The sequence below is a fragment of the Methylomonas rapida genome (genome assembly GCF_024360925.2).
In the GTDB taxonomy this organism is placed as follows: domain Bacteria; phylum Pseudomonadota; class Gammaproteobacteria; order Methylococcales; family Methylomonadaceae; genus Methylomonas; species Methylomonas rapida.
In genome coordinates, this window is the sequence record NZ_CP113517.1 from 4450263 (window position 1) to 4507933 (window position 57671).

Below are 57671 nucleotides of genomic sequence, written 5' to 3' on the forward strand. Positions count from 1 at the left end.
GGCGGAATTGTTGAATACCCAAGTCTCGGAAAAAAACACCCTGCAAAAAATCGCCGAAACCGAAAATCAGATCAATTACCTATTGGGCCGTTACCCACAACCGATCGAGCGATCAACACAGATCTTTTTTTCCGAGAAATCTCATGAACTGTCGGCGGGCGTGCCGTCGCAGTTGCTGGAAAACCGTCCGGACGTGCGTGCGGCGGAACTGCAAATCGAAGCCAGCCAATTCGATTTGAAAGCGGCCAAGGCGGCTTTTTATCCGAATGTGAACATCTCGGCGACCTTTGGCTTTCAGGCCTTCAATCCGGAGTTCTTGTTCACGACGCCAGCCTCGATTGCCTATTCGGTTTTTGGTCAGATGATCGCGCCCATCATCAACATGAAGGCCCTCGAAGCGCAGTTCAATACCGCCAAGGCCAACCAATTGAGCGCGATGTACAACTATCAAAAAACCATTTTGAACGCCTATGTCGAAGTCGCCAATCAACTCAGCAACATCAAGAATCTGCGGGAAACCAGCACATTGAAAAAACAACAGAGCGACGCCTTGAAGCAGTCGGTCGATGTCTCCAACGAGCTGTACAAGGCCGCCAGGGCAACCTATCTGGAGGTGCTGATTGCCCAGCAAAGCGCGTTGCAGTCCAATCGGGAGTTGATCGATGTCACCAAGCAACAGCGTATCGCCAGAATCAGCCTCTATAAAGCCTTGGGCGGCGGCTGGAGATAAATATGCGCAAAATTTGCCTGCGTGGGATGACAACTTGACATCGCCCTGTTCGTCAAGGCCAGAGCGGATCGAGCCGTAAGTGAAGCGCCCATTCCCGAACAAAAAGGCCTCCTGGTTGAAAGCCCGCATCGTACTACGATGGTTTGATTTTCCGAAATTATGGCCTAACCGCGCACAGTATCGTTATTCACTATGGACACTATGGACATTGGATTAAGGATAACAAGGTCTTAACCAGCTCTGATACTGTCTGTGCGGCAAAGTGGAATGATGACCCTGTAATTCAATTTACTCCCTTTTAAGCGAGAAAACGTCCTGGAATGGCAATCTGTGGGGTATGCCTGGCGAATCGGAGTCGGGCAACAGCTGCCGCCAAGCCCCATGGACGGGTTCACGGTGTTCCTCGATAGGCATATCCCCCACCAAATAAACTTGAACGATTATTTAGTAACGCTCATGAAGGCTGGGCATCGCCCCGGCAAATGAAAATAGCCTTCGGGGTAAGGTTGCTTGCCGGACAGGCCGCCGTGAATACATCCATATAGGCTCGACGGCGGCATCCTTGCCGCCGACGCCTGTCCAACAAGCAACTGCACCCCCACTTTTGCTACCTTCAGAGTAAGAAGGGAGTAAACGGCTTTGAAAAGCCATAAAAATAAGCACGAGGATACTCGCGAGCTTTTTGGCTCATGCGGTGGTTGCTCTTTGAAGAACGGCGGCGGGCAATCCGATTACTTGCGCTCATATTGAGGCCGATCAGTTTTCACCTTCGCTTTTGGAAATAAGCACCTTGTCCACACGATTTCCATCCATATCGACGACTTCGAACCTCAAGCCGCGGAATTCAAAATGATCGGTGGCTTTGGGCACATAGCCAAGGTGCAACAATATGAAACCGCCAACCGTATTGAAACGGACATCGGCTGTTTCGGATAGCTCATCCAGGTCGAATTGTTTCTGGAATTGGTGAATGTCGACCATGCCATCCACCAGCCAGGAACCATCCTCGCGCTGCAAGATTTCCGGCCTGTCTTCTAGCGGACTGGTCGCCAACGTACCTACAATCGCTTCCAATACGTCACCCAAGGTCACCAAGCCATTGATTTCGCCATACTCATCGGCGACCAGGGCTGTGTGCAAGTGGGATTGCTTGAATTGCTCGAGCAAGCCCATCAGGCTTATGGAATCGGGCACGTACAATGCCTTGACCATGATCTGGTTTAGATTGGGTTGGTCGCCCATCAGTACCCGGTCGAGAATATCCTTGACCTTGATAAAACCAACCACCGTTTCCAGCCCGCCGGAACAAAGCGGTAAGATGCCGTGCGAATTTTCGACGATCAATTGGCGGTTTTCCTGGAACGGCTTGCGCAGATCGAGCCAGACGATGTCCTGACGCCAGGTCATGATGGAAGCCACGTTGCGCTTATCGAGCCTCAGGATATTCTCCATGAAACGGAATTCGGCCTCTTCGAGCACGCCTTCCTCGGTGCCTTGCGCCAGCAGCAACTTGATTTCTTCCTCGGTCATCGACGGTTCGTTTTTCGGCTTGATGCGCAGCAGCCATAACGTGACTTCCGTCGCCAAACTCAGCAGTTTCACTATGGGTAAGGCCAGCAAGGACAAGCCGTGCATGGGGCGCGCAATCAGCGCGGCGATGCGTTCCGGAAAATTCAGCGCCAGGCGCTTAGGCACCAATTCACCAACAATCAGGGATAAAAAGGTGATCGATAGCACCGTCGCCACCAAGGCCAGTTTTTCAGCGTAAGCGGCGAAAAACGGGAATGACTGCAGCCAGGGTATTAACGGTTCGGCAATGGCTTCTTCGCCCAAGGCGCCGCTGAGAATGCCGATCGAGGTAATTCCCACCTGTATCGTCGAAAGAAAGCGGGTGGGTTGCTCCGCGAGCTCCAATGCCTTGGACGCGCCATGGTTGCCGCGTTCGCCCATTTGTTGCAAGCGAACCTTGCGGGACGAGACGACGGCCATTTCCGACATCGCAAATACGCCGTTCAGGGCAATCAACAATAAAATCAAGCCAAGTTCAAAAGACATGCAATAACCGCTCTTCGCCAAAATAAAATTCAATGTGGGGGATAATCTGAGCAATCGAGATTCCAAGAGTTTCAATGATCTGGATCACGCCTGATCATGCATGGTATCACTTGCCATTTTTCGAGTAATGCAATAGTTGTCGATTTGCCGCACAGTAAAATAGCCATCAAACTTCAGAACTCTTGATGGTTCATACGGTATAACCTTTCAACACAAAACATATTTCAATGAGAATTCTATTGGTCGAAGATGATGCCGTTCTAGGCGATGGCTTGTCCCGCAGTCTAAGCGACTGGGGATTCGATGTCACCTTGGCAGAAACGGGTAGCTATGCCGACAGCGCCTTGGCAACGCAACCCTACGACATGGTCATTCTGGATCTCGGGTTGCCCGACATGGACGGACGCGAGGTATTGCGACAATTACGCGGGCGAAAATCAGCGATACCGGTATTGATACTGACGGCGCGCGATGGGCTCAACGATAGGATCGGTGGCCTCGAGCTAGGCGCCGACGACTATATGAGCAAGCCTTTCGAACTACGAGAGTTGGAGGCTCGAGTCAGAGCCTTATTGCGCCGCAGTCTAGGCGGTTTCGACCATGACCTCCGCTTCGGCCGCTTGACACTGAACACCCGCGATCAGCAAATCTCGATCGATGGCCACGCTTTGGGATTACCGCCGCGAGAATATGGGGTATTGGAAGCCTTGTTGCTGCATAGTGGGCGCGTGGTCAGCAAGGATAGTATCGCTCAGCGCCTGGCCGTGCATTCGGAAGAACTGGCAGACAATGCCATCGAGGTTTACGTGCATCGGCTACGCAAACGCCTGGAGCCCTTGAACATTAACATTCGAACCGTACGCGGACTCGGCTATCTGTTGGAGCATAGTCATGATGCATAAGTCCAAAAGCCTGAGGGCGCAGTTAATAGGAAGGCTGACATTGCCCTTATTGGTTGTCGTGATACTGGATGCGGTCACCTCTTATTATGTCGCCATGTATTTTACCGACCAGGCTTATGATCGTTGGTTGCTGGATTCGGCTAAATCCTTGGTACAAGAGGTTAAGGTTAAGGATGATCACGTTACCTTCGAATTGCCCCCGGTCGCCACGGAAGTGTTCCGTTGGGACGACATGGACGAAACTTTTTATAAGGTGGAATCGGAAAACCTTGGATTCATGGCAGGGGATGACAGCCTTCCCAGTCCTGCTATCTCTGAATTAAAAAAGGATAGACCGTATTTTTTTAACAGTGAAATCGACGATCAAGCGGTTCGGGTGGTGTCGGTACTGACCATTCCCGAGTCCAGTGCCGAGCAAGTCTTGGTGTCAGTGGCCGAAACCGTCAATAAGCGGCGCGATATGATGAGCGAAATGCTGATGGCCGTGATTCTGCCGCAAATTTTTCTGGTTTTGATTACCGGCTTTCACATTTGGACCGGTGTCAATCGAGGTTTAAGTCCACTCCATGACTTGGCGAGGACGATTGCCAACCGTTCGGCCAAAGACCTCGATCCTATTCCCGATACCGGCGTTCCGTTGGAAGTACGCTCATTAACCCATACGATCAATGGTTTATTGCAAAGACTGGGGTCAACACTGATTACGCAACAACGCTTCATCGAAAACGCGGCGCATCAACTCAGGACGCCGTTGGCCGGTTTAAAAATTCAGGCAGAGAGAGCGCTCGGCGCCGACAACCCGGAAACCATGCGGTTGGCGCTATCGCATATTCAGAATTCGGCTAATCGTGTCGCCCACTTAAACACGCAACTATTGGTACTTGCACGCTCGGAAACGATCTCGCATAGCCTGCCGGAGTTTCGCTTAATCGACTTGACCCGATTGGTACGCGAATGTTGCATGGATTGGGTGCCCAAGGCGCTAGAACGCAAAATCGAATTGGAATTCGATGCGCCCGATGTCGCCGTCCAGATTGATGGAGATGACATTCTGCTGCGTGAATTGCTAGGTAATCTGCTGGACAACGCCATCAACTATGGCAGAGCGGGCGGACATATCGGCGTCAAACTCGAGTGCTCTTCTGATATTTCATTGATCGTGGAAGATGATGGCTCCGGGATTCCGCTCAGCGAACAAGACAAGATTTTCGAACGCTTTTATAGGATTCCCGGCAGTCCCGGCGATGGCTGCGGACTGGGTTTGGCCATCGTCAAGGAAATTGCCGATCTGCATGCGGCGCGAGTCAAAATCGGCAACGAGTCATCCAATCAAAAGGGGACGCGGATCGCAATCGTCTTTGTCGGACAATAATTTTGCAGCTCTTTAATGTCATTGATTCAGCAATTGAAAGGTTTATGTAAGGTTGGCTAACTAAAATCTCGATCTCTGTCGTTGATAATCGAGTGTCATGCCTGCGCGTCATCTCTACCCCCCCTTGCTTTATCCCATCCTGCTAATACTCGGCCTCCTGTTGGTGTCGGGTTGCGCGCACCACAAAAATCCGGACGAATCCATTGAACATTCGTCGTCAACCGCTTAAAGGGCTCTTGAAGACTTACGCCTCCAAACGAACGCCAATCGGCAAAACCACTCAACATGAAAATTAGCCAACTATTACTGATTGCTTCGTGCTTGGCGACCGTGGCATGTAGCCAGGAACAAGAAATCGACAAAAAGCCAGAAAGGTTTCAGGTTACTACACCGCTAATCAAAGATACCCCGTACACCAGTGAATACGTGGCCGAGATTCAATCGGTCAGGTATGTCGAGGTCAGGAGCAAAATCAAGGGCTTCATAGAGAAAAACCATGTCGACGAAGGGCAGACCGTCAACAAGGGACAGTTATTGTTTACTTTGAGTTTTTCCGAATTCGAAAAGGAATTGCAAAAAGCCGAGGCCGATTACAAAGCGTCACTGGCCGATCTGAAAGCCGCCGAAGTCGAGTTGAATAACGTGAAACACCTGGTGGACAAAAACATCGTTTCCAAGCCAGAACTAGAGGTGTTGCAAGCCAAAACCAACGCATTAAAAGCCAAAGCCGAAGAGGCGGTCGCGCATAAAGAGCAGGTTGCATTACAACTTTCCTTTGCCCAAATCAAAGCACCTTACGACGGCATCATCAACCGTATTCCGCATAAGATGGGTAGTTTGGTGGAGGAAGGCGACATGCTGACCTCCATTTCGGACAATCGCGAGATATTCGCCTATTTCCATTTATCTGAAATCGATTACCTGAATTACATCAATAGTCCGGAAAAAGACGCCAAAACCGTCCAGCTCAAACTCGCCAACAATGAACTTTATCCACATATCGGCAAAATAGAAACCATAGAAAGCGAATTCGATAAAGAAACCGGCAATATCGCTTTCAGGGCGCGATTCCCTAATCCCGATGCGATTTTGAAGCATGGGGCAAACGGCAAAGTCATCATCGATAAAGTGCTGAAAAATGCGTTGATCATTCCGCAAAAATCCACGTTTGAAATTCAAGACAAACTTTATGTGTTTGTCGTCGACAAGGACGACACCTTAAAGCAACGCAATATCATTCCTCGCATGCAATTGACCGATTTTTACACGGTGGAATCCGGTTTATCCCCGAACGAAAGAATTGTGTTCGAAGGCGTCGAAAGCGCCAAAGATGGCAGCAAAATAAACCCTGTTCCGCTTGATTCAGCAACGGGAATGTCTTCTTCCAGCGATCAAGAATAAGCAAGCCATACCATGATAACGACTAGATTCATCCATCGCCCGGTACTTTCCATCGTCATGGCCATTCTGACCATTTTGATTGGTTTGTTGTCGGTCACCCGACTTTCCGTCACGCAGTTTCCGGACATTGCGCCGCCGGAGGTCACCGTCACCACTAAGTTTATCGGCGCCAATGCCGAGGCGTGCGTCAAAGCCGTGGTCACGCCGCTGGAACGCGCCATCAACGGCGTGCCGGGTATGGCCTATATGTCTTCGGTTTCCGGCAACGACGGCGTCAGCGTCATTCAGATTATCTTCAAAGCGGGGGTCGATCCCGAAGTGGCGTCGGTCAACGTGCAAAACCGGGTAGCGTCGGTGTTGGACGAACTGCCCGAAGAAGCGATCAAAGCCGGGGTCATCGTCGAGAAAGTCCAAAACAGCATGCTGCTGTACATCAATATTCTCAGCAACGATCCGACTTTGGATGAAAAGTTTCTTTACAACTTTACCGATATCAATGTACTGAGGGAATTGAAACGCATCGAGGGCGTGGGCTTTGCCGACATCATGGGCGCCAGGGAATATGCGATGCGGGTTTGGCTAAAACCTGAAAAATTGCTGATGTACAACATTTCCCCGACCGAGGTGATCGAGCAATTGAGAGCCTACAACGTGGAAGCCGCGCCCGGCAAGATAGGCGAAAGCTCCGGACGGGATGCGCAATCCATGCAGTACATTTTGAAATATTCCGGCAAATACAATACCGTCGAAGACTATGAAAACATCGTCTTGAGCGGGACTCGCGAGGGCGATATTTTGAGATTAAGAGATGTCGCCGAAGTCGCTTTCGATTCGCAAGATTACGATGTGCTTTCCAAGGAAAACGGTCAGCCCTCGGCAGCCATCATGCTGAAACAGCGGCCCGGCAGCAATGCCAAGGAAGTCATCGCCAACATCAAGGCTACCATGGAACAGATAAAGGCCGATTCGTTTCCACCCGGCATGGACTATAGCCTGAGTTACGATGTGTCCAAATTTTTGGATGCCTCCATTCACGAAGTCGTCAAAACCTTGCTCGAAGCCTTTGCGTTGGTGGCCTTGGTAGTGTTTGTTTTTCTGCAGGACCTGCGGTCCACGCTGATTCCCGTCGTCACCGTGCCCGTTTCGCTGATAGGCACCTTTTTCTTCATGCATGTGATGGGATTTTCGTTGAATTTGATCACCTTGTTTGCACTGGTGCTGGCGATCGGTATCGTCATAGACGACTCCATCGTCGTGATTGAAGCGGTGCATGCCAAATTGGAACAAGGCAATATCGGCCCGAAACGGGCCACCGAGCAAGCCATGCGGGAAATCAGCGGTGCCATTGTCGCAATCACCTTAGTAATGTCGGCGGTGTTTTTGCCGGTTTCTTTCATGGAAGGGGCGGCTGGCATTTTTTTCCGGCAATTTTCGTTAACCATGGCGTGTGCCATCGTGCTTTCGGGTATCACCGCCTTGACACTGACCCCAGCTCTTTGTGCTTTTTTTCTGAAAGCCATGCATCACCACGAAACGCAGCAAAGAACCGGCCTGCAAAAATTCTTCGCGGGTTTCAATCACTGGTATAACGGCCTGGCCGGGCGTTATCAAACCCTGATCAGGCTGATCGCCAATCGCAGACTCATTACCTTTGGAATTTTACTCGGGTTCTCGTTCGGCGCGGGTTTGATCGGCAACCGGGTGCCTTCCGGCTTTATTCCGCAAGAAGATCAAGGCACTATTTACGCCAATATCACTACGCCGTCCGGCGCCACGCTGGAACGCACCGAAAAAGTGGTGGATGAAGTCCAGCGCATTGCGTCGGATATGGATGCGGTGGAGTCGGTATCCAGTTTGGCCGGATTCAGCGTGCTTTCGGACGGAACCGGGGCGGTTTATGGCATGAATCTGATCAGCTTGAAGGACTGGCAGGACAGAAGCGTATCCGATAGAGAGGTCATCAAACTGCTGGAAGAGAAGACTCAACATATCAAAGACGGCAGCATCGAGTTTTTTACGCCGCCGCCGGTGCCGGGTTTCGGTAACTCCAGTGGTTTTGAAATGCGCTTATTGGATAAGACCGGCGGCAGTCTGGAAAATTTGCAGAACGTAGCCGACGCCTTTGTCGAAGAACTCAACAAGCGCCCGGAAATCAGTAACGCGTTCACGACATTCAATACGCGATTTCCCCAATTTCTATTGCATGTCGATATCGATAAGGCCGCACAAAAAGGCGTGACCACCGAAAACGCCATGAGCACCTTGCAAACCTTGATCGGTAGCGAATACGCCACCAATTTCATCCGCTTCGGCCAGATGTACCGGGTCATGGTGCAAGCCTTGCCGGAATACCGCGCACACCCGGATGATTTGCTGAAACTCTACATCAAGAACAAAGAAGGGCACATGGTGCCGTTTTCGGCTTTTTTGCGCGTGGACAAAGTCTATGGCCCCGAGCAAGTGACCCGCTATAACATGTACACCTCGGCCATGATCAACGGCCAGCCGGCCGAAGGTTATAGTAGCGGTCAGGCCATTGAAGCCATCAAACAGGTGGCGGCGCAAAAATTGCCCAAAGGCTTTGGTTATGACTGGGCGGGTTCTTCGCGCGATGAGGCCAATGCCGGCCATCAGGCCATTTATATTTTTCTGATTTGCCTGTTGTTTGTCTACCTGCTGCTGGCCGCCCAATACGAGAGCTTCCTGTTGCCCTTGCCGGTGATCCTATCCTTGCCGATCGGCATCTTCGGCGCCTTATGCTTTTTGTTGCTGATGGGACTGGAAAACAATATCTACGCCCAGATCGCCATGATCATGTTGATCGGTATTCTGGGCAAAAACGCCATTTTGATCATCGAATTCGCCGCCTTGAAACACAAACAAGGCAAATCCCCGTTTGAAGCCGCCATCGAAGGCGCCGTTTTGCGTTTACGTCCCATCTTGATGACCTCGTTCGCCTTTGTCGCCGGTTTGATTCCGTTGATGTTCGCCTCGGGCGCCGGCGAAATCGGCAACAACACCCTGGGTTCGGCGGCAGCCGGCGGCATGATATTTGGTACCGTCTTCGGCGTCATCGTCATTCCGGGCTTATATGTGGTGTTTGCCGGCATCGCCGACAAACATCGGCGCAAGGATCAAACCGAAAAAGCGCCATTCACCGAGACATTCTGATTGCTGATGAAGCCGAGATACTATTATCCGTATGCTGTTTGCTTGCTAGCCTTGGCCGGCAATGGCTGCAGCAATCTGAACACCGATTTAGCCATACCCGACCTGCCTATGCCGGCCAGTTTTCAGGATCACCAGGATAAACCAGAAAATGCCCCGGTCACCCAGATCGACTGGCGCGAGTATTTCGCCGATCCCAACCTGCTGGCGCTGATCGATAAGGCGGTCGCCAATAACCACGATCTGCAGATCGCCCTGCAACGCATCGAAACGTCCAGGGCCAGCGTCAAACTGGCCAATGCCGCGATGTTGCCTAAGGTGAATTTGAACATCGGCGGCGGCGTGCAAAAGTTTGGCCTCTACACGATGGATGGGGCCGGTAATGCATCCACCGAAATCACGCCCGGCCAGATTGTGCCGGAACATCTGACCGATATGTTCGTCGGCCTGCAATCGTCCTGGGAAATCGATGTCTGGGGCAAATTGAAAAGCCAGCGCAACTCGGCCGCCGCGACCTATCTGTCCAGCATCGATGCCGCCAATTTGGTGATTTCCAATCTGGTGGCCGACGTCGCGGTTTATTACAGCGAATTGCTGGCGCTGGACCATGAACTGGAGATCATCAGACGCACCATCGCCAAGGAGCAGGAAGCCCTGGACGTCATCAAACTGCAAAAAGAAGCAGGCCGGGCCAATGAATTGGCGGTGCAGCAATTTCAGGCGGAATTGTTGAATACCCAAGTCTCGGAAAAAAACACCCTGCAAAAAATCGCCGAAACCGAAAATCAGATCAATTACCTATTGGGCCGTTACCCGCAACCGATCGAGCGATCAACACAGATCTTTTTTTCCGAGAAAGCGCACGAACTGTCGGCCGGCGTGCCGTCGCAGTTGCTGGAAAACCGTCCGGACGTGCGTGCGGCGGAACTGCAAATCGAAGCCAGCCAATTCGATTTGAAAGCGGCCAAGGCGGCTTTTTATCCGAATGTGAACATCTCGGCGACCTTTGGCTTTCAGGCCTTCAATCCGGAGTTCTTGTTCACGACGCCAGCCTCGATTGCCTATTCGGTTTTTGGTCAGATGATCGCGCCCATCATCAACATGAAGGCCCTCGAAGCGCAGTTCAATACCGCCAAGGCCAACCAATTGAGCGCGATGTACAACTATCAAAAAACCATTTTGAACGCCTATGTCGAAGTCGCCAATCAACTCAGCAACATCAAGAATCTGCGGGAAACCAGCACGTTGAAAAAACAACAGAGCGACGCCTTGAAGCAGTCGGTCGATGTCTCCAACGAGCTGTACAAGGCCGCCAGGGCAACCTATCTGGAGGTGCTGATTGCCCAGCAAAGCGCGTTGCAGTCCAATCGGGAGTTGATCGATGTCACCAAGCAACAGCGTATCGCCAGAATCAGCCTCTATAAAGCCTTGGGCGGCGGCTGGAAATAATGACCAAGGCCCTGCGCGGTGACAGCTGGATTTGATAAACTTTCGCTCAGTTTAGGTCTTTGGCTACGTTCATGAATTTGCGTACTGTTTGGTTATTGCTTTTTGTCTGCGGTTATTGGCTGGCGTGGCCGGCATGGGCGACCGAGATTCAGGTCAGCGTCGACCGCAACCCGGTCAATCTGAGCGAATCGTTCCAAATCACCTTCAGCGCCAGCGAACAACCGGACGACAGCCCGGATTTTTCGCCGCTACGGGAAAATTTCGAAATATTGAATCAACAACGCAGCAGCAACGTGTCCTGGATCAACGGTAAAAACAGCCGCACCGAACAATGGACGCTCAACGTGATGGCCAAGCAAGCCGGCGAATTGCTGATTCCGCCGATCGCGTTCGGCGCCGATACCAGCCAACCCATCAAACTGAGGGTGACCGACGCGCCCGCAACCGCCAGCAGTAGTGAGGAGGTATTCCTGGAGGTACAAGCCAGCCCGGAAAATCCTTATGTGCAATCGCAGGTGCTGTACACTCTGAAATTATATCGCCGCGTGCAGATCACCCAGGCTAGTCTAAACGAGCCGGAAATCAAGGATGCGGTGGTCGAAAAGCTGGGCGAAGACAGCACTTACAGCACCCAAGTGAATGGCATGAATTATTGGGTCACCGAACGCAAATACGCGATTTTTCCGCAGCAAAGTGGTGTCTTCACGATTGCTCCACTGACGCTGACGGCTGAAGTCGTGGCCGCCCAGCGTCCGCGCTTCAATGGTTTTTTCAACCGCCAAATCACCGAAACTCGCCGGATATCGTCCAAAGCCATCACCTTGAATGTGCAACCGATACCGCAAGAGTATCAAGACCCGGTCTGGCTGAGCGCGGAGTCCTTGGAACTGAGCGAAAGCTGGTCGGACAATGGTCTGCAAACCAAGGTGGGCGAACCTTTGACGCGCACGCTCCGCCTGAGCGCAAAAGGCGCAACGGTTGGCCAACTGCCAGAATTGGCCGGCCAGTTGGCCATCGACGGCATCAAAACCTATCCCGACCAGCCGCTGTTGAACGAAGACAAGCAAGGCGACGGCTTAATGGCTGTGCGCGAAGAGAAAATCGCCTACATCCCCAGCAAAGCCGGTGCATACACATTGCCGGCCCTGACGATTGCCTGGTTTAACACCCTTACGCAAAAAACCGAAATCGCCCATTTACCCGAAGTGACGATCAAAGCCTTGCCCGCAGCCGGTAATGCCAGCCAGCCAGCCCTTGCAGACACGTCGACGCAACCTCGCAACCAGTCCGAGGCCTTGCCGCCAGCCGCAGCCGATCAAACCGTTTTTTGGCAGGGCTTGTCGGCATTTTTGGCTTTAGGCTGGCTGTCGACGCTGGTTTGGTGGCATGCGCGGCGGCAACGGCTACCCGCCGAAACACGGGTAGCCGCTAAAACGGCGCAAACGGACGATGGCAAGGCCTTGAAACAGGCCTGTAAAAACAATGACCCGCAGGCCGCCAAGCAAGCCTTGCTGAATTGGGGCAAGCGCCAGATTTCAGCCGACAATCTAACGGCGATTGCCCAGCAGTGCGGCGAACCGCTAAAGAACGAAATCCTGGCGTTGAATCAGCATTTGTATGCTGCCAATCCAGGGAATTGGCAGGGACAAACCTTGTGGCAAGCTTTCAATCAAGCTGACTACAGGCAAAAAGACCACTCAAGCCATGATGATGGCTTACAACCACTGTTCCGACTGTAAGAACCATCGTCCTCGGATTACCACTGCGACTCGCCGGTTTCCGGGTCATACATTTCGTGCGTGATGGTGTAACGATTGGCGATCAGTTCATCGATGCTGGGCGAATTGGTCATTGCGCGTTGTATCGCCAGTTTCATCGCTTCATAGTTGGTGCGATACAAATCCTTGCGATCCAGATTCGGGTTGGTGGCGCAAGAAGGATCTATCCACAGCATCGCGATGATGCACAGCTCATTGGCTTGCAAACGTGGAATCACACCGTCGGCGACGCTATCGATCACCGCATCCGCCACGGCGGATTGCACCGGTCCGCCCAGCAGGTTGACATAAGCCGAGGACTTGATCGTAACCTTCGGCACCATGATGGTCGCGGGCCGCACCTGTTGATTGCAGGCGCGAATCGCGAACATCCGGGTATGGCCTGCGGTTTGCCCCATCAGGTTGGCAAAGGCGATGCCAGCCGGCCCTTTGACATCGCCGATCAGGATTTCCGGCATTGCATCGGTACCTTGACCTTCGCTGGAAAATACGGTGGCTTCGCCGGTTCTGAACCAATATGAATCTGACATCGAACACTCCTATCGCGGATTGAATAAAGCCTGCATTCTATGCCGACTATCCAAGCGGCAGCAATAGCCGATGCATGCCAAGGTTTGCAAACACTATTTCGTCTTTATCTTTTCAGGAGAAAACGATGAGAACCTTGATACATGCGTTGATGCTGGCGCCTGTGCTAACCGCGTGCTCTTCAGCAACCGAAGACCAGAAAAATAACCAGAAAGCCGTTGTGGACGCGGTACAGCAACCGCTGGACAAAGCCAAAGACGTCGAACGACAGCTTTTGGATAACGCCGAAGCGCGGCGAAAACAGATGGACGATATGTAGGGGACGGGAAATCCGCGAGTTTTAAAAAGGAAACCCGCCAAGCGACCGCTTGGCGGGGAGGCTGGAGGGCCTTATTTTACGTTAGGACAATCGATGTAGTCAGGGTGCGCGGTGATGACAATCGCGACGCGATGATTCTGATTCGGCGTATTGTCCGGACCTGCCGCTTCGCCAACGGCTTTGACGGTCAATTGGTTCGGCCGCGCGCCATGCGCTATCAAGTGCTGGCTAACCGCATTGGCCCTTTTTTCAGACAATGCCTGATTTGCCGCAGGCTTGCCAACGGTATCGGTGGATGCAGTGACGGCTGCGGTCGCATCGGGATGCGATTCCAGCCAGCGGCCGATTCTATCGATGGATTTTTCCTCGACTTTAAACGGCACCGCGCTACCGGTTTTGAAGTAGGCTACGGTTTCATGAATCGCTTCGACATGGTGATGGTTTTGCGCATGCACTTCGGTTAACCATTTGCACATCTCTTTTTCGGATTCCAAACGATGATGCGCGGCTGCTCTGGCTGCCTCGATCGCTTTTTGTTTTTCGTTGATGTTCCAGTAATGGTCTTTCTCTAAATGCCCCAGGATTTCATTGGCATCTTCCAGATATTCTTCACTGACCTCTTCGTGCAGCATGGCTTGACCGTAGTGGCCGGCTCTGGAGGCATCGATTTCAGCCTTCAAATCGGATGTGTCAATTTTTGGATTGGTACACGCTGTCAAGGAGAGGGCCAAAGCCGCTAGCGGCAGGGTAATGTATTGTTTTTTCATGATGTTATCCTCGTGATTCAATTCGTCGAAACCGGCTTAGTCATCGTCGCCATCGTCCAATGGGCCATAAGTGGTCCAATAGCCAGGATAATGCAGGCCAAAGTAGCGGCTATCCTCACTGAAGCGATCCCAGATGTAGGCTGGCGCTGCAAATTCATTGGTTGGAATCGGCGATGTGATCAGTTCCGCCGTGCCGACTACCGTGCGGCTAACACCATGTACCGCGCCACGCAGTAATCCCCAGGTCATGCCGACAAAAATATTGTGGTCGTTGGAAACATTGATGATGTTTTTGGGAATTTCGATAAAACCAAATGCCATGTTCGCAAAGCCCTGGCTCACCTTGTTGCTAAAACCAGTGATATAGCTTTCTGCATGGGCGGTGGGTGCCGTCATTAGTGCGCCGGTTAGAACGCAGGCGGCTAAGAGTTTATTGTTATTCATGATTAGCTCCTTGTGTTACAGATTTAGTACCGGCCGAAACCTCGTAGGCTGGCACGAAAAAAATATGTAAATAGCATTTACACCTCGACCCTACAAGCATAGTACCGAATCGCCGTATTGGTAAGGCTGAAGTCCAACAATGCGCCTCAAGCGAGTAGTTTGTCAAATCTGATTCGCGCGAAAACAAAGCAACCCGCATTTACGTACTGAAATTTGGCAAAAATTTAGGGCTGCTCGGATTAATGCTTTAGCGTAGTTCCCGCTCCGCGGCATAGCCACTAAGCTATCGTGGCTATGCCGACCCAACCACTGTGCCATTGGAAACGTTCAAAAATGACTTCCCTTTTGACGAAATCCTTAGTCATCAACGCCGGGCTTTTGCGCGCATGAGCAGGGTATGCCGATCCTTTCCGGCCTTGGCTCCAATTTCAGCGCGGTTAGTTCCCCGCCCCACAGGCAGCCGGTATCGATCGAATAAACATTGTTTCCTTCGTAATAGCCCAGAGTCGACCAATGGCCGAAAATGATACGCATGTCAGTGCTTTTGCGGCCTGGGACCGTGAACCAAGGCAGCAAATGAGCAGGCTGGCTGCCGGGAGGCCCCTTGTGGTGAAAGTCCAGTTCGCCGCCCAGCGTGCAATAGCGCAAACGGGTAAAGCAGTTGACGGCAAAACGCAGTTTTTCCGTCCTAGATAAATCATCCTGCCAGATTACCGGCTTGTTGCCGTACATCGAACGGAAGAAAAGTTCGTAATCATCGCCCCCAATGACCTGTTCCACCTCTTCGGCCATGGCTTTGGTTTGGGCAAAGTCCCATTGCGGCGGCAGACCGGCATGCAACATGCAATAGTGTTCGTTGTAATAAAACAGCCTTTGTTTGCGCAGCCAATCGATCAACTCATCGCGATCTTCTGCGCGCAAAATGGGGCCCAAGGTATCCTTTTTGCCGGTTTTCGCCAACGAAACCACTGTGGCAATCAGATGTAGGTCGTGATTGCCCAACACGCTAATCGCTGCGTCTCCCAAGCCTTTGATGAAGCGCAAGGTTTCCAAGGAATGCGGGCCGCGATTGACCAAATCGCCGGCCAGCCAGAGCGTATCTTGGGCTGGGTCGAAGCTTATGACATCCAGCAGTCTGCGTAATTCGTCGTAACACCCTTGAATGTCACCAATCGCATAAATCGCCATCAGTGCAGCGTTCTGGGAATGGACAAGGTAAACTTGGGAATGGCGGCGCTAAAGTTTTCACCGGTATCCGACACCATTTGATATTTGCCCTGCATGACCCCGACGGGTGTTTCTATCATTGCCGCGCTGGTATAACGGAAGGAATCGCCCGGATGCAAATGCGGATGTTCACCGACCACGCCTTCGCCGTTGACCTCTTGGACTTTGCCATTGGCATCCGTGATCAGCCAATGCCGCGTCAATAGCCTGGCCGGCACCGAGCCGACGTTGGTAATGGTGATGGTGTAAGCAAACACAAAACGGTTTTGCTCCGGCGAGGATTGGGCTTCGATGTAATAGGGTTTGGCCTCAACTAAAACTTTGTTTTTTTCGCTCATTGATGGATTATGTAACGCTCTAACGGGCCTATTTCAACCTAACTGATACCCAAACGCAAGTTACCATGAAGATAAGCAGGCTGTTGTTTGCCGTCTGGCTGACACTGTCATTACCACTCCAGGCCGAAGACGGCAAGGACCTGTTCGCCGCGGCCGCCACCGGCAAACTTGAGCGCGTCCAGGCTTTGCTTGCGCAAGGCATAGATGTCAACAGCAAGATTGAACAGGACAGAACGCCACTGATGGCGGCCAGCTTTAACGGTAATCTGCGCATCGTCAAATTGCTGCTTGTTTACGGCGCCGATGTCAACATGGCCGATAAACTAGGTTCGACGGCCTTATCCGATGCCGTGCTGTTCGGCAACGAAGATGTCGTCAAGTTGTTGATAGCCACCGGCGCCAATGTCAATGCTACCGATAGTCAAGGTACCAGCGTGCTCGACAAAGCCAAGAAACTTAAGCGCGATGCCATCGTCAAGCAACTGGAAGAAGCGGGAACCAAAGCGCCCGCCAAGGAAGAAACACCAGAACCAGGCGCCACGGATACCGAAGCAAAACCGGAAGAAGCAAAACCCGCCGAAGAAAAACCTTAAACCATGACCATGAGCTCACAGCAAAAACCATTACATATCCATATCTTAGGCATCTGCGGCACCTTCATGGGCGGCCTGGCCCTGATTGCGCGCGAACTGGGTTACACCGTCAGCGGCTCGGATCAAAACGTCTATCCGCCGATGAGCACGCAACTCGAAGAGCAAGGCATCCGCTTGATGAACGGCTACAAAGCCGAAAATCTGGATGATACCCCCGATCTGGTCGTGATCGGCAATGCGCTGTCGCGCGGCAATCCGGAAGTCGAGGCGGTGCTGAATCGAGGGCTGCGCTATACCTCCGGCCCGCAATGGTTGGCCGAACATGTGCTGCAAAACAAATGGGTGCTGGGCGTAGCCGGCACGCACGGCAAAACCACCACGACCAGCATGTTAAACTGGATCTTGGAGTTCAATGGTTTCAAGCCGGGCTTTCTGATCGGCGGCATTCCCCTGAATTTCGGCATCTCGGCACGACTGGGAGAATCGGATTTTTTTGTCATCGAAGCCGACGAATACGACTGCGCCTTTTTCGATAAACGCTCCAAATTCGTGCATTACCGCCCGCGCACCGCGATTTTGAATAACCTGGAATACGATCACGCCGATATTTTCGAAAACCTGGACGCCATCAAAAAGCAATTTCATCACTTGGTGCGCACGATTCCCGGCGAAGGCCTGATCATCACGCCTGCCTGCGAACGGCATGTCGCCGAAGTGCTGGAAATGGGATGCTGGACGCCTGTCGTCAAAACGTCGATAGCTGGCGAAGGCGATTGGCGTGCGGAATTGTTGCAAAGCGATGGCAGTCGTTTCGAGGTTTATTTTGCCGACCAGCATCAAGGCACGGTGGATTGGGCGCTGACCGGGCAACATAACGTATATAACGCCTTATCGGCGATTGCCGCGGCCCGTCATATCGGCATCGCGGCCGCGGACGCGATGCTGGCTTTAAAACGGTTTCAAAACGTCAAACGCCGCATGGAAGTGATCGTGCGTAAAGACGGTATCACGGTCTATGATGATTTTGCCCATCATCCGACCGCGATCAAGACCACGCTGGACGGTTTGCGCAAACAAGTGGGCAACGACAAGATACTCGCCATCGTCGAGCCACGTTCCAACACCATGCGTTTGGGTGTGCATACCGAGTCGTTGGCAAAGTCGCTGGCCGAAGCGAATCAGGCGATCATTTATCAACCGGAAAATCTGGGGTGGGATTTGAGCCAATTACTCCAGCACGCCGACAACATTCAGATCCGCAGCGACTTGGAAGCCATCATCGATACCATCAAGGCCGAAGCGGGCGGCGTTTGCCATGTCCTGCTGATGAGCAACGGCAGTTTCGGCGGGATTTATCAGCGCTTGAAAGCCGAGTTGAATTGAAGAGGCCAAAAAAAAGCGGCCATCGGCCGCTTGGAGAAGAAGGGTAAAGCAACTCAGTTGCGCATAACAATACTTGAGTTGCGATTAGTTTACCGTTGCCTTATGCCTTTGAAAATGTGACCAATTGTCACACTGTGACAAACTGTCGCGATAAAGCAACATGCAAACTCTCGCATTCAACGGCAGGTGCGATCTCATGATCTCCGCAGATCGAAATTCGCCACGGATGATTCACAGAAAGCCCGACTGCAAACACTGCAAGCCAGGATCAGTTGCCTCCTTTGAAACTGATTTCCAGGGCATGCAAGGCATTTCGGCATTCCAGACTGGACTGCATGCCGGGATTGTCATGACATTGCTGATTCATTGCGCGCGCTTCTCTGACATGGGCCACATACCAGGCTATGGATTTTGCCTGATCTTCCTCGCGCGGTTCTTCGGCGCTAATGACCTTGAACGCACTCAAAACCAATATCATTGCAGACGCAGTAACAAGAATAATGTTTTTTTGCATGATTTATCTCCCTATAAAAGAACGGTTTTTGGGTGGAAACGCCCTCATCGGACAGGGTCGAGGGCTGGGAGAAGTCTAATCAATTACATTCCGCGGCAAAATGCGGTCTATTGCCGCGCGGCAAATTGTCACCTGATTTTCAGCACTAACCACAAAGAGCCATCGCCAACTCAGTACCCCTTTAGCGGGATGCGTAGCTGATTAACGTAAATTCTGCCTCAGGCCCGCGTTTGGGCCGCGTGGTTTTCAAGCTTGCCTTCGAAACGATGCGCGATATTTTGCATCGCTAGAATCAGCAACACCCCTGCCAAGATGAAGCTAATCTGCTGCAGCGAGGTTTTCAGATCGGTCTTGTGATGCAAAGAGGGAATCAAATCCGCAACCGCAATGTAAATAAAACTGGAGGCGGCAAGCGTCAGAAAATAGGGCAGGATATGATGCAAATCGCCCAGGCTGAAATAGGCCAGCATGCCGCCAATCACCGTCGCCAGACTGGCCAGTACGTTGTACAGCAAGGCTTTTACGCGCGTATAGCCACTATGCAGCAATATCGCGAAATCGCCGACCTCCTGGGGAATTTCGTGCGCGGCCACCGCCAGACTGGTAACGATGCCAAGCTGGACATCGGTCAAAAACGCCGCGCCGATCAAGACGCCGTCGACAAAATTATGGATGCTATCGCCCAGAATGATGAACATCCCCGCCACTCGGCGGCCATGGTCGTTATGAGTCTTGTGATCATGCTGATCGTCATGCGAATCTTCCCCGTGCGCCTCGCAGGCGTGGGAATGGCAATGCCGCCAGACCAGCAATTTCTCCAGGATAAAGAACAGCAGAATACCGGCCAATATCGTCGACGACAGCATAGGGATTTCATCCGCAGCCACATCTTCAAACGCATGCGGAATCAGCCCGCAAAATGCGCCGGTCAATAACGCCCCAATCGCAAAGCTGATACCGTGCGGTAACACCTGTTGCCTATGCTGTTCCGGCAGCAACAAAAACGCGCCAGCCGCCATGACACTGAGAATCCCGCCAATCGCGGTAAAAATTACGATCAATAACAACACACTCAAGATTAATCTCTCCAGATCAGGCTGGCCATGCGGCCGGTAGCGGCGCCGTCGCGACGATAGGAATAAAAACGCCGCTCATCGGCAACCGTACACAAATCGCCGCCGTAGATGTGCTCGACACCCAGCGCCGTCAATTGCAAGCGAGCCAGCCGGTAAATATCGGCCAGCCATTTGCCCGGACCAATGTCTTTAAATGCGCAGGCCGCCTTGGTCTCGGTGGTGAGGAAAGCCTCACGCACCTCGTCGCCGACTTCGAAATGAGCCGGCCCTATCGCAGGCCCCAGCCAAACCATCATTTCGCGGCAGCTCATAACCGCCAGGGTTTGCGCGATTACGCCTGCCTGCAAGCCTCGCCAGCCGGCATGAGCCGCACCAATCACGTCACCGCCATCGCCGCAAAATAGCACTGGCAGGCAATCCGCCGTCAGCACCGCGCAGACCGTGGCGACCTGATCGGTGTAGCTGGCATCCGCTTCTTCCAATTTATCAACCTGATCGGCTTTGACGACACGGGTGCCATGCACCTGTTGCAACCAAACCGGTTCCGCCGGCAGTTGCAGCATGTCGCGGATGATTTGCCGGTTGACCGTTACGTGCTCGGCAATGTCGTCGACGTGAGCGGCCGGATTCAGGCTGGCGTAAGATCCCGTACTGACACCGCCGCCACGCAGGGTGGTTGCCGCATGCACATGCGGCGGCAGCGGCCAATCAGGCTTGATCCAGTTCATTTTCTGCCAGCAACTGGATCAGGTTTTGCATGTCCTCGGGCATCGGCTGTTCCCATTCGCAATATTCGCCGGTTTCCGGGTGATCCAGGCCCAGTTTTGCGGCATGCAGGGCCTGGCGCTTGAAATTACGCAAGGCTTCGGCCAATGCCGGAGTGCAATCGGCCGGCATTTGAAATCGGCCGCCGTAGACCTGGTCGCCAACCAAGGGATAATGAATATGCGCCATGTGCACCCGAATCTGATGGGTGCGACCCGTTTCCAGCTTGACTCGAATCAAGGTATGGCGTTTGAAGCGTTGTTCCAAACGGTAATGCGTGACCGCCTCCTTGCCGTCGCGCCGCACCGCGTTACGCTTGCGATCGACAGGGTGTCTTCCTATCGGTTCATCGACGGTGCCGCCGGCGGTCATCCAGCCCTTCACCAGCGCCAGGTATTCGCGGTTGATCGTGCGTTCCTGCAATTGCTCGATCAGGCTGCTATGGGCCTGCAAGGTTTTGGCCACCATCAAAAGGCCACTGGTGTCCTTGTCGATGCGATGCACGATACCGGCGCGCGGCAAAGTATCCAGGCTGGGCGCATGATTCAGCAGCGCATTGACCAAGGTGCCGGTCCAGTTGCCGACCGCAGGATGTACGACCAGCCCAGCCGGCTTGTTGACGATCAACAAAGCATCGTCTTCGTAAACGATGTCCAGCGGGATATCTTCCGCATCATATTCCACCACCTGTTCGGCTTCGGCATCCAGTTCGATTTCCTCGCCGCCGTCCAGTTTATCGCGACCTTTCATCGGTTCGCCGTCGACCAGCACCCGGCCGGCCTTGATCCAGGTTTGCAGTTTGCTGCGGGAATAGTCGGGAAACATCTCCGCCAGACACTGATCCAGGCGCATGCCCGCCAATTCATCGGGAACCCTTGCCGTTAATATCGTCATAGTCGTTTTTAAGTTATACTCGCGGCCTTGGGCATTGCCTTTGGCCGCAAAAAACCCGCAATATTACAACGTGTTGTCTTTTCCATGCGATTACTTTTAGTAAAAACCGTTTTTATCGCCAGTTTAGTTTGGATCTTGCCGGGTTGCGAAGCCCTGAACGCCTTCACCAGCAAGGAAGACAACTCGGCCAAGGAAGACGAGTACGTCGGCTGGAACGATGCCAAGTTTCATCAAGAGGCGAAGGCTGCCCTGGACGACAAAAACTACCCCAAAGCCATCAAGCTCTATGAAGCGCTGGAGGCCCGCTACCCGTTCGGTGACTATGCGGCGCAGGCGCAACTCAACGTGGCATACGCGTACTACAAAAACGACGATCCCGAAGCGGCCTTGGCGGCGGCCGATCGCTTCATCAAGGTCAACCCCAGAAACCCGAACGTGGATTATGCCTATTATTTAAAAGGTCTGGTCAACTATAACCGCGGCATCGGCTTTCTGGATCGATTCCTGCCGACCGACGCGTCACAGCGTGATCCCGGCAATGCCAAGGATGCCTACGACAATTTTCAGGAATTGATTCAACGCTTCCCGCAAAGCAAATACGTGCCCGATGCCCGCTTGAGGATGGTGGCTTTGCGCAACAATATGGCGATGTATGAAGTTCATGTCGCCGATTTTTACATGCGCCGCAAGGCTTATGTCGCCGCTGTCAATCGCGCCAACCATATCATCAAGGAATACCAACGCACGCCGGCGGTACCCCATGCATTGCAAATCATGCAGGAAGCTTATAGCCAATTGGGCATGGACGATCTGGCGGCCGATGCCGAACGCGTATTCAAGTTGAATTATCCCAATGGCATACCCGTGGCCGATTACAAGGAAAAAACCCTCATGGAAGAAACCTGGGATGCGATGGGCATGGACAAATAAGGCTTGACTCGATTACTCGTTTTTCCAGCGGCAAGCGTGCTGTTGAGCTTCCCGGTAATGGTCGGCGCGCAGGAGCCACTGTTTCAAAACCGCTTTTTCACGCTATCACAAGGCAACGAGCTACTCTGCGCGACCAGTGAGCAACAATTCCTGCCCAGCGAGCAACTGGCCGGCATAATCCGTTTTTACGAGCAAGGCCATCCCAACCTGCGCCAGCAAGCCGTCGCGGTGCTAACCGATCACAAAGCCGCCGAACACCTGGCTGACTTGGCCGATTATCGGGAAGACTGCGCGGATAAGGCCTCGGTAGACTTGTGCATCCTGGAAAAATACTGGGGCGACAAGGATGCGGCTTGGCGAACGCTGGCGCTTTTTTACGACACTCGGACCGTGATCAAGCACAGCGAGGATTACCGCTATCAGGTAAAACGCTTCGAGGCCGATCATATTCGCGCATTCGAAAAAGCCATCCGCAAGATTCCGGCCTTTTTACGGCAAAACATCAGCAAGGCCAAACCGGTCGAAAATCTGGATCAGGAAATCGCCGGCAAGCCGACCGCGATGCAGGAATTGATCCGCGACGCCTATCAGGAAGATTACAACACCAGCATCTGGCAGGATCATACCCATCCTTTGACCTTTACGCCCGGCATAGGCTTTCGCTCGCAAACCGTTGCCCAGGTATTCAGTGGACAAAATCTGATCGTGTTCACGGTGAAGGAATTCGATAAAGGCAAAGAAGGCGGGGTTTACCGCGACATTGGCGTCCAATATCTGGTGGATTTTCGTCTGCCCATCGTCGTGCATGAAATCGCCCATACCATAGACAATTTTCATTTCTGGAACGGCGAGGACGATCTGTACTTTTTCTATAAGTACCACAAGATTTCCAACGACGAACAGATCATGAAAATCATCGCCGAGGCCAAGTTGGCGTTGTGGCCGTCAAAGTGGTTCGAGGCCTTCGAATATTTGCCGGAGATCAACGATGGCCGCTACGATGGCAATACGCAGGAAAAACTGGCCGAGCTGGTCGCGCAATACATCCTGATTCCGGAGCGTCTGCAACAAAGCGCGCCGGCAGCCTATCAATGGTTGCGCCAGGAGGTATTCCGCGGCATCGAATACCGGGGCTACGACACCTGCCCCACGCCGCTGACCAAACCCTTGTCGTGGTGGCAAAGGCATGCGAGTGGTAAACTGCTCGGACGCTGATTTTCAGGATACAGACATGGGCTTTGCACTGGAACAAGACAAGCATTACACCTACCGCGATTACCTGACCTGGCCGGACGATTTTCGTTGTGAATTGATCGACGGCAAAATCTACCTGATGACGCCGGCACCGTTATTGGCGCATCAGGACGTGGCTGGCGAGATATTCACGCAGGCTAAACTGGCGCTACGAGGCAAATCGTGCCGCGCCTTCATCGCGCCGGTCGACGTCCGCCTGCCATCGCCTGCCGAAGCCGACGAAAATACCGATGTCGTCGTGCAACCCGACGTATTCGTGGTGTGCGATGTCGGCAAGCTCGACCGGCGTGGGGTGCGCGGCGCGCCGGATTGGGTGGTGGAGGTGCTGTCACCGTCCACCGCCGGCAAGGATCAAATCGAAAAGCGCCGGATTTATGAACGTCATGGCGTTTTGGAATACTGGCTGGTGCATCCAACCGACCGGATTTTGACCATTTACCGTCTAATTAATGGCGAATTCGGCAAACCCGATATTTACCCGCTGGAGGAACAGACGCCGGTGGCTGTTCTGCCCGGCGTGACGATAGACTGGAACGAACTGGCGCCTTATTTGCGTGATGACGACCTCTGATACCATGAAAAAAAATCAACTCAATCCTTTGCAAGCGCAGTTGTTGAAATCCGGCCTGGCCAGCGAAGCCAAGGCCAGGGAAGCCAAGACGGAGAAGCGCAAACAGGACAAACTGAAACGCAATAACGGTGTCGACATCGTCGATGAGGTGAAGCTCAGTGCCGAGCAGGCGCGCCAACTACAAGCCGAGCGCGACCGGGAACTGAACCGGCAGCGCAAACTGGCTGAAGAACAAAAAGCCCTGGCCGCGCAAATCAAGCAAATCACCGAGCTCAATCGCATCGCGCAGGATGCCAACGGCCTGGCCTATCAGTTCAACCACGACAACAAGGTCAAAACCGTTTATGTCAACGACAAGGCGCGCGAAGCCTTGATCAACGGCCGCGCCGGCATCATCCATCTGGCGTCCGGCTATGAAATCGTCCCGGCGGAAATTGCCCGCAAAATTCAAGGTCGTGACGTGCATAGCGTCATCGTGCTGAATCAGCCAACACAAGACATCGCCGTGTCCGACGATCCCTACGCGGCCTATCAGATTCCCGACGATTTGATGTGGTGATGCCCCCTCGTTCGCGCTTCTCCACCTAGCCTTTGCCAGCCATGCAGCAATATTTGGATTTATTAAAAACACTACTCGAACAAGGTCAGCAAAAAGGCGACCGCACGGGTAGCGGCACCTTGTCGATTTTCGGCCATCAGATGCGCTTCAATCTGGCCGACGGTTTTCCGCTGGTGACCACCAAAAAAGTTCACCTGAAATCCATCATCCATGAGCTACTGTGGTTTTTGCAAGGCGATACCAACATCGCTTACCTAAAACAAAACGGAGTGACGATTTGGGACGAATGGGCCGACGCAAACGGCGAACTTGGCCCTATCTATGGCGCGCAATGGCGCAATTGGCCGACCGGCAACGGCGAAAGCATCGATCAGATTGCGCAAGTCGTCGAGCAAATCAAACACACGCCGAATAGCCGCCGCATGTTGGTTTCGGCCTGGAATGTGGCGGATCTGCCTGACGAGTCGCAATCGCCGCAAACCAATGTCGCCAACGGCAAAATGGCCCTGGCGGCCTGTCATGCCCTGTTTCAGTTTTACGTCGCGCCGGCGACCAGCCCTGGCAAAGCTGGCAAGCTTTCGTGCCAGTTGTACCAGCGCAGCTGCGACACGTTTCTGGGGCTACCCTTCAATATCGCCAGCTACGCCTTGTTGACCCATATGTTGGCCCAGCAATGCGATCTCGAGGTGGGCGATTTCATCTGGACCGGTGGCGACGTACATTTGTATCTGAACCATGTCGAACAGGCCAAGTTGCAACTTGGCCGAGAACCTTTCCCCATGCCGCGCCTGCGCATCAGACGCAAACCCGCCTCGATTTTCGACTACCGATACGACGATTTCGAGATGGAAAACTACCAGAGCCATCCCGCCATCAAAGCGCCGATTTCGGTTTGAGACTGGCAGGTAATGCTTGTTACACGCCAATTATTCACGCGCCTTACCATGACAAAATTTGAGCAAATATTCGAACACATACTGACGCATTATCGCGGCCTATTCGCCACCGTTTTCCTGCTGCCTATTTCAGCAATCTATGGCCTGTACGCCGGCTTGCGCAATTGGCTGGCTTTTCGCCTGAACAGCGCGCCCAGCAAGCACGAGACCAGGGTAGCAGCCGTCATAAGGCAAATCGAGGACTGGAAAAGTCAAGGCGCGCAACAAAAGCTATGTACCGCAAGATCGGGCTGGAAAACCATGAGCGAGCTGGTCCCCAAATACAAGCTTTCTCATCGCAAGATCGATGTCGGCCTTTACGACATCCTCGAAATCGACGAACGGCGGCAAATCGTCCGTGTGGAGCCCTTGGCGACCATGGGCCAGATTTCGCGCGATCTGATCTCCCGCGGCTGGACCCTGCCCGTGGTGCCCGAGCTGGATAGCTTGACGGTTGGCGGCTTGATCATGGGATTTGGGGTGGAGACCAGCAGCCATAAATACGGCCTGTTTCAAAATATCTGCCTGTCTTTTGACATCGTCACGGCGGAAGGCAAGCAGTTAACGTGCAGCCCTTCGGAAAATGCCGATTTGTTCTACCAGATCCCATGGAGCCATGGCACCTTGGGCTTTCTGGTCGCCGCCGAATTGAAAATCATACCGGTGAAAAAATACGTGCGGATTCATTATCAACCGGTCTACAGCCTGGATGACATGGTCGACCTGTTCGAGCAGGCATCCCGCGATACCGAAAACCATGATTTCGTGGAAGGGCTGGTTTATGGCCGCGACCAGGCCGTCATCATGACCGGCCTCTTTGTCGATGGCGTGGCGTCTGATGGGGCTTTGAATGCCATAGGCCGCTGGTATAAACCCTGGTTTTACAAGCATGTCCAAACCTACCTGGCGCAAAGAAAAGAGGGCGTCGAATATCTGCCGGTACGGCATTATTTCCACCGGCATACCCGCGGTTACTTTTGGGCCATGGAAGAAATCATTTCTTTCGGTAATCATCCGCTTTTCAGGGCCTTACTGGGCTGGGCCTTGCCACCACGCATCGAATTGTTGAAATACACCGAAACCGAGACCACCCGGCGGCTGCGGGAAAAGTTTCATGTGGTGCAGGATATGCTGGTGCCTATCCGCTATCTGAAAAAGTCCCTGGCGTATTTCGACGAGCATTTCCAGCTCTATCCCCTATGGCTTTCCCCGATGGCGATCAAGGATAATGGCGGAAGGCACGGTTTCGTTCACCCATTCATCAGCAAAGAAGGCACAATGGACGAGCTGTATGTGGACATTGGCGCCTACGGTACGCCGGCCAAGGCTGGATTCGATAATGCCGTCGCCCTTCCAGCGCTGGAAAAATTCGTCATCGAACATTCGGGTTACCAGGCCTTGTACGCGAGGACTTTCATGTCCAGAGAGGACTTCAGGACCATGTTCGATCATACAAATTACGACCTGTTACGGGAAAGACTGCCCTATTGCCGGCAAGCCTTCGATGAGGTATATGACAAGGTTTCTACAAAAGGCCGCTGCTCCCCGGTCGAGATGCGGAAGCTGGAAAAGGCGGGTTGAATACTGCTGGGCATGAACATAGAAACATTTGGCCCATAGGGGTCGGGTTCTGCAAATTACCAAGATCGAGTAAGACTACGATGAACACCGAAAACACCGTTTCAGCGCACAAAGAACCACCCAAAATGCCTGGCGCGTGGCCGCTATTGGGGCACATGCTCGAATTCGGCAAAAATCCTTTTGCCTACATGACGAAGCTTAGAAATTCGCTGGGCGAAATCGGCGAATTTCGCATGTTTCATCAAAAAATGGTCTTGCTGACCGGCCCCGAAGCGAATGAGGCTTTTTTTCGCGCACCCGACGCTCAATTGGATCAAAGCCAGGCCTACAAGATCATGACGCCCATTTTCGGCAAGGGCGTGGTATTCGATGCGCCGCCGCATAAAAAAGACCAGCAATTAAAAATGCTGATGCCGGTGTTGCGTGACAAGCCGATGCGGGGCTATGCCCAAGTGATCGTGCAGGAAGTCGAACAGATGATTGCCGACTGGGGTGAGACCGGCGAAATCGATTTGCTGGAGTTCATGAAAGAACTCACCATTTACACCTCCAGCCACTGCCTGCTGGGCGATGAATTCCGTTACGAATTGAACGAAGAATTTGCCAAAATTTATCATGATCTTGAAAAAGGCGTGAATCCGCTGGCTTTCGTGTTTCCCTATTTGCCCCTGCCGGTGTTTCGCCGCCGCGACAAGGCCCGGGCCAGACTGCAGGCATTGGTCACCGGCATCATTGCCAAAAGGGCGCAGAAAGCGGAAAAAAGCGAAGACGCCTTTCAAATGCTGATAGATGCCCAATATGACGACGGCAGCCGTTTAACGCCCCATGAAATCACCGGCATGTTGATCGGCACCATCTTCGCCGGGCATCACACCACGGCGGGCACAGCCGCCTGGACCCTGCTGGAATTGGCCCGGAGGCCTGAATACATGCACGCGGTTCTGGCTGAATTGGACGCGCAGTTCGGCGTCGACGGCGAAGTCACCTTTCAAGCCTTGCGCGAAATCCCGCTACTGGAAAATGTGATCAAGGAAGTGCTGCGCCTGCATCCGCCCTTGATATTCCTGATTCGCAAGGTGATGCAGGATTTTCACTTCAAGGATTACACTGTCAAGGCCGGAAAATACGTGTGCGCCTCCCCGCGCGTATCGCATCGCATCGCCGAGGTTTTCCCGGAGCCGGAAAAGTTCGACCCGGATCGCTATTCGGATACGCGCCAGGAAGATGCCAAGCCCTTCAGCTGGATTGCGTTCGGCGGCGGCAAACACAAATGCAGTGGCAATGCCTTTGCGATGTTGCAACTCAAAGCCATTTTCAGCATCCTGCTACGCCGCTATACCTTCGAGCTGATCGACGCTGCGGATAATTATCAGGACGACTTCACCCAGATGGTGGTGCAGCCAGTCTCTCCTTGCCGCGTACGTTACCTCAAGCGCGTCGCCATTGAAGAAAGTGCTGGCGAGTCACTACGCAATGATAGCCAGGAAACCGCGCACGCAGGCCCCGGTTTTCGGATCATCATCGATAGGGAGCTGTGCCAGGGCCATGCCACCTGTATGGCGGAAGCCCCCGAGTTGTTCAAAGTGGACGCTGCCGGTAACTTGACCGTGTTACAAGAAAATCCGCCCCTGGATTTGCTGGCCAAAGCCAGGCAAGCCGAAAAATATTGCCCGAGCAAGGCAATCAAAATTGATCTGAATTAAAAACCCTAAGAGCGCAAGCATGACAGCATATCCCCGAGCAGAACTTGAAGAAATGGTTGAACGCTGGTTGCAAGCCAACCGCGACGCCGAACAGGAAGGCAACTGGGCCAAACATTTAGGCCCGCTGTATACGGACAATGCGGAATACCGCTGGAATATCGGCCCAAACGAAGAATTTGTCGCGAGCAACCGTAAAGAGATCGAAGAATGGGCTTTAGGGGTGCAAATGGAAGGTTTTGAAGCATGGCGCTACCCTTACCACCGCATTTTGATCGATGAAAAACAGGGCGAGGTCATAGGTTTATGGCGACAAGTGTCCCCGGCGCTCAGAGAAGACGGCAGCCATTATGAAGTGGCCGGCATAGGCGGTTCCTGGTTTCGTTATGGCGGCAACTATCAATGGGAATGGCAACGCGATTTTTTTGATTTGGGCAATGTGAAAGCCCTGTTTTTTGAACTGGCCGCCGATGGCAAGCTGGACCCTGCCGTCAAAAGAAAAATAGGCAAACTGGCCAAAGGGCAATTGCTCCCCGGCCATCGCCGCTTGCGCCAGCCGCCCAGTGCATGGCAAAAGTTCAAAGGCTTTATGGCCATGGTTCGGATTGCACTGTTTAATCGCTAGTCTGGAAGCTGGAATTGGCGATGGCCGGCTGGACGGCGTTGTTAATCAATAGTTATGCCGCTTTGCGCTGATTCGCGCGGAAAACACCAATAAAACCAAGTCTCTGTTGAACCACCAACCCCACCCGATAAAAGATTTATGCTGCATGTAAACCCAAGCTGGAAAAACTGGCAACTGCTGACTGATAAAGGCCGGCAAATCTGGGCATTCAAGCCCCGCTCAAATAATATCAATGAGCATTTACAAAATGCCGATGATATTACAGACCAGGAAATCGCCCAGTTTGCCGTGGATTTTCAGTTTGAAAAAGCCATCAATCCGAATTCCGGCGACAAGGTCTTCAGGAACGCCGCCATCAATGCCAAGTTCAAGGCATTCGCCGGCCAGATGCCGCAGGCGGACAACCCCGCACAGCAAAAAGTCATAGCTTCGCTGGTCAAGGGCATGAACTATTTCGCGTGTTTGCAAAGCGAAGACGGGCATTGGCCCGGTGACTACGGCGGTCCGTTATTCCTGTTGCCCGGCCTGTTGATCGCGTCCTATCTTGCCGATACGCCGTTTCCCAAAGCACACCGGGAAATGATGCAGCTTTATTTATTCAATCACCAAAACCAGGACGCCGGGTGGGGCATGCATATCGAAGGCGAATCGACCATGTTCGGCACCGTCATGCAATATGTGTCCTTGCGCCTTCTGGGTGTCGACAAAGATCATCCGCAACTGGCAAAAGCCCGGACCTGGATCAAGGACAATGGCGGCGCCACCGGCATTCCGTCCTGGGGAAAATTTTATCTGGCCGTGTTGAACTGTTATGACTGGCAGGGTTTCAACAGCCTGTTTCCGGAAATGTGGTTATTCCCCAAATGGCTGCCGGTGCATCCCTGGCGTTACTGGTGCCACAGCCGCATGGTGTATCTGCCGATGGCTTATTGCTATGCCGAGCGCATTAAGGCGCCTGAAAATGAGCTGATCTTGTCGTTGAGAGAAGAAATCTACAGCGAAGATTTCGCCGCCATTGATTGGCCCAAACAGCGCAATGCGGTGTGTGAAAAAGACTGCTACACCACGCCGTCACCGGTATTGAAGTGGATGAATTTCTTCACCAATAACTACGAAAAATTCAAATGCGCCTGGTTGCGGAAAAAGTCCACGGACTACATTTTGAGCTATCTGAATGCCGAGGATGAGCAAACCGACTACATCAACATAGGCCCGGTCAATCAGGCCATCAATTCGATTTGTATCTGGCATGCCTACGGCAAGGATTCAATCCAGTTCAAAAAACATGTCGAGCGCTGGTATGACTATTTGTGGGTTGCCGAAGACGGCATGAAAATGAACGGCTACAACGGCTCACAGCTTTGGGATACGGCCTTTGCCAGCCGCGCCATGCTGGAAAGCGACCTGGGCAAACTGTTTCCGGAAACGATTGCCAAAAGCTACCGGTTTATCGAGCTGTCGCAAATCAGAACCGAACACGCGACTCATGCCGAGTTTTTCCGCCATCCGATGATAGGCAGCTGGCCGTTTTCGACGGCGGAAAACGGCTGGCCGGTGGCGGATTGCACCGCTGAAGGCTTGAGCGCCACCTTGGCCATTCACCACTCGGGGCTGGTTGAACCCGCGATCGATGAGCAGCGCATCAAGCAGGCCGTCGACGTGATTCTGTCGTATCAAAATACCGATGGCGGCTGGGCGACCTACGAACTGACCCGCGCGCCGAAATGGCTGGAAAAACTCAATCCATCGGAGGTCTTCGCCGACATCATGATCGATTATTCCTGGACCGAATGCACGGCCGCTTGCGTGATTTCCTTACTGGAAATTCAGGACATTTATCCTGACTTCAAAAACATGGAGATTCGTAAAGCCATTAGCGCGGGACTCGACTTCATTGTTAAACAACAAAAAGCGGATGGCTCCTGGTATGGCGGCTGGGCGGTCTGTTTCACCTACGCCACCTGGTTTGGGGTGGAAGCGCTCAGCCGGGCAAAAGGCAAAGGCTATTATGATGACAGAATCATTACGGACAGCATGAATAAAGCCTGTACGTTTTTGCTGGCCAAGCAAAAAGCCGATGGCGGCTGGGGCGAAACGTTCAAGTCCTGTTCGACCCTGGTCTACAGCGAAGCCAAGTCCTCGCAAGTCGTCAATACCGCCTGGGCCTTGCTGGCATTGATGACGGCGGATTTTCCTGATAAAACTGTCATCGAAAAGGGTGTTAATCTGCTACTAAGCCGACAAACCGAACTCGGCGATTGGCCGCAAGAAAATATTTCAGGTGTTTTTAATTATAACTGCATGATTACCTATGCCAATTATAGGAATATATTCCCCCTCTGGTCATTGAGTCGGTACTATAGCCGTTATGTTAGAAATGCAGTTTAAAATATGTACATCAAATCGCGCATTATGAAATCAGAGTTCGATATTTGCATTATCGGCGCAGGCATGGCGGGTGCCACCATTGCGGCTTATCTGGCCCCCAAGGGCATTAGAATTGCTTTGATAGATCATTCCTACGAAGAAAAAAAACGTATCGTAGGCGAATTACTGCAGCCTGGCGCCGTGTTGTCGCTCGAGCAAATGGGCCTCAAGCATTTACTGACAGGATTCGAGGCACAGACCGTCGACGGATACGCGCTGCTACAAAACGACGAAAAAACCACCATTTCGTATCCTTCTCCGTACAAGGGCATGGGCTTGCACAATGGCCAGTTTTTACAACGCATCCGCGCATCCGCCTTGCAGAATGCCACGGTCACGCAAATACAAGGCAAGGCTTTGCATCTGCTGGAAAATGAACGGAATGAAATCATCGGCGTTAGCTACCGGGAATCGCTGACGTCCCAAATCAAATCGATTCACGCACCCTTGACCATTACCAGCGACGGCTTCTTTTCGAATTTTAGAGAGGACCTGACCAATAACGAAAAGACCGTGACGTCTTATTTTATCGGCCTGATCCTGAAAGACTGCGAAATGCCTTTTCCAAGGCATGGCCATGTGTTTTTATCCGGGCCGACCCCTTTCATTTGTTATCCGATTTCCGATAACGAAGTCCGGCTATTAATCGATTTTCCCGGCAATCAAATGCCTAGAAAGCAGTTTTTGCAAGCGCACTTGGATGTCAATGTGACGCCGTACATTCCCTCGAGCATGCTTGCCAGTTACCAGCAAGCCTTGCAGGAAGGGGGATTCAAGGTCATGCCGAACCACTACATGGCGGCAAAACCCATCATCCGTAAAGGCGCGGTGATGTTGGGTGATGCGCTTAACATGCGCCACCCATTGACCGGCGGCGGCCTGACCGCGGTATTCTCCGACATCCAGATCTTGAGCAACCATTTATTATCCATGCCCAATTTCGATAACACCGATTTGATACACGAAAAAATCGAAGCCTATTACCGCGACAGGCAAAACGCCAATGCCAACCTCAATATACTGGCCAACGCGTTGTACGCGGTGATGTCCAACGATTTGCTCAAATCGGCCGTATTCAAATACCTGCAACGCGGCGGAGCAAACGCGCAGGAATCGATTGCTTTTTTGGCCGGGCTTAACAAGAAACATTATTCCTTGATCAAACAATTCTGTTTTTTGGTGGTATTCGGCGCCGGCAATTTGCTACGTCATAGTATTTTGAATGTTCCCAAAGCGATAAAGCTACTGGCGGATGCATTTACCATCATCAAGCCCTTGATAAAAAACGAGCTTCCGTTAGCAGTACTTTTTAATGCGCCACTCGAAAAAATAAAATTCCTAGCTCACGCCGGTTATGGCTCGAGGCGGCAGGGATGTGATGTTTAACCGCATTTTTCGATCGAGATGATTACGCCATCCATCAGCAGAAGATAGCGCAAGCAACGATACTCCGCCCTTTTCAAGCGCTAGAGTGGATCATGATAACGCTTGCTCAAACCACTGCCCCCAACCGCCGACCCCATCACCCTTCATGAACATAGCTCTACGTACCGCTAAAATCGCCGAATTTTGCGCTCGAAATCCGTGGCTGATATTGGGAACAGCCTTGATGCTGTCACTACTGGCCGGTTGGGCAACGCTGCAATTGCCGATTCACACGTCGCGTCAGGCCTTGCTGCCACAAAACACTGAAGTGACGCAGCGATTCAACGCGTTCCTGAAAAACTTCGGCGCGGCATCCGATCTGATGGTGGTTCTGGAAGGGGCGCCACGGGAGGAATTGGAAGCCTTTGCCGACCAACTCGCCGTCAAATTGCGGCAAGAACCCGAGATCGGGCAAGCGACCTCCCGTCTGGACATGACATTCTTCCTGGATCACGCTTATCTGTTGTTACCTCCAGACGGCCTGGACAAGTTGGCACAACTGGCGAAGCAACCCATCCTCCCGAGCGGTGGACTCGAAGCCAACCTGAGCCGGGCGTTGGCCTGGAGCAAAGACCATCCTTCGTTGGGCGGAACCGAAACTGATCTACAAACCGCTGAAGCCAGCCTGAACCTGACGTTATTTTTACTGGACGAATGGCAGCGCTGGTTGTCCGCCGAAACGCTTCCCGCCAGTCTGGACTGGAATAGGCTGCTCGCAAGCCATGGTGCAAGCGGCATGTCCGACGGCTACTTTGCCTCGCACGATGGCCGCATGCTGTTCTTGTTCGTGCATCCGAAAAATCCTTCGGGCGATTTCCAAAGCCTGGGACCCTTCGTCGACAAGGTCAAACTGGTTGCCTCGGCCTTGGCCGAACAAGCCAAAATCGCCGGACGCGTCCCGCCTACCCTGGGTCTGACTGGCCTGCCCGCGATCGAGTACGAGGAATACGTCAACATTCAAAAGGACGTCAGGATGGTGACAATCACCTCCGCCGGCCTGGTCGCCGCCTTGATCCTGCTGGTTGTCAGGAGCCTGCGTTGGGCCGTGCTGATTTTCCTGCCCATGGGCTTGGGCGTGCTGTGGAGTTTGGGTCTTGCCCTGATTAGCGTCGGTCACCTGACCATCATCACCGCTACCTTGATCGCGATTATGTTCGGCCTGGGGGCGGATTACGGCATCTTCACCTCATCCCGCATCGCCGAAGAGCGAAGACTGGGCAAGCCGTTGGTGGAAGCCATCGGCATCGGCATCGGCTCATCCTTCATTCCGGTGCTGACGGCAGGCGGCGCCTCGCTGTTGATCTTTGGCGCGTTGATTAGCGTGGACTTTCCGGGCTTTGCCGAACTGGGCATGGTCGCGGCCACGGGTGTACTGATGGTCTTGCTCAGCACATGGTTGGTGCAACCGGCGCTTTACGCCTTGCTGCCGCCAAAATTGAAAGCCCTGCCCGCGCCAGCTGGAAATCCCCCGCCGCGTGCTCGCAACTCGAGACAGGCCGGACGCCCCAAGCCAATCGTATTGATTCTCACCATAAGCATCGCGATTGCTTGCGCAGTTTTCGGCGGTCTGAAAGGACTGGCCATTCCGTTCGACTACGACGTGCTGGCGATGTTGCCGGTGGATTCCCAGGCCGCCTATTATCAACGCCGCATGGTGGCGGAAAGCGACTACCAGTCCGAGGTCATCATTTTCACCGCCAAGGACATGACCGAAGCCAGACGTATTCATGACGAGGCGGGCAAATTCAAGACGATTGCCCAAGTGCAATCGCCAACCCAGCTGTTTCCCATTGACGCCGACGAACGACTCGGCAAGGCCGTCGACATTGGCGATTCTTTCGCCCGGACAGACTATCTCAATCAGGTGGCCGAACTTTCCGCCGCGGGCTTGTCGGCAAAATCGTATACGTCATTGCAGGCGCTATTGGAAAACGCTCCTGCCATTCTGGACGAAGCCCAGGAGCAGGCCTTCTCTGCCGGCCATGCCTCGTTGGTCGAAAGTTTGGAGAAAATCCGCGAACGCCTGTCGAGCATCTCCGAAAAGCTCGCCGCCGATGGCGAACAAGGCCGGCTGCGTAGCGAAAGTTTCTTGCGCGCCTTGCTATCTGGCGCGGATGCCGGACTCAAAGTCATCGACGGTTGGCAGCAGGCTAAATCCCTTACCCCTGAACAGTTGCCGCCGGCCCTGCGTGACCGTTTCTTTGCCGCTGACGGCAGTATCGCTGTCTATGCCTTCCCGGCAAAAACCGTGTACGATCCGGATAATCTGGCCGCGTTGATACAAGATGTCTATAGCATATCGCCAGAGGCGACCGGCTTTCCGACCACTCACCAGGCGTTTTCCAAAGCAGTCGTCGACGGCTTCACCCGCGGAACGCAGCTGGCCTTGGCGCTATGCCTGCTCTGGATCATGCTGGTGACGCGCAGCATGCGTGGTTTTACGCTGGCCGCGCTGCCCTTGCTGGTGGGAGGCGGCTGGATGCTGGGACTGATGGCACTGAGCGGCATTCAGTATAATTACGCCAACATCGTGGCATTGCCCTTGGTGATCGCGCTGGCAGTGGATTATGGCGTCTGGTTCAGTTACCGCTGGAACGAATTGAAAAATCTGAGCCCCCTGCAAGTCAGTCTGACTGCCGGCAAGGCCATTGGCCTGGCTGCCGGCACAACCCTGGCCGGCCTGGGAGCCATCACGCTGGCCAGCTACCGGGGCGTGTCCTCTCTGGGCTTGGGCATCACCATAGGATTATTGTGCTGCCTGGCCGCAACCTTTTTCGTGGCTCCGGCCATCGGACAATTACTGGATTCGAAGAGAAAACCCTGATGCGAAAAACTTACCTGCTCATTCTTGCCTGCTTGCTACCCACCTACGTGGCAACCGCCGCGCCCAATCCCGAAACGATCGTGGTGTGCTACCCCGGCGCCGCCGTCAATGTCAAAGATGCCAACGGAGCGATGACCTCGATGCTGAGGGTGGTCGAACGCGTCGGCGAATGGCAGGAAAACAGCTTCAACAGCCTTTTCACGACCAAAACCGACGAATGCCGGAAACAAATAGCCGAGCAAAATCCAAGGTTCGCCATCACCTCGTTGGGCCTCTATTTGGAATTGCGCAACCAATACAATTGGCAGCCGGTGGTACAACCCAAGATCAAAGGCCGCACCAGCGAGCGCTACCGGTTAATGGTCCAGAAGGATCAGTATCGGAGTCTGGACGAGTTGAAAGGAAAGAGCCTGGGCGGTACGGTATTGGAAGAGCCGGCCTTCATCGGCAAGATAGTCTTTGCCGGCAGGTACGATCCCTCGAATTTCTTCGCGCTAAAAAACTCCAATCAGGCCATCCGGGCTTTGCGTGCGCTGGACAAAGGCGAACTGGATGCGGTCATGTTGAACGAGCAACAATTCGGTGCCTTGGACTCGCTGCATTTGCAGACGCCTCTGGTAGCTCTCTTCACATCCGAGGAAATCCCGTTGATGGGCGTGGTGGCCAATAGCGCCATGACGACGGCGGAAGAGAGGGCTCGTTTCGGCAAGGCCCTGGAAGGCATGTGCACCGATGCGGAGGGCAAAAAATTATGCGACCTGTTCGGCGTGGAATCCTTCGTCGGCGCGGATCAGACGGTATTCGAGCCCATGATCAAGCTGTGGACGGAAGGGAATTAAGGCTTTGCGGATATTACCCATCCTTTCGGCGGTCCCGATGATACTCGTTCTGACGAGCTGCGCCGGCCTACACCAAGACCAGGTCCGGTTCGATCGCCTGACCGACTGTCCTCAACAAACCGCCGCAGACCTGATGGCGCAAGCGCATGAAATCGGTTCGTCCAGCGAAAACCTAGTCCTGGAATGCGCACTGACCGTCCTTCGCGATACCGCGGATGCAGCGGCGATTCGTAGTGCGCTCGGCGGTCGTATCGCCCTGCTTCTGGCTGAACGCGAAGTCAACCCCGAAAAACGCGAGAAGCTGGCCGCCGAAGGTGTTCGCTTTGCCGAAGCGGCTTTGGCGCATGGCGGGAATGAAGACGGCGCGGTGCACTATTATCTGGCAGCCAACCTGGGTTTGGCGGTGCGTGAACATCTCACGCTGGCCGTGGAAAACCTCGATCGGCTGGAAAACGGGATGAAACGGGCGCTAGCACTATCGCCGGCGATTGACCATGGCGGCCCGCTTCGTCTATTGGGAGCACTCTATCTGCAAGCCCCGCCATGGCCCCAAGGCATAGGCGACCTGGACAAGGCCTTGGAATTGCTGAAAAAGGCGGTCGCGGACTACCCCGAACATCCGATCAATCGCTTATTCTATGCGCAGGCGCTTTGGCACGACGGCAGTGACGCCAGCATGGACCAAGCAAGAGCCGAATTTGCCATGGGGAAAAAGCTATTGGCCGAGGGACAGTGGGGCTACAGCAAGGCCGCCTGGGAAAAAGAGTTCGCGGCATTTGCCCAGGAATTTATGGAAACCGACTGAGCGATGGTATCGTGCAGCCGCCGACGATTGCATCCGTCCCCTTTGGTTTTCTAAGTCAATCCGCAAAGCCGAACCATGGCTGGCCGAACTCTCCAAGGCGGTTGCAGAGCGAGCCACCTCGACCCGTCTGCAAAAACCGGTAGGCGCTGCGACTACTGGCCTTCTTCGCTTTCATCCTCCTCTTTGCTAATCTCTTCCAGCGCCAGCTTATCCAGCAAGCCTCCGGCTTTCGGGGCGGTGGCCGAGCCCAGTCCTTCGCTGAGATTGATCTTTAATTTCAGGTTGTTGGGCGAGTCGGAGTTGCGCAGGGCTTCTTCCAATGAAATGACGCCGCTTTTGTAAAGCTTCAGCAAATGGCTGTCGAAGGTCTGCATGCCGATATTCTCGGATTTTTCCATGGCCTCCTTGATCGCGTGCACCTCGCCTTTCTGGATCAAATCGCTGACCAGTTTGGTGCCCAGCAAAATTTCGATCGCCGCGACACGCTTGCCATCGACGGTTGGCACCAGGCGCTGTGAAACGAAGGCTTGCAGATTCAGCGACAAATCCAACAGCAATTGATTGCGGCGCTCCTCCGGAAAGAAATTGATGATTCGATCCAAGGCCTGGTTGGCGTTGTTGGCGTGCAAGGTCGACAGGCACAAATGGCCGGTTTCGGCGAAGGCCAGGGCATGTTCCATGGTTTCCTGACTGCGAATCTCGCCGATCAAAATCACGTCCGGTGCCTGGCGCAGGGTGTTTTTCAACGCATCCTCGTAACTCAAGGTATCGACGCCGACTTCGCGCTGGTTGACCAGTGATTTTTTATGCGGATGCACGTATTCGATCGGGTCTTCGATCGTAATGATGTGCCCGGACGAGTTGCTGTTGCGATGGTCGATCAAGGCCGCCAGCGAGGTGGATTTGCCGGAACCCGTGCCGCCGACGAACAGAATCAGTCCGCGTTTTTCCATGATCTTGTCTTTCAGTATCTGCGGCAAACCGAGTACATCGGCATTGGGAATGTCGACCTTGATGTTACGTATCACCAAAGCATAGGAGTTGCGCTGCTTGAAAATATTGACCCGAAAACGGCCGATGCCGGGCTCGGAAATGGCCAGATTCATTTCCGGTACATGTTCGAAGCTGCTGCGCTGATCGTTGTCCATAATGGCGTTGGCGATTTCTTTCAGGCGCTCGTTGGTCAACTTGATGTTTTCTATAGGCTTCAAGGTGCCTTGGAATTTGGCGGCGGGTGGCGCTCCGTTGGTCAAATAAAGGTCGGAACCGTCGTGCTGCACCAATATTTTCAGATAATCTTTGAATTCCATGGACAAATGCGGGTATGAGTGAAAGTTACTTCAAGTTTAGAGGAATCGCTCGCCAAGTTGAAGCCGGTAAAGCCGAGCGGCAATGACGTATAATAGAATGTTTTATCTAAAGTACGTGTGTTTTTGCAGTTATGAATCAACAACGAAAAGCGGTGGCGCTGATTTCCGGCGGCCTTGATTCCATGCTGGCGACCAAGGCCATCCTGGAGCAAGGTATCCATGTCGAGGGTATCAATTTTTTTACCGGATTTTGTGTCGAGGGTCACACTCACGCCATCCGCAAACAGGATTCGGACAAACCCAAACGCAACAATTCGTTGTGGGTGGCCGAGCAACTGGGCATCAAACTGCATATCATCGACATCATCGAAGAATACAAACAAGTGCTGTTGAATCCCAAGCACGGCTATGGCGCCAATATGAACCCGTGTCTGGACTGCAAGATTTTCATGGTCAACAAGGCCAAGCAATGGATGCGGGAAAACGGCTTCGATTTCATCATTACCGGCGAAGTGGTCGGCCAACGGCCGATGTCGCAACGCAAGCAGACCATGCCCATCGTCGCCGCCGAATCCGGCGCCGACGATTTATTGGTTCGGCCCCTGTCCGCGCAGAACTTGCCGGCCACGCTGCCGGAACGGGAAGGCTGGATCAGCCGCGACAAAATGTTCGGCTTCAGTGGCCGATCGCGCAAACCGCAAATGGCATTGGCCAAGCAATTCGGCTTCAGCGATTATGCACAGCCGGCTGGCGGTTGCTGTTTCCTGACCGACGAAGCTTATTCATTGAAGTTGGTCGATTTGTGGAAAGCCCGTGGCAAACGGGATTACGATCTGGACGACGTGATGCTGCTCAAGGTGGGCCGCCATATTCGCCCCAAGCCGCATTTCAAGATCATCGTCGCCCGCGAGGACGGCGAAGCGCGCTTCATGAGCGGCTATAAAAAAGATTTCATGAGCATGAATTGCGCCAGTCACCGCGGCCCATTGGCGCTGATCGACGGCACGCCTAGCGAAGACGACCTGTTATTGGCCGGCCAGATCACCGCCCGCTACGGCCAAGGTCGCGACGCGGAAAAGGTGGAAGTGACCATTCGCGACCGCGAGGGGCATGAACGCAATATTTTCGTCAAACCCTTGCCGGCCGATCAAATTCCGCAGGAGTGGTTCGTATGAACAGAGACGACCAACAGGACAGTAGGGAGGGCGGACGATTGCCTGGAACCATCTCCACGACCTTGAACGCCCGGCGCCTATTGTGCCCACTGCCGGTCATTCGCACCCAGGACAAAGTCAAGACACTAAAATCGGGCGACGTGCTGACCGTGGAATGCACCGATCCGGGCGTCATGCAGGACATTCCGGCCTGGTGTCGGATCAATGGACACAAGGTTTTGGAAACGCGCGCCGAAAATGGCGAATATGTGATTGTTTTGGAAGTGGTTTAATTTAGTTTTATCGAGGAGTTGGCATGGCAGTAGGACAATGTGATTTCCCGACGATGCATCCCGTCAAAGGCATCAAACTCGGCACCTGTAACGCCGGTATCAAACAAACCGTGCGCGACGACATTCTGGTCATCGAAATGGCGGAGAACGGCAGCTGTGCGGCCGTATTCACGCAAAATGCCTTTTGCGCGGCGCCGGTCATAATCGCTCGCGAACATTTGGCATTGGAACCACGCTGGTTATTGGTCAACTCCGGCAATGCCAATGCCGGCACCGGCAAGCAAGGCTTGCAGGATGCCTTTGCCAGTTGCGCGGCCTTGGCAATGCAAGTGGAGGGAATCGCGCAACACGTCTTGCCGTTCTCCACCGGCGTGATCGGCGAGCCTCTGCCGGTCGCCAAGTTGACCGCCGCATTGCCCAAGGCTGTCGCCAACTTACAGGAAAACCATTGGGACCAGGCAGCCCGCGCCATCATGACCACCGACACCTTTGCCAAAGGAGCATCGGTGGTGATAGACCTCGACGGCCATCCCGTCACGATCACAGGCATTTCAAAAGGCGCCGGCATGATACAACCCAACATGGCTACCATGCTCGGCTTCATCGCCACCGATGCCCGCATCGAACAGACCTTGCTGCAGCAATGCCTGTCAAACGCGGCCGAGCAGTCCTTCAACCGCATCACCGTCGACGGCGACACTTCGACCAACGACGCTTGCGTGTTGTTGGCCAGCGGCCGTAGCGAGGCATCGGAAATTTTGCCTAACAGCCCGCAGTACGCTGCTTTTGCCGCCGCCGTTACTCAGGTTTGCAAGCGTCTGGCGGAATTGATCATCCGCGATGGCGAGGGAGCCACCAAGCTGATGCGCATCGTCGTCGAACAGGCACGAACTGGCGCGGAAGCGCTACAAGTGGCCAAAACCATCGCCCATTCGCCCTTGGTCAAAACGGCGTTTTTCGCCAGCGATCCCAATTGGGGCCGCATCCTGGCCGCAGTAGGCCGCGCCGGCGTCGAGGATATGGAGCTGGAAAAGATCGAAATCTATTTGGGTAACGTCTGCATCGTCGAAAATGGCGGCCGTTCTCCCGGCTATACCGAGCAGGATGGCCAACGCGTGATGAATCAGGAGGAAATCAGCGTGACCGTGCGCCTGGCTCGTGGCAACGCCCGTGAAGAAGTGCTGACCTGCGATTTCTCTTACGACTACGTCAAAATCAACGCCGAATACCGCACTTGAATGGCAAGCTCAGGAGCACTCCATGTTGCGGTCGGCGTGGTGCGCGATAGCGATGGCAACATTTTGATAACCCAGCGCGCCAAGCATGCCCACCAAGGCGGTTTATGGGAGTTTCCCGGCGGCAAACTGGAACACGGCGAAGAAGTCTTAGCCGCCTTACGCCGCGAGCTGCGCGAGGAAGTGGGAATTTTGATCGATGGCGCCTCGCCGCTGATCAAAATCCACCACCACTATCCCGATCTGGAGGTGCTGCTGGACGTCTGGCGCGTTGACCATTTTTCTGACCAGGCTTGCGCCTGCGAAGGTCAAGCCATGCGCTGGGTAGCCTCTGAAGACTTGAACCGCTATGAATTTCCGGCGGCGAATCGCCCCATCATCGCCGCAGCGCAATTACCGGATCGTTATGCAATTCTGGAGGGCCGGAGCGTGGATCAGGTGCTTGCCAACTTGAGCAAGATCATTGGCAATGGAGTGCGCTTGTTGCAACTGCGGGTCAAATCGCTGCCAGCTTCGGAAATCCTTACGGTATATGCAACGGTTTTTGCCGAATGCCAACGTCATGGCGTCAAGTTATTGCTGAACTCGGATCTACCTCTGTTTCAAGCCGAGGCCGATGGCATCCATCTGAGTAGCCACGCGCTGATGATGGCCAACCAGCGGCCGGAAGAATACGCTTGGGTGGCCGCTTCCTGTCACGACTTCAAGGAATTGAAACATGCACAAAACATAGGGGTCGATTTCGCGGTATTGGCGCCGATTTTACCGACCCCTACTCATCCCGATGCCACACCGCTAGGCTGGGATGTCATGGCTGAACTGATCGAGCAGGTGAATCTGCCTGTGTTCGCGCTGGGAGGACTGAAAATCGAGGATATTCAGCGAGTCTTGCAGGCTGGCGGGCAAGGCATAGCCGGGATCAGCGCCTTTCTCTAACCGGCGAAACCATCGCCTTCGGGGTTGTCGGACTCGGTAATGGTATGCGCGGGTTCTCCCGGAATCTTGTGAGCCTCCGTCGCCCAGTCACCTAAATCGATCAATTTGCAACGCTGACTGCAAAACGGCTTGTAACGTTGCTCTGCCACCCAGGGCACCGGTTTTTTACAGGTTGGGCAAGTGACCGTGATGATAGCTTGCTTATTCATCAGACTGCGCAGCGCGCCAAGGTAAAGGGAATGTCTTCGTGGGTTTGCGACGGCCGGTTTTCGTCGGTGGACGGCTGCATGAAGCGGATGCTGAATCTATGCTTGCCGCCGCTGATTTCGGCGAAGCAATGTATCGATGCCGGTACGCAGACTCTTATCAACTGCACCGGATGGGCTTTGTCGAGCGCCAGTTGAAAAAAACCGGCCTGCGCGATTTCTTGTTTGGGTACGCTGCTTTGCCGGATGAAGCCCAGTATCAAATCGATCGCAATCCGGATATCGGCGAAGGGTTGCGTCCAGCCTTCCAGGTCTTTTTGCTGTTGGGCTTGGTCCTGCTCCAGCCAGTAGTGAAAGGCCGGCAAGTCGAAGGAACAACTGCCACCTGGAATCGCGCTACGCTGGGCAATGCTCTGGAACAAACCGCTTTCCATCACGCTAGCGCCTACTTTGCCGCTGCTGTTATACAAATTGCGGCTTGCCTGTCCTAGTTCGGCCAGAATTTCCTGGAGTTTTTTATTGTCGACTGCGTCACTATTGCTCAGTTGGGCCAGCACTTTCGCGTGTCTGTCCAATTCCTTGATCAATTCGGACTTCAGATCGCTACGGCTGAATATGGTCAGTATGTCCAGCAGCGAGCTGATCGCCGCGCGCTTGTCAAACACCGAACTACCGGCCATGAAATGGTCGAGCTGATGGAATAATTGTTCCAGGCGCATAAACACCCGAATTCGTTCATTTAGCGGGAATTCGTAGGTCGTTTGTGTATTCAAGCCGATGTGTTCCTAGCGTTGGCTAAAAAAAGGTACGAATTGTGCAGACTTTTCACCCGTTCTGCAAGGCTTGCCGGAGTCGCCGAATTATCGATGACATCGTCGGCAGCCGCCAGGCGCTGTTGCCTGCTTGCCTGAGTTGCGATGATCGCTTCGGCCTGTTCCCGGCTGATCTGGTCGCGGTTGAGCACGCGCTGCAATTGAGTCTCTACCGGGCAATCGACGACCAGCACCCTGTCGACAGCATAACGTTTGCCCGTTTCCAACAACAACGGAATGGCGATGATGCCATAAGGACTTCGCAAATGCTGGACCGCTCTGTCGATTTCGGCATAAATCAAGGGATGCATGATCGCGTCCAGTTGCTGTTTGAGCCGGGCATCGGCAAATACCCGCCGCCTTAGTTCGGCGCGATGCAAAGCCCCACCTGCGTCGAGAATGTCCTGGCCAAAGGTTTCCGCCAGCTTGCGCAACGCGGGCTGCCCCGGTTGCACCACTTGTCTGGCAATGACATCCGCATCGACAATCGGAACGCCCAGTTCGGCAAACAGCTTGCAGACCGTCGATTTACCGCTGCCAATGCCGCCGGTTAAGCCGATTTTCAGCATGCGTCACAGCCCAACACTATCCAAGTACAGACGATTGATGGCGTCGCCCCAGATCAGCGCCAGCCAACCCGCAGTTGCCAAATAAGGGCCAAATGGAATCGGCTGGCCGGCATCGCACCGCCTGAATACGATCATCGCGATACCGATCACCGCGCCAACCAAGGATGACAAGATAATGATCAACGGCAGGTAATGCCAGCCCATCCAGGCGCCGAGCATGGCCAGCAATTTGAAATCGCCATAACCCATGCCCTCCTTGCCGGTCAGCAGCTTAAACAGATGATAGACGCTCCAAAGACTCAAATAACCGGCCACGGCGCCAACGATGCTAGCATGGCTGTCCGTATAAATGGAAAACAGGCTCAGAAACAAGCCCAGCCAGAGCATCGGCAACGTGATGGAATCCGGCAACAATTGATGATCGATGTCGATGAAGCTCAACGCGATAAGGCTCCACGTCAATACCAAACCGAACAGCAGAGCCAGTCCATAACCGAAATGCCAGGCCACCAATGCCGAGCATATCGCGGTAAAGGCTTCGATCAGCGGATAGCGCGGAGAAATCGGGGTGGCGCACTGCGCGCATTTTCCGCGCAGCCACAAATAACTGAATACCGGAATGTTTTGATAGGGTTTGATCTCGGTTTTGCAAACCGGGCAACGCGATCCAGGCCACAGCAAATTAAAGGCTTCCGTCTGTTCTTCCGCCGGCAATTCCAGATACTCCAGACAATCGCGGCGCCAGCCGCGCTGCATCATGACCGGTAACCGGTAAATGACTACATTCAAGAAGCTGCCGACCAACAGCCCCAATACGAAGATCAAACCGATCAAAAAAGCAGGTGATTGCTGGAGGATAGTCAGTAGCATGGAATGGTTCGAAAAGGAAGTTGAGATGAAAAAATGCCCGCTAATGGCGGGCACTCTAGCGCAATGCGTGAAAAATCACCCGACTGCCGCGCCCAGTTTGAAGATAGGCAAATACATCGCGACGATCAGGCCGCCCACCAGCACCCCCAGGATGGCCATGATGATGGGTTCCATCAAGCTGCTGAGGTTGTCGACCAGGTTATCCACTTCCTCTTCAAAAAAATCGGCCACCTTGTCCAGCATGCTGTCGATAGAACCCGATTCTTCGCCGATAGCGACCATTTGAATCACCATGTTGGGAAACAGGCCGGTTTGCGTCATCGAAAATTGCAATTGTTGACCGGTAGCGACATCGTCACGCATTTTCATGACGCCATCGTAGAAAATGATATTGCCGCAGGCGCCCGCTACGGATGCCAATGCCTCGACCAAGGGTACGCCCGCCGCTGACATCGTGGACAGCGTCCGGGCGAAACGCGCGATCGCGGATTTTTCCAGAATCATGCCGACCACGGGAATTTTTAATAAGGTTCGATCCAGAAAATGATTGAACGGGCGCGAGCGCTTTTGGAAATAACTGAAGGTATAGATGGTAACGCCGATGACACCGACTACGGCCCACCACCATTCCTGTACCCATTCCGAAAGACCAATGACGAATTTGGTGAACGCTGGCAAATCGGCGCCGAAACTTTGGAATAACTCCTCGAATACCGGCACCACAAAAATCAACAAAATGGCCGTGACGATAAAGGCTACCACCAGCACCGCAATCGGGTAGGTGAGGGCTTTTTTGACTTTTTTCTTGATGGATTCTGTTTTTTCCTTGTAGGTGGCGATCTTGTCCAGCAAGCCTTCCAGTACGCCGGCTTGCTCGCCCGCGTTGACCAAGTTACAGAACAAGTCGTCAAAGTAAAGCGGCCGCTTGCCCAAGGCTTGCGCCAGGGTATCGCCACCTTCGATGTCGGCCTTGATCGCCAGCAACATCTCGGACATGCTGGCGTTGTCGTGTCCCTTGCCTATGATGTCGAAAGACTGCACCAAGGGCACGCCGGCCTCCAGCATGGTGGCCAATTGCCGAGCGAATACCGCGATGTCGCCGGTCGTGATCTTTTGCACTTTGGCGCCAAACAAGGGCTTGGGTTTGGGCTTGATCTTGACCACCCGGATGCCCATCTTTCGTAGCTCGCTACGGGCAATAGCCTCGCTCTTGGCGCTGATGAGGCCGTTGGTTTTTTTGGCCTGCTTATCGACTCCTTCCCAGAGGAAATCGATTTGATCTTCTTGTGGTTTAGCCATGCTTTATTCCTTGGTGACGCGGTCGATTTCTTCCAGCGAAGTAATGCCCTGTTTGACTTTCAGCAACCCCGAAGCCCTGAGATCGTTGATACCTTCTTGTTTAGCCAGCTCGGCCATTTGCATGGCGTTGCCGCCTTCTAAAATCAGCGCACGCATTTTTTCAGTAATGGGCAACACTTGATAAATCCCCACCCGACCTTTATAGCCATTATTGCAATGTTCGCAACCCACTGGTTCGTACATCGTGAAACTACCAATGTCCTCTTTGCCAAACCCGGCCGACAGCAACACATTGTCGGGAAAATTAACTTCTTTCTTGCAATGTTCGCATAAGCGCCTCGCCAGACGTTGTGCCATGATTAACAAAACCGCCGATACGATATTGAATGGCTCTATCCCCATTTGCACCAAACGATTGATCGTTTGCGGCGCGTCGTTGGTATGCAGGGTGGATAACACCAGGTGACCGGTTTGCGCCGCCTTGACGGCGATGCTGGCGGTTTCCAGATCCCGAATCTCGCCGACCATGATCACGTCCGGGTCTTGCCGCAAGAATGCCCTCAAGGCTTCGGCGAAGGTCAGGCCCGCCTTGGGGTTGACGTTGACCTGATTGATGCCTTCGACGGTGATCTCGACCGGGTCTTCTGCGGTAGAGATATTGCGCTCTATGCTGTTCAACAGATTCAGGCCGGTGTACAACGATACGGTCTTACCGCTACCGGTTGGTCCTGTTACCAATACCATGCCATAGGGTTTGTGGATCGCATCCAGAAAGTATTTTTGTTGTACCGGTTCGAAACCCAGCTTTTCGATGCCGATCTGCGCACTGGTCGGGTCGAGTATCCGCAGCACCACTTTTTCGCCAAACAGCGTAGGGCAGGTGTTGACCCGGAAATCGATGGCTCGGTTTTTTGAAAGTTGCATCTTGATCCGGCCATCTTGCGGAACGCGGCGTTCGGCGATGTCCATTTTTGACATGACCTTGAGTCGAGAGATGATACGACTGGCAATGCCTACCGGAGGACTCGCCACCTCGGACAGAATGCCGTCGGCGCGGAACCGGATACGGAATTTTTTCTCAAAAGGCTCAAGATGGATATCCGAGACACCTTTTTTAATGGAATCCAGCAAGATTTTATTCACGAAACGCACGATGGGCGCGTCGTCGACATCGGAACTGACGTCCTCGGTCGGCCTTTCGTCTCCCGCCGAAATATTGATGTTCTCCAGATCCTCGTCCAGCAAACTGACCATGGAGGTATCCGCGGCCTCTAATGCCACTTCGATGGTCTTGGTCAGCTTTTCATCTTCAACTAGAACGTTTTCGGTATTCAGTCGAGTATGAAATTTTATTTCGTCCAGTGCCTGAAAGTTGGTCGGGTCGGACGTGGCGATAAACAGGCGGTTGCCGCGCTTGAACAGCGGCAAGGCATGATGCTGGCGAATCAGCTTTTCGCTGACCAGCTTGATCGGTATCATGCTCAAGTCGACTGCATCCAGATCCAGCATGGGCACGCCAAATTCGGCCGACGCCAACTCCGCAATGGTCCGGCTGTCGGCGTATTTGTTGTTGACCAGATACGTCACGAAGGGCTGTTTATTTTTTTGCGCCTCTTGCACCGCGGATGCGGCAATTTCCTCGGTAAGCAAACCTTGCTGGATCAGGCATTTGGTCAAGCCACTAAAGTGGATGTTAGAAGGTGCTGTCGCCATGTGAAGTGATTTCTTTTAGTTGTGCTGCAACTATAGATGAATTAAGTATTTTGTCCATAGCCGGCCCTGCGCGTCAACGCACCGATAGAATCAGGAAAGCAGCTGCACAATCAAGCGTTTGATAGCCGTCGGTTCAAAGGGTTTGTCCAAAATCGCGGATACGCCAACCTTTTCGATCGCGGCCAATCGATTCTGGTTTTGCTCGCTGGTGACCATCAAAATAGGCACGCTGGAAATGTGCTGACAATCGCCGCGGATGGCTTTCACCAGTTGCAATCCATCCATCTCCGGCATGTTGTAGTCGGTCACGATCAAATCGAAGTAATGCGCCTGAAACAGCTGCAGCGCCTCTTTGCCGTCCCTTGCACAGCGGATGTATTCAATGCCGATGTTATTTAACACCCGCCGAATGTATTTTCGGGAAAATTCGCTATCATCGACCAATAGCACATGCAAGTCTTCGACATCGAAATGCGCCAAGTCTATTTTGGCCGGATTCAGATAATCCAGCGACGCACGCAAAGCCGTATCCAATTCCTGCAGACTAAAAGGCTTGGGCAGTATCGCGATTGCCCCGGCCTGGCGAATGGGTTCTAAATATTTGATGTTGGTTTCGCTGGAAATCAGGATAAACGCCGTATCGTAGGATTCACTATCCTTACGGATCTCATGAATCAGATCCACCCCCGTCATATCGGGTAAATACATGCTGCTGATGATCAAATCCGGTTTAGCTTGCTTCAGATATTTCAACATCTCGCCACCCGTGGATACACAGGTAACCGCCTCGATTCCGGCTGCCTGCAAATGCTGGGTAATGATGATCCGCTGGGTATGAGAAGGCTCAACCAGAAAAACGTCAAGCGTGGCGATTTCGTTAAGACTCATGGCTCAGTTGTTTTTCATCCGGTACAAGGTTAAACCGATTTCAGCCTGTTTTACGAAATGCTTGGCCACTGAAAAATCTTCCAGCGTCAGCGCTTCGTTTCGGATACTGCGGTCGCAATAAATCAAGCCAATCGGCTTTTGTTGAACCTGTATCGGAAAAACGAAACATTCGTGCCGGCCAAAATGATTGTCTATTTGCGGCGAAAAAAGCGCTGCATGTTGCTTGGGTTTTACCCACAGGCCTTCCTGCTCGGCTAAGACATAAAAGAAAAGGTTAGGCTTCATCTCGTTGTTATAGACCCGCATCTTTTCCTCAACGTCAAGTTTTTGAAAGCCCAGGAAAATCTTCTCATTCAAAGCCTTTTTGTCGGGGCTCATCAGCATGAACAATGTTCTATCCATTTCCACGCCCCGATGAATGCCTTCCAACACCATTTCGAACAACACGTTTAGATCGATCGTGCCGCTGATATGGCTGGTAATGTCTTGCAAGACCTGAAATTGTATTTGTTTTTTATCCGGCCGCTCATCTTCTTGATTATCGGCAGTCGACTGTTTATGGTCCGGGTTAATGAACAAAGATGCATCATGCGCGCCGAATTGCCGCGCAATATCCACGGCTTTGCCTACGCTGGCCTTGAGTTTTGTCTTGATGTCCTCCTGCGCATGTCCGCTCAAGCTTTGCAATTTTTGCAGGCAATCCTCCATGACCTTGGACTCCCAGCCAGCGGCTATCGCATCGCAAATCCGATTACCCATGCAGACCGTCTGAATGCGCGTATCGCTGGCCTCGGGGCGATTGATGGCTTCCTCGATCAAGCCCCCCAGGTGCCAAGACTTGCTTAGCTTCTTACTTAAATCGGCCAAACTAAAGCCGAGCACCTGTTTCTCGGCGGCCTCGCCCTGTAAACCGCTACGCGTAATCTGCCGATGGAATTCCAGCGTGCGCCGATTGCTCGAGCACCAAAACGCGATATGACCGATATTGTGCAATAGCGCCGCGATGAAGACTTCTTCCGGCGATTGATCACCCATCATGATCGCCAACTCCCTCGCCTGTACCGCGGAGTGAATGGCGTGCGCAATCTCTTTATTGGCGCGTTCCTTGTCAGTGGAAGACAAAATAGATTCAAAAAACGAACAGGCCAGCGTCAATTCACGAATGACAGCCATGCCCAAAATCACGATCGCCCGCGATACGGTATTGATTTTTTGCCGCGACGGGTTGTAATAGGGCGTGTTACTGACCCGCAGCAACTTCGCCGTGAGGTTGGGGTCCTGCAGAATCACGGCTCCCAACTCCAAGGCACCCTTTTTTTTGTCGTCCAGTGCAACGTAAATGTTTTGCGCAGTATTGGAAAAAATGGGCATTTCCTCGACCCGCAGCAATTCCGTCAATTCCTCCAGATTTATGGGCTGTTTCTGCAACGATTTTTCGGAAGGCATCAAAGTGCTTTGATTTTGGCGAATTGTTCGTTGAGATTTTTCAGCGAGGACTGCAAGGCGGCCAGTTTCTCGCGTTCTTTCGCGATCACGTCGGCCGGCGCCTTGTCGACGAACGCGGCGTTGCCCAGCTTGCCTTCGATGCGTGGAAGCTCTTTTTCGATGCGCTGGATTTCCTTTTCCAGCCTGGCCAATTCCGCGTCCTTGTCAATCAGGCCGGCCATCGGTATCAGGATTTTCATGTCGCCGACCAGCGCTATCGCCGATTCCGGTGCGCTATCGCCTTCGTTCAGCCAGGTGATGCTTTCCAGCCGGCCGAGTTTCAGCAGATAGCTTTCCAGCTCCTGTAGATTGGCTTGGTCAGTGACCGAACCGTTTTGCAGCAAAACGTTCAGTGGCTTGCCCGGCGCGATGTTCATCTCGCCGCGAATGCGGCGGATACCGAGAATGAAGTCCATCGCCCACTGCACCTGGATTTCGGCATCGGCATTGATCGCGTTTGCATCGCTGTCTGGGTAAGGTTGCAACATGATGGTCGCCGCCGTTACGCCGGCCAGCGGCGCAACGCGTTGCCAGATTTCCTCGGTGATGAACGGCATGATCGGATGCGCCAGTCGCAGTACGGTCTCCAAAACTCTCAACAGCGTTTGCCGTGTGCCGCGTTGCAGCAAGGCGTCATCGCTTTGCAGCGAAATTTTCGCCAGTTCCAGATACCAGTCGCAGTACTCGTTCCAGGTGAACTCGTAAATCGCCTGCGCGGCCAGATCGAAACGGTAGCTGTCGATGGCGCTGCGGGTTTCGGCGATGGTGCGGTTTAACCTGGATAAAATCCATACGTCGGCCGGGCTGTAGCGGCAATCGGCGCAATCGACGCCGTTGTCCTGATCTTCGGTGTTCATCAGCACGTAGCGCGCCGCGTTCCACACTTTATTGCAGAAATTGCGGTAGCCTTCGGTGCGTTGCAAATCGAAACGAATGTCGCGTCCGGTGGAGGCCAAGGATGCAAAAGTAAAGCGCAACGCATCGGTGCCGTAGGACGGGATACCGTCCGGGAATTGCTTGCGGGTGGCTTGCTCGATTTTCTTGGCTAGATGGGGCTGCATCATGCCGGATACACGTTTCTCGACCAAGGCATCCAATTCGATGCCATCGATGATGTCGATAGGGTCCAGCACATTGCCCTTGGATTTGGACATCTTCTGGCCTTCGGCGTCGCGCACCAGGCCGTGTATGTACACTTCCTTGAACGGCACCTCGCCCATGAATTTCAGGCCCATCATGATCATCCTCGCCACCCAGAAGAAAATGATGTCAAAACCCGTGACCAGCACGCTGGTCGGATAATGCGCGGCCAGCTCCGGGGTTTTATCCGGCCAACCCAGGGTCGAGAAGGGCCACAGCGCCGACGAAAACCAGGTGTCCAGCACGTCCTCGTCCTGTTGCAGCGGATAATCGGCGGCCAATCCATGTTTTTCCCGAATTTCGTCTTCGGAGTGGCCGACGTAGGTATTGCCCTTGTCGTCGTACCAAGCAGGGATGCGGTGCCCCCACCAGATTTGGCGAGAGATACACCAATCCTGAATGTTGCGCATCCATTCGAAGTAGGTGTTTTTCCAGTTGTCCGGCACGAATTTGATCGCGCCGGTCTCGACCGCTTCGATGGCCGGCTTGGCCAACGGCGCGATCTTGACGTACCACTGGTTGGTCAAGAAGGGCTCGATCACCGCGCCGGTACGGTCGCCGCGTGGCACCATCAACTTGTGGTCGGCGATTTTTTCCAGCAGGCCTTGGGCATCTAGGTCAGCGACGATTTTTTTCCGCGCCTCGAAGCGGTCCAGGCCGATGTAGACTTCCGGGATGATATTAAAGCCGTCGTCGTTGGCACGAATCGCCGCGTCGACGGTAAAAATATTGATCAGCCCGCCATGTGGCTGATCGGCGATTACGTTCATTTGTTTGTGGCGCGACCAGACTTCGTAGTCATTGAAGTCGTGGGCCGGTGTGATCTTGACGCAACCGGTGCCGAATTCAGGATCGACGTATTCGTCGGCGATGATGGGAATCAGGCGGCCTGTCAGCGGCAGTTCCAGCAATTCGCCGATCAGATGTTTGTAACGCTCGTCGTCCGGGTGCACGGCCACTGCCGCGTCGCCCAGCATCGTTTCGGGCCGTGTCGTCGCGACGATCAGATGACCGGTACCGTTGGACAGCGGATAGCGCATGTGCCACATCGAGCCCGATTCTTCTTCCGACAGCACTTCCAGGTCGGAGACGGCGGTGTGCAATACCGGGTCCCAGTTCACCAGGCGTTTGCCACGATAGATCAGGCCTTCTTCGTATAATTTGATGAACACTTCCTGCACCGCGGCGGACATGCCGTCGTCCATCGTGAAGCGCTCCTTGTCCCAGTCCAGCGACGAACCCATGCGGCGTAATTGGCGGGTAATCGTGCCGCCGGATTGTTCCTTCCATTCCCAAACCTTTTCGATGAAGGCTTCGCGGCCGTAATCGTGACGGGTCTTGCCCTCGGCGTTTATGAGGCGCTCGACCACCATTTGCGTGGCGATGCCGGCATGGTCGGTGCCGGGTTGCCAAAGGGCGTTTTCACCCTTCATGCGGTGGTAGCGGGTCAGCGCGTCCATGATGGTGTCCTGAAACGCATGTCCCATGTGCAAGCTGCCGGTGACGTTGGGCGGAGGAATCATGATGCAGTAGGATACGCCTTCGCGATTGGCGGCGAAATAACCGCTGTCTTCCCAAATTTTGTACCAGCGTTGTTCGATTGCGTGCGGGGAATAGGTCTTTTCCATGTCGTTCGTCGGATGATCATTCATTGAAAATAAAGGCGTATTTTACTCCCAAATCGCCGGCGAACCAGGTTTTAACTGGCGACAAATCGGAGTTGACTCACCTGAAAAGGATTAGGCTTGCTGGCGGCTCAGGATGAGCCGAGTTTTGCTTAAGGCTTGCAACAAAGGGCCCGCGCCGGCAATCGCCACCGCATCCACCAGACAATACCAGGCGGCGACGCCGCTGGGCGGATTACCTTGCGGCAATCTCGAAGCCGGATCGATTGCGGCCCAAGCCCAGGTGCCGGCGCTGGTGCCGACGATTTCCAGCCAGGAGGTAATGAAGAATGCGCCCAAGTAAACCATGGGCGAGCGGCCCTTGAACAAATACAGCAGGAAGACGATGAACAATATCGCGCCTATCACGTCCAATCGCCCCCATCCGCTCAGTCCCCATACAGCCCACAGGCCGCAAACGGTCACGACGAACGCGGCGATACGGCGGGCATGGCGCTGAAAAAATCCGGATCGTCCCAGCGCCACCGCCGTCAAATACACCAGACCATGGCCGGCAGGCACGTAAGCGGGCACATTTTCGAACCGGTAGACATAACCTTTCATATAAACAGAAGCGAAATATTCACCCACCACGGCAAACATCACGGCAACCGCCACTTGGGTGCGGACATATTTGCATTCGCCGCGCAAAAAACCGAGCAGAAACAGCCAGCCGAAACATGCCAAGACATATTGCATGAACTGGGGCGCAAAACCATCGGTAGTCAGACAAATAGTCGTCGTCACGAAGGTAAAAACCGCAATGAAATAATCACGGCGTCTATGTTCGGCGATGGTATCAACCGGGGGAAAATGGGGAAGTGAAAAAAACGTCATGGATAATGCCGCAAAATTAGATAAAGGCGTAGGCGATGGCAATATAACGCAGCGCCTTGCCAAAAAAAATAGCCAATAACGAAGACAGCAGCGACAACCGCAACCAGCCGCCGGCAAAACACAGACCATCGCCAACGACGGGCAACCAAGAAAAGAGCAAAGCCCAGCTTCCCCATTGCCTGACGGTCGATAACGATTTCCGCTGCTTGTCGGAAAGCATGGTTTCGGCGGGATATTTTTTGGCTGCCCACAAGCCCAGCCACCAGGTCGTCAACGCTCCCAAACTATTGCCGACGGTCGCCACGATGACCAGTTGCTCGACGGCATAACGCTGGCCGTTGACCAAATAGGCCAATACGGCTTCCGAACCACCCGGCGCAATCGTCGAGGAAACAAAGGCGCTCAGAAACAAGCCGGGCAAGCCCAAAGATTCCAGTGTCATTTTCTTACTCCCATAAAAAAGCCCCTGAAACATGTCGTTTCAGGGGCTTTTGGCCTATTTCGCTTACTTGTCCGGCAATGGAATGGCTTTTTTACCAGTAAACAGTTTGATGACCTTGCCGATCAATTCGATGCCATAGCCAACTGCATGAGAAATCCATTCAAAGACCGTGGCTACGACTTCACCCGCGCTCATGCCTTTGAAGCGCTTGGCCAGCAAGGGGCCAATCAAAATACCAAGCGCCAAGCCAACGACACCGACGCCAGAAATGAAGGAATCATCGGCTGCTGCAGCCGCACCATTGTCTGCCTCCCTACTTGCGGGCGCGGCCGAAGCCGCCGCTGCGGCTGCCGCGGAAGCGGCTATGCCGGCAGCTTCCTGCGCGGCGAATTCTTGCGCATTGAATGGTTTGCCACTGTAATCATCAGGAAAAATGCTAGCGGTAACGCCGGGTATGCTAGGCAGGTCTTCGCCGCCTTTCCCGACTTTGAGCTGGGCTTTCATCCCTTTTTCCATGTGCTGCGCAATATCACAATGCACCAGATAGGTTTTATCGCCCGGCGGCAAGATCAGAGTACCCGACACGCTGCCTGGCCCGCTCACTTCCAAATGGAACATGCCTTTTGGATATAGATATTTCGGCAAGCCATGCATCATCCATTGATGGCGAATTTCGTCTTCGTTGATGAAATGCACCGTCAACTTGGTGCAAGGCTCGAACTGGAATTCCTGCTGGTCAAACGCCCACATCGTACCGGGAAATTTCTCGGAATATTTGTGGCCCGCGCGAACAGTGATTTCCTTGGTTGCCGCGATTTTGTCACAACCGCCGGGCAAGGTATCGGTATTCTGCCCCATGACCATGCCACCATCCATATCCATCAAATGGCCGTCCCCATGATCCATCATGTTTTTGTGCTCTTGGAATTCCTTCGCAAATACATTGCTAACAGATAGCGCACAAACCAAAGCGGCAATTGATACTGTCTTGACCATTAGAGTGATTCCTCTATAAAGAAAGTCGAAATTTGAAAATCTTGAACACCGGCTCAACGGACACTCATTTGATCCGCTACCGAAAACTAAGGAGCTACCCTGTCCGGATACACAGACAGGGTAGACGTCGATAAGTTTAAAATTCTTTCGCTTTGCCAATCAAGCCGTCGACTTTACGTTTGAAGCCTGCATTGGATAGATAGAAAATGTAAAGACCCGCAAACACCACAAGTGCATACAAACCAATGCTGCCTGTGCTGGTCGGTTGACCGCCACCGGCCTTGAAACTCATGTGCGCGTCGAGACGCTCGCCGTTATCTTGCAGCAAGGTGATATGAATCAGGTATTTGCCAGGCTCCGGCACCCCTTTGTCCAGGTTCAAGATAACCGTGCCAGATTTATGTTTTTGCGGCTCCTGATAAAACACACGTGTACCTTCCGGCTCCTTGGTCACTTCGAATTCGATCGCCATGTTGCGGTAGCGCTGATCCTGATAATCGAACACCAATTGGATCAGTGAGTCGGTATCCGGAATATTTCCGCAAAATTCTTCGGCTGGATACGCTTTAGGCTGATACGCGGTGTAATGAATCCAATGATCCTTTTCCAATTCAAATTTGCACTGATCAGTGTCAGTACCCGCAGCACCGCCGTGCGCCCACAATGCAGAGGAAAAAATCAGACCGATGAGGCCGAACAGACTATTTCTAAAAAGGCGAGTTGTTTTCATGTTTACCCTTCCCGTTGTTGATAGTTATTATTGTCCATGCCATCAGCATGGATGAGATTTTGTGGCGCCATCATCTAAGCGACCGCAGCACAGTGAAATCCGCTCTAACTCTAGCACATCACCCCTAGCAAATAAAGGCAATACTTATATAGCCGAAAGCAGGCAAAATCACGGTTCATTTTTTTTTGTCATCCGTCAAAGACAATCCTTATAATGAGGTAATCGTTCTCCTCGCTACATCTGGCACTAAAGCTTCCGAAGACTCTTTATCCGGTTCACACAAAAATAATATGTCCAAATTAATCAACTCTGCCGAATGGAACGCCGTCAAACAACATCATCAAGAAATTGCTGGTAAATTTTGCATGAAAGAGGCTTTTGCCAAAGATCCCCAGCGTTTCGATAAATTCTCCGTCACCTTTAACGACATATTATTAGACTATTCCAAAAACCTGATCGACGAGCGCACCATGCCCTTGCTGATCGCATTGGCAAAGCGGGCAGACTTGCGCGAGAAAACGGAAGCGATGTTTTCCGGCTCCATCATCAACACCACCGAAAAACGCGCGGTTTTGCATACCGCGCTGCGAAACCGCAGCAATACACCCGTTTTATTCCGCGGCCAGGATGTCATGCCGGAAATCAACAAGGTTCTGGCGAAAATGCGGGTTTTCGTGGAACAGGTGCGTTCGGGCCAATGGACGGGCTATAGCGGCAAAGCCATTACCGATATCGTCAACATCGGCATTGGCGGTTCGGATCTCGGCCCGAAAATGGTCGACACCGCCTTGACGCCGTACGGCAAAAACGGCTTAAAAGCGCATTTCGTATCCAATGTCGATCAAACCGACATCGTCGAAACCCTGAAGCCGCTCAATCCGGAAACCACGCTGTTCCTGATTTCATCGAAAACG

The 57671-nt window shown here is 53.3% G+C and carries 52 protein-coding genes (2 of these 52 cut by a window edge); 28 read left to right on the forward strand and 24 right to left on the reverse strand.

The annotated features are described in order from the left end of the window. Positions 1-730, forward strand: partial view of a TolC family protein gene (locus NM686_RS21035; RefSeq protein ID WP_255189763.1) — the 3' portion only. It extends 710 nt beyond the left edge of the window; the window shows 730 of its 1440 coding nt (coding positions 711-1440); its start codon lies beyond the left edge, outside the window; the stop codon is at positions 728-730. 756 nt (positions 731-1486) lie between these two features. Here the strand turns inward: NM686_RS21035 and NM686_RS21040 are convergent. Then, positions 1487-2785, reverse strand: coding sequence for a hemolysin family protein (locus NM686_RS21040; RefSeq protein ID WP_255189764.1), 1299 nt, complete (start codon positions 2783-2785; stop codon positions 1487-1489). Between the two features lie 227 nt (positions 2786-3012). Between NM686_RS21040 and NM686_RS21045 the strand changes: the two genes are divergently transcribed. From NM686_RS21045 to NM686_RS21070, 6 genes are all read left to right on the forward strand, one after another. Next, positions 3013-3687, forward strand: a complete 675-nt coding sequence (locus NM686_RS21045) for a response regulator (protein ID WP_255189765.1) — start codon at positions 3013-3015, stop codon at positions 3685-3687. Next, entirely contained in the window at positions 3680-5059 is a 1380-nt protein-coding gene (locus NM686_RS21050; RefSeq protein WP_269023017.1) for a sensor histidine kinase, read from the forward strand. Before NM686_RS21045 ends, NM686_RS21050 begins: the two co-directional genes overlap by 8 nt. Positions 5060-5344: 285 nt before the next feature. Further along, the gene (locus NM686_RS21055; RefSeq protein WP_255189767.1) at positions 5345-6460 is read left to right on the forward strand and encodes an efflux RND transporter periplasmic adaptor subunit; all 1116 of its coding nucleotides are present in this window, start codon (positions 5345-5347) and stop codon (positions 6458-6460) included. A gap of 12 nt (positions 6461-6472) precedes the next feature. Continuing rightward, entirely contained in the window at positions 6473-9631 is a 3159-nt protein-coding gene (locus NM686_RS21060; protein WP_255189768.1) for an efflux RND transporter permease subunit, read from the forward strand. A 6-nt stretch (positions 9632-9637) separates the two neighbouring features. Next, positions 9638-11077 (forward strand): TolC family protein, encoded by a 1440-nt coding sequence (locus NM686_RS21065; RefSeq protein WP_255189769.1) that lies wholly within the window; start codon positions 9638-9640, stop codon positions 11075-11077. Between the two features lie 71 nt (positions 11078-11148). Then, positions 11149-12816, forward strand: coding sequence for a BatD family protein (locus tag NM686_RS21070; RefSeq protein WP_255189770.1), 1668 nt, complete (start codon positions 11149-11151; stop codon positions 12814-12816). 17 nt (positions 12817-12833) lie between these two features. On the opposite strand, the gene fae is transcribed toward NM686_RS21070, so the two are convergent. Continuing rightward, a complete protein-coding gene (gene fae, locus NM686_RS21075) occupies positions 12834-13385 on the reverse strand; it encodes a formaldehyde-activating enzyme (RefSeq protein ID WP_255189771.1) in 552 nt (183 codons plus the stop codon). Positions 13386-13510: 125 nt separating this feature from the next. Here fae and NM686_RS21080 point away from each other — a divergent pair, with 125 nt between their 5' ends. Further along, positions 13511-13702, forward strand: a complete 192-nt coding sequence (locus NM686_RS21080) for a hypothetical protein (protein ID WP_255189772.1) — start codon at positions 13511-13513, stop codon at positions 13700-13702. A gap of 71 nt (positions 13703-13773) precedes the next feature. Here NM686_RS21080 and NM686_RS21085 read toward each other — a convergent pair whose 3' ends face one another. The 4 genes from NM686_RS21085 to apaG form a co-directional block, all read right to left on the reverse strand. Beyond that, on the reverse strand, positions 13774-14469 hold the full coding sequence (locus NM686_RS21085; RefSeq protein WP_255189773.1) for an OmpA family protein: 696 nt from the start codon (positions 14467-14469) through the stop codon (positions 13774-13776). Between the two features lie 36 nt (positions 14470-14505). Beyond that, positions 14506-14913, reverse strand: a complete 408-nt coding sequence (locus NM686_RS21090; RefSeq protein WP_255189774.1) for an exosortase system-associated protein, TIGR04073 family — start codon at positions 14911-14913, stop codon at positions 14506-14508. 357 nt (positions 14914-15270) lie between these two features. Beyond that, positions 15271-16101 carry a symmetrical bis(5'-nucleosyl)-tetraphosphatase gene (locus tag NM686_RS21095; protein WP_255189775.1) on the reverse strand — a complete coding sequence of 277 codons (831 nt, stop codon included), beginning with the start codon at positions 16099-16101 and terminating at the stop codon, positions 15271-15273. Next, a complete protein-coding gene (apaG, locus tag NM686_RS21100) occupies positions 16101-16478 on the reverse strand; it encodes a Co2+/Mg2+ efflux protein ApaG (protein WP_255189776.1) in 378 nt (125 codons plus the stop codon). The genes NM686_RS21095 and apaG overlap by 1 nt, the downstream gene beginning before the upstream one ends. Before the next feature lie 65 nt (positions 16479-16543). On the opposite strand from apaG, the gene NM686_RS21105 reads away from it, so the two are divergent. Further along, positions 16544-17071 (forward strand): ankyrin repeat domain-containing protein, encoded by a 528-nt coding sequence (locus NM686_RS21105; protein WP_255189777.1) that lies wholly within the window; start codon positions 16544-16546, stop codon positions 17069-17071. A gap of 9 nt (positions 17072-17080) precedes the next feature. Then, positions 17081-18454, forward strand: a complete 1374-nt coding sequence (gene mpl / locus NM686_RS21110; protein WP_255189778.1) for a UDP-N-acetylmuramate:L-alanyl-gamma-D-glutamyl-meso-diaminopimelate ligase — start codon at positions 17081-17083, stop codon at positions 18452-18454. A 268-nt stretch (positions 18455-18722) separates the two neighbouring features. On the opposite strand, the gene NM686_RS21115 is transcribed toward mpl, so the two are convergent. The 4 genes from NM686_RS21115 to rluD all read right to left on the reverse strand — a co-directional run bounded on the left by NM686_RS21115 (position 18723) and on the right by rluD (position 21703). Further along, positions 18723-18968, reverse strand: coding sequence for an EexN family lipoprotein (locus NM686_RS21115; protein WP_255189779.1), 246 nt, complete (start codon positions 18966-18968; stop codon positions 18723-18725). 218 nt (positions 18969-19186) lie between these two features. Next, positions 19187-20044 (reverse strand): ZIP family metal transporter, encoded by an 858-nt coding sequence (locus tag NM686_RS21120; protein ID WP_269022055.1) that lies wholly within the window; start codon positions 20042-20044, stop codon positions 19187-19189. A gap of 2 nt (positions 20045-20046) precedes the next feature. After that, positions 20047-20772, reverse strand: coding sequence for a peptidoglycan editing factor PgeF (pgeF, locus tag NM686_RS21125; protein ID WP_255189780.1), 726 nt, complete (start codon positions 20770-20772; stop codon positions 20047-20049). After that, positions 20753-21703 (reverse strand): 23S rRNA pseudouridine(1911/1915/1917) synthase RluD, encoded by a 951-nt coding sequence (gene rluD, locus NM686_RS21130; protein ID WP_255189781.1) that lies wholly within the window; start codon positions 21701-21703, stop codon positions 20753-20755. Before rluD ends, pgeF begins: the two co-directional genes overlap by 20 nt. Before the next feature lie 84 nt (positions 21704-21787). Between rluD and NM686_RS21135 the strand changes: the two genes are divergently transcribed. The 13 genes from NM686_RS21135 (at position 21788) to bstC (ending at position 38178) form a co-directional block, all read left to right on the forward strand. After that, positions 21788-22633, forward strand: a complete 846-nt coding sequence (locus tag NM686_RS21135; protein ID WP_255189782.1) for an outer membrane protein assembly factor BamD — start codon at positions 21788-21790, stop codon at positions 22631-22633. 3 nt (positions 22634-22636) lie between these two features. Further along, positions 22637-23848 carry a hypothetical protein gene (locus tag NM686_RS21140; RefSeq protein ID WP_255189783.1) on the forward strand — a complete coding sequence of 404 codons (1212 nt, stop codon included), beginning with the start codon at positions 22637-22639 and terminating at the stop codon, positions 23846-23848. Between the two features lie 16 nt (positions 23849-23864). Beyond that, on the forward strand, positions 23865-24458 hold the full coding sequence (locus NM686_RS21145) for a Uma2 family endonuclease (protein ID WP_255189784.1): 594 nt from the start codon (positions 23865-23867) through the stop codon (positions 24456-24458). Between the two features lie 4 nt (positions 24459-24462). Next, the gene (locus tag NM686_RS21150; RefSeq protein ID WP_255189785.1) at positions 24463-25017 is read left to right on the forward strand and encodes a DUF2058 domain-containing protein; all 555 of its coding nucleotides are present in this window, start codon (positions 24463-24465) and stop codon (positions 25015-25017) included. 41 nt (positions 25018-25058) lie between these two features. Continuing rightward, positions 25059-25913, forward strand: coding sequence for a thymidylate synthase (gene thyA, locus NM686_RS21155; protein ID WP_255189786.1), 855 nt, complete (start codon positions 25059-25061; stop codon positions 25911-25913). Positions 25914-25961: 48 nt separating this feature from the next. Beyond that, the gene (locus NM686_RS21160; protein WP_255189787.1) at positions 25962-27533 is read left to right on the forward strand and encodes an FAD-binding oxidoreductase; all 1572 of its coding nucleotides are present in this window, start codon (positions 25962-25964) and stop codon (positions 27531-27533) included. An 80-nt stretch (positions 27534-27613) separates the two neighbouring features. After that, positions 27614-29236, forward strand: coding sequence for a cytochrome P450 (locus NM686_RS21165; RefSeq protein ID WP_255189788.1), 1623 nt, complete (start codon positions 27614-27616; stop codon positions 29234-29236). A gap of 19 nt (positions 29237-29255) precedes the next feature. Further along, complete coding sequence (locus NM686_RS21170) at positions 29256-29858, forward strand: hypothetical protein (RefSeq protein ID WP_255189789.1); 603 nt, start codon at positions 29256-29258, stop codon at positions 29856-29858. Positions 29859-29996: 138 nt separating this feature from the next. Then, the gene (locus NM686_RS21175; RefSeq protein ID WP_255189790.1) at positions 29997-32246 is read left to right on the forward strand and encodes a terpene cyclase/mutase family protein; all 2250 of its coding nucleotides are present in this window, start codon (positions 29997-29999) and stop codon (positions 32244-32246) included. A gap of 3 nt (positions 32247-32249) precedes the next feature. After that, a complete protein-coding gene (locus tag NM686_RS21180) occupies positions 32250-33671 on the forward strand; it encodes an FAD-dependent monooxygenase (RefSeq protein ID WP_269022061.1) in 1422 nt (473 codons plus the stop codon). Positions 33672-33816: 145 nt separating this feature from the next. Beyond that, positions 33817-36534 carry a sterol transporter cytoplasmic membrane protein BstA gene (bstA, locus tag NM686_RS21185; protein ID WP_255189792.1) on the forward strand — a complete coding sequence of 906 codons (2718 nt, stop codon included), beginning with the start codon at positions 33817-33819 and terminating at the stop codon, positions 36532-36534. After that, positions 36534-37373 carry a sterol transporter periplasmic substrate-binding protein BstB gene (bstB, locus tag NM686_RS21190; RefSeq protein ID WP_255189793.1) on the forward strand — a complete coding sequence of 280 codons (840 nt, stop codon included), beginning with the start codon at positions 36534-36536 and terminating at the stop codon, positions 37371-37373. The genes bstA and bstB overlap by 1 nt, the downstream gene beginning before the upstream one ends. Positions 37374-37410: 37 nt before the next feature. Beyond that, on the forward strand, positions 37411-38178 hold the full coding sequence (gene bstC / locus NM686_RS21195; RefSeq protein ID WP_255189794.1) for a sterol transporter outer membrane protein BstC: 768 nt from the start codon (positions 37411-37413) through the stop codon (positions 38176-38178). 152 nt (positions 38179-38330) lie between these two features. Here bstC and NM686_RS21200 read toward each other — a convergent pair whose 3' ends face one another. Beyond that, positions 38331-39488, reverse strand: coding sequence for a PilT/PilU family type 4a pilus ATPase (locus tag NM686_RS21200; RefSeq protein ID WP_255189795.1), 1158 nt, complete (start codon positions 39486-39488; stop codon positions 38331-38333). Between the two features lie 131 nt (positions 39489-39619). On the opposite strand from NM686_RS21200, the gene NM686_RS21205 reads away from it, so the two are divergent. Genes NM686_RS21205 through NM686_RS21220 form a run of 4 tightly spaced genes read left to right on the forward strand, consistent with a single transcriptional unit; the run spans position 39620 to position 43106 of the window. Continuing rightward, on the forward strand, positions 39620-40663 hold the full coding sequence (locus NM686_RS21205) for a hypothetical protein (protein WP_255189796.1): 1044 nt from the start codon (positions 39620-39622) through the stop codon (positions 40661-40663). Beyond that, on the forward strand, positions 40660-40935 hold the full coding sequence (locus tag NM686_RS21210; RefSeq protein WP_255189797.1) for a sulfurtransferase TusA family protein: 276 nt from the start codon (positions 40660-40662) through the stop codon (positions 40933-40935). The genes NM686_RS21205 and NM686_RS21210 overlap by 4 nt, the downstream gene beginning before the upstream one ends. 23 nt (positions 40936-40958) lie before the next feature. Beyond that, positions 40959-42173, forward strand: a complete 1215-nt coding sequence (gene argJ / locus NM686_RS21215; protein WP_255189798.1) for a bifunctional glutamate N-acetyltransferase/amino-acid acetyltransferase ArgJ — start codon at positions 40959-40961, stop codon at positions 42171-42173. Beyond that, a complete protein-coding gene (locus NM686_RS21220; protein ID WP_255189799.1) occupies positions 42174-43106 on the forward strand; it encodes a Nudix family hydrolase in 933 nt (310 codons plus the stop codon). Here NM686_RS21220 and yacG read toward each other — a convergent pair. The 13 genes from yacG to NM686_RS21285 all read right to left on the reverse strand — a co-directional run bounded on the left by yacG (position 43103) and on the right by NM686_RS21285 (position 56757). Continuing rightward, complete coding sequence (gene yacG, locus NM686_RS21225) at positions 43103-43315, reverse strand: DNA gyrase inhibitor YacG (RefSeq protein ID WP_255189800.1); 213 nt, start codon at positions 43313-43315, stop codon at positions 43103-43105. The two genes, NM686_RS21220 and yacG, sit on opposite strands and share 4 nt — an antisense overlap. Next, positions 43315-44085 carry a cell division protein ZapD gene (zapD, locus tag NM686_RS21230; RefSeq protein ID WP_255189801.1) on the reverse strand — a complete coding sequence of 257 codons (771 nt, stop codon included), beginning with the start codon at positions 44083-44085 and terminating at the stop codon, positions 43315-43317. The genes yacG and zapD overlap by 1 nt, the downstream gene beginning before the upstream one ends. Next, the gene (gene coaE / locus NM686_RS21235) at positions 44082-44693 is read right to left on the reverse strand and encodes a dephospho-CoA kinase (RefSeq protein WP_255189802.1); all 612 of its coding nucleotides are present in this window, start codon (positions 44691-44693) and stop codon (positions 44082-44084) included. The genes zapD and coaE overlap by 4 nt, the downstream gene beginning before the upstream one ends. A gap of 3 nt (positions 44694-44696) precedes the next feature. Further along, positions 44697-45563, reverse strand: a complete 867-nt coding sequence (locus NM686_RS21240) for a prepilin peptidase (protein WP_255189803.1) — start codon at positions 45561-45563, stop codon at positions 44697-44699. Positions 45564-45638: 75 nt separating this feature from the next. After that, positions 45639-46862: a type II secretion system F family protein gene (locus NM686_RS21245; RefSeq protein WP_255189804.1), complete on the reverse strand. Its 1224-nt coding sequence runs from the start codon at positions 46860-46862 to the stop codon at positions 45639-45641. Positions 46863-46865: 3 nt separating this feature from the next. Further along, entirely contained in the window at positions 46866-48575 is a 1710-nt protein-coding gene (pilB, locus tag NM686_RS21250) for a type IV-A pilus assembly ATPase PilB (protein ID WP_255189805.1), read from the reverse strand. A gap of 90 nt (positions 48576-48665) precedes the next feature. Continuing rightward, a complete protein-coding gene (locus tag NM686_RS21255) occupies positions 48666-49463 on the reverse strand; it encodes a response regulator (protein WP_255189806.1) in 798 nt (265 codons plus the stop codon). 3 nt (positions 49464-49466) lie between these two features. Continuing rightward, positions 49467-50909: an HDOD domain-containing protein gene (locus NM686_RS21260; RefSeq protein ID WP_255189807.1), complete on the reverse strand. Its 1443-nt coding sequence runs from the start codon at positions 50907-50909 to the stop codon at positions 49467-49469. Then, complete coding sequence (locus NM686_RS21265) at positions 50909-53716, reverse strand: valine--tRNA ligase (RefSeq protein ID WP_269022067.1); 2808 nt, start codon at positions 53714-53716, stop codon at positions 50909-50911. The genes NM686_RS21260 and NM686_RS21265 overlap by 1 nt, the downstream gene beginning before the upstream one ends. Before the next feature lie 111 nt (positions 53717-53827). Further along, complete coding sequence (locus NM686_RS21270) at positions 53828-54589, reverse strand: hypothetical protein (protein WP_255189809.1); 762 nt, start codon at positions 54587-54589, stop codon at positions 53828-53830. 16 nt (positions 54590-54605) lie between these two features. After that, positions 54606-55031: a YqaA family protein gene (locus tag NM686_RS21275; protein ID WP_255189810.1), complete on the reverse strand. Its 426-nt coding sequence runs from the start codon at positions 55029-55031 to the stop codon at positions 54606-54608. A 63-nt stretch (positions 55032-55094) separates the two neighbouring features. Beyond that, positions 55095-56027 carry a cupredoxin domain-containing protein gene (locus tag NM686_RS21280; protein WP_269022069.1) on the reverse strand — a complete coding sequence of 311 codons (933 nt, stop codon included), beginning with the start codon at positions 56025-56027 and terminating at the stop codon, positions 55095-55097. 136 nt (positions 56028-56163) lie between these two features. Beyond that, complete coding sequence (locus NM686_RS21285; RefSeq protein ID WP_255189812.1) at positions 56164-56757, reverse strand: hypothetical protein; 594 nt, start codon at positions 56755-56757, stop codon at positions 56164-56166. Between the two features lie 290 nt (positions 56758-57047). Here NM686_RS21285 and pgi point away from each other — a divergent pair, with 290 nt between their 5' ends. Beyond that, positions 57048-57671, forward strand: the 5' end (the start) of a protein-coding gene (gene pgi, locus NM686_RS21290) for a glucose-6-phosphate isomerase (protein ID WP_255189813.1). Its footprint extends 1017 nt past the window's final position; 624 of the gene's 1641 nt are visible here — the first part of the coding sequence; the start codon lies at positions 57048-57050; its stop codon lies off the right edge, out of view.

Excerpts from the sequence above, each read along its gene's own strand:
- NM686_RS21040 (WP_255189764.1), bottom strand. The coding sequence starts at position 2,785 with ATGTCTTTTGAACTTGGCTTGATTTTATTGTTGATTGCCCTGAACGGC.
- NM686_RS21045 (WP_255189765.1), top strand. The coding sequence starts at position 3,013 with ATGAGAATTCTATTGGTCGAAGATGATGCCGTTCTAGGCGATGGCTTG.
- NM686_RS21050 (WP_269023017.1), top strand. The coding sequence starts at position 3,680 with ATGCATAAGTCCAAAAGCCTGAGGGCGCAGTTAATAGGAAGGCTGACA.
- NM686_RS21055 (WP_255189767.1), top strand. The coding sequence starts at position 5,345 with ATGAAAATTAGCCAACTATTACTGATTGCTTCGTGCTTGGCGACCGTG.
- NM686_RS21060 (WP_255189768.1), top strand. The coding sequence starts at position 6,473 with ATGATAACGACTAGATTCATCCATCGCCCGGTACTTTCCATCGTCATG.
- NM686_RS21065 (WP_255189769.1), top strand. The coding sequence starts at position 9,638 with ATGAAGCCGAGATACTATTATCCGTATGCTGTTTGCTTGCTAGCCTTG.
- NM686_RS21070 (WP_255189770.1), top strand. The coding sequence starts at position 11,149 with ATGAATTTGCGTACTGTTTGGTTATTGCTTTTTGTCTGCGGTTATTGG.
- fae (WP_255189771.1), bottom strand. The coding sequence starts at position 13,385 with ATGTCAGATTCATATTGGTTCAGAACCGGCGAAGCCACCGTATTTTCC.
- NM686_RS21080 (WP_255189772.1), top strand. The coding sequence starts at position 13,511 with ATGAGAACCTTGATACATGCGTTGATGCTGGCGCCTGTGCTAACCGCG.
- NM686_RS21085 (WP_255189773.1), bottom strand. The coding sequence starts at position 14,469 with ATGAAAAAACAATACATTACCCTGCCGCTAGCGGCTTTGGCCCTCTCC.
- NM686_RS21090 (WP_255189774.1), bottom strand. The coding sequence starts at position 14,913 with ATGAATAACAATAAACTCTTAGCCGCCTGCGTTCTAACCGGCGCACTA.
- NM686_RS21095 (WP_255189775.1), bottom strand. The coding sequence starts at position 16,101 with ATGGCGATTTATGCGATTGGTGACATTCAAGGGTGTTACGACGAATTA.
- apaG (WP_255189776.1), bottom strand. The coding sequence starts at position 16,478 with ATGAGCGAAAAAAACAAAGTTTTAGTTGAGGCCAAACCCTATTACATC.
- NM686_RS21105 (WP_255189777.1), top strand. The coding sequence starts at position 16,544 with ATGAAGATAAGCAGGCTGTTGTTTGCCGTCTGGCTGACACTGTCATTA.
- mpl (WP_255189778.1), top strand. The coding sequence starts at position 17,081 with ATGAGCTCACAGCAAAAACCATTACATATCCATATCTTAGGCATCTGC.
- NM686_RS21115 (WP_255189779.1), bottom strand. The coding sequence starts at position 18,968 with ATGCAAAAAAACATTATTCTTGTTACTGCGTCTGCAATGATATTGGTT.
- pgeF (WP_255189780.1), bottom strand. The coding sequence starts at position 20,772 with ATGAACTGGATCAAGCCTGATTGGCCGCTGCCGCCGCATGTGCATGCG.
- rluD (WP_255189781.1), bottom strand. The coding sequence starts at position 21,703 with ATGACGATATTAACGGCAAGGGTTCCCGATGAATTGGCGGGCATGCGC.
- NM686_RS21135 (WP_255189782.1), top strand. The coding sequence starts at position 21,788 with ATGCGATTACTTTTAGTAAAAACCGTTTTTATCGCCAGTTTAGTTTGG.
- NM686_RS21145 (WP_255189784.1), top strand. The coding sequence starts at position 23,865 with ATGGGCTTTGCACTGGAACAAGACAAGCATTACACCTACCGCGATTAC.
- NM686_RS21150 (WP_255189785.1), top strand. The coding sequence starts at position 24,463 with ATGAAAAAAAATCAACTCAATCCTTTGCAAGCGCAGTTGTTGAAATCC.
- thyA (WP_255189786.1), top strand. The coding sequence starts at position 25,059 with ATGCAGCAATATTTGGATTTATTAAAAACACTACTCGAACAAGGTCAG.
- NM686_RS21160 (WP_255189787.1), top strand. The coding sequence starts at position 25,962 with ATGACAAAATTTGAGCAAATATTCGAACACATACTGACGCATTATCGC.
- NM686_RS21165 (WP_255189788.1), top strand. The coding sequence starts at position 27,614 with ATGAACACCGAAAACACCGTTTCAGCGCACAAAGAACCACCCAAAATG.
- NM686_RS21170 (WP_255189789.1), top strand. The coding sequence starts at position 29,256 with ATGACAGCATATCCCCGAGCAGAACTTGAAGAAATGGTTGAACGCTGG.
- NM686_RS21175 (WP_255189790.1), top strand. The coding sequence starts at position 29,997 with ATGCTGCATGTAAACCCAAGCTGGAAAAACTGGCAACTGCTGACTGAT.
- NM686_RS21180 (WP_269022061.1), top strand. The coding sequence starts at position 32,250 with ATGTACATCAAATCGCGCATTATGAAATCAGAGTTCGATATTTGCATT.
- bstA (WP_255189792.1), top strand. The coding sequence starts at position 33,817 with ATGAACATAGCTCTACGTACCGCTAAAATCGCCGAATTTTGCGCTCGA.
- bstB (WP_255189793.1), top strand. The coding sequence starts at position 36,534 with ATGCGAAAAACTTACCTGCTCATTCTTGCCTGCTTGCTACCCACCTAC.
- bstC (WP_255189794.1), top strand. The coding sequence starts at position 37,411 with ATGATACTCGTTCTGACGAGCTGCGCCGGCCTACACCAAGACCAGGTC.
- NM686_RS21200 (WP_255189795.1), bottom strand. The coding sequence starts at position 39,488 with ATGGAATTCAAAGATTATCTGAAAATATTGGTGCAGCACGACGGTTCC.
- NM686_RS21205 (WP_255189796.1), top strand. The coding sequence starts at position 39,620 with ATGAATCAACAACGAAAAGCGGTGGCGCTGATTTCCGGCGGCCTTGAT.
- NM686_RS21210 (WP_255189797.1), top strand. The coding sequence starts at position 40,660 with ATGAACAGAGACGACCAACAGGACAGTAGGGAGGGCGGACGATTGCCT.
- argJ (WP_255189798.1), top strand. The coding sequence starts at position 40,959 with ATGGCAGTAGGACAATGTGATTTCCCGACGATGCATCCCGTCAAAGGC.
- NM686_RS21220 (WP_255189799.1), top strand. The coding sequence starts at position 42,174 with ATGGCAAGCTCAGGAGCACTCCATGTTGCGGTCGGCGTGGTGCGCGAT.
- yacG (WP_255189800.1), bottom strand. The coding sequence starts at position 43,315 with ATGAATAAGCAAGCTATCATCACGGTCACTTGCCCAACCTGTAAAAAA.
- coaE (WP_255189802.1), bottom strand. The coding sequence starts at position 44,693 with ATGCTGAAAATCGGCTTAACCGGCGGCATTGGCAGCGGTAAATCGACG.
- NM686_RS21240 (WP_255189803.1), bottom strand. The coding sequence starts at position 45,563 with ATGCTACTGACTATCCTCCAGCAATCACCTGCTTTTTTGATCGGTTTG.
- NM686_RS21245 (WP_255189804.1), bottom strand. The coding sequence starts at position 46,862 with ATGGCTAAACCACAAGAAGATCAAATCGATTTCCTCTGGGAAGGAGTC.
- pilB (WP_255189805.1), bottom strand. The coding sequence starts at position 48,575 with ATGGCGACAGCACCTTCTAACATCCACTTTAGTGGCTTGACCAAATGC.
- NM686_RS21255 (WP_255189806.1), bottom strand. The coding sequence starts at position 49,463 with ATGAGTCTTAACGAAATCGCCACGCTTGACGTTTTTCTGGTTGAGCCT.
- NM686_RS21260 (WP_255189807.1), bottom strand. The coding sequence starts at position 50,909 with ATGCCTTCCGAAAAATCGTTGCAGAAACAGCCCATAAATCTGGAGGAA.
- NM686_RS21265 (WP_269022067.1), bottom strand. The coding sequence starts at position 53,716 with ATGGAAAAGACCTATTCCCCGCACGCAATCGAACAACGCTGGTACAAA.
- NM686_RS21270 (WP_255189809.1), bottom strand. The coding sequence starts at position 54,589 with ATGACGTTTTTTTCACTTCCCCATTTTCCCCCGGTTGATACCATCGCC.
- NM686_RS21275 (WP_255189810.1), bottom strand. The coding sequence starts at position 55,031 with ATGACACTGGAATCTTTGGGCTTGCCCGGCTTGTTTCTGAGCGCCTTT.
- NM686_RS21280 (WP_269022069.1), bottom strand. The coding sequence starts at position 56,027 with ATGGTCAAGACAGTATCAATTGCCGCTTTGGTTTGTGCGCTATCTGTT.
- NM686_RS21285 (WP_255189812.1), bottom strand. The coding sequence starts at position 56,757 with ATGAAAACAACTCGCCTTTTTAGAAATAGTCTGTTCGGCCTCATCGGT.